The 57,080-nt window shown below is 68.6% G+C and carries 51 protein-coding genes and 1 tRNA gene (2 of these 52 running past the window's edge); 31 read left to right on the top strand and 21 right to left on the bottom strand.

The annotated features are described in order from the left end of the window. Positions 1-123, bottom strand: the start of a protein-coding gene (locus ABD164_RS01875) for a LysR family transcriptional regulator (RefSeq protein ID WP_344292832.1). The gene continues 786 nt to the left of window position 1, outside the view; 123 of the gene's 909 nt are visible here — the first part of the coding sequence; its start codon is at positions 121-123; its stop codon lies off the left edge, out of view. An 84-nt stretch (positions 124-207) separates the two neighbouring features. On the opposite strand from ABD164_RS01875, the gene ABD164_RS01870 reads away from it, so the two are divergent. After that, positions 208-1,752, top strand: a complete 1,545-nt coding sequence (locus tag ABD164_RS01870) for an aminotransferase class I/II-fold pyridoxal phosphate-dependent enzyme (protein WP_344292830.1) — start codon at positions 208-210, stop codon at positions 1,750-1,752. Positions 1,753-1,929: 177 nt separating this feature from the next. Here the strand turns inward: ABD164_RS01870 and ABD164_RS01865 are convergent, their stop codons facing one another. After that, a complete protein-coding gene (locus tag ABD164_RS01865) occupies positions 1,930-2,601 on the bottom strand; it encodes a nucleotidyltransferase domain-containing protein (protein ID WP_344292828.1) in 672 nt (223 codons plus the stop codon). A gap of 369 nt (positions 2,602-2,970) precedes the next feature. Further along, positions 2,971-3,041, bottom strand: a tRNA-Gly gene (locus ABD164_RS01860). A gap of 92 nt (positions 3,042-3,133) precedes the next feature. On the opposite strand from ABD164_RS01860, the gene dcd reads away from it, so the two are divergent. After that, a complete protein-coding gene (dcd, locus tag ABD164_RS01855) occupies positions 3,134-3,739 on the top strand; it encodes a dCTP deaminase (RefSeq protein WP_344292826.1) in 606 nt (201 codons plus the stop codon). Positions 3,740-3,784: 45 nt separating this feature from the next. Here the strand turns inward: dcd and ABD164_RS01850 are convergent, their stop codons facing one another. Next, positions 3,785-4,738 (bottom strand): NAD(P)/FAD-dependent oxidoreductase, encoded by a 954-nt coding sequence (locus ABD164_RS01850; RefSeq protein WP_344292824.1) that lies wholly within the window; start codon positions 4,736-4,738, stop codon positions 3,785-3,787. A gap of 110 nt (positions 4,739-4,848) precedes the next feature. On the opposite strand from ABD164_RS01850, the gene ABD164_RS01845 reads away from it, so the two are divergent. The 6 genes from ABD164_RS01845 to ABD164_RS01825 all read left to right on the top strand — a co-directional run bounded on the left by ABD164_RS01845 (position 4,849) and on the right by ABD164_RS01825 (position 11,237). Continuing rightward, positions 4,849-5,916 carry a glycosyltransferase gene (locus ABD164_RS01845; RefSeq protein ID WP_344292822.1) on the top strand — a complete coding sequence of 356 codons (1,068 nt, stop codon included), beginning with the start codon at positions 4,849-4,851 and terminating at the stop codon, positions 5,914-5,916. Positions 5,917-6,253: 337 nt separating this feature from the next. Further along, positions 6,254-7,135: a nucleotidyltransferase family protein gene (locus ABD164_RS01840; RefSeq protein ID WP_344292820.1), complete on the top strand. Its 882-nt coding sequence runs from the start codon at positions 6,254-6,256 to the stop codon at positions 7,133-7,135. Continuing rightward, positions 7,132-7,395 (top strand): PqqD family peptide modification chaperone, encoded by a 264-nt coding sequence (locus tag ABD164_RS01835; RefSeq protein ID WP_344292818.1) that lies wholly within the window; start codon positions 7,132-7,134, stop codon positions 7,393-7,395. Before ABD164_RS01840 ends, ABD164_RS01835 begins: the two co-directional genes overlap by 4 nt. A gap of 147 nt (positions 7,396-7,542) precedes the next feature. Then, a complete protein-coding gene (locus ABD164_RS17995; protein ID WP_425545882.1) occupies positions 7,543-8,373 on the top strand; it encodes a glycosyltransferase family 2 protein in 831 nt (276 codons plus the stop codon). Positions 8,374-8,513: 140 nt separating this feature from the next. After that, positions 8,514-10,322: an ABC transporter ATP-binding protein gene (locus ABD164_RS01830; RefSeq protein ID WP_344292816.1), complete on the top strand. Its 1,809-nt coding sequence runs from the start codon at positions 8,514-8,516 to the stop codon at positions 10,320-10,322. A 9-nt stretch (positions 10,323-10,331) separates the two neighbouring features. After that, the gene (locus ABD164_RS01825) at positions 10,332-11,237 is read left to right on the top strand and encodes a polysaccharide pyruvyl transferase family protein (RefSeq protein WP_344292814.1); all 906 of its coding nucleotides are present in this window, start codon (positions 10,332-10,334) and stop codon (positions 11,235-11,237) included. 61 nt (positions 11,238-11,298) lie between these two features. On the opposite strand, the gene ABD164_RS01820 is transcribed toward ABD164_RS01825, so the two are convergent. After that, on the bottom strand, positions 11,299-12,267 hold the full coding sequence (locus tag ABD164_RS01820; protein WP_344292812.1) for a hypothetical protein: 969 nt from the start codon (positions 12,265-12,267) through the stop codon (positions 11,299-11,301). Positions 12,268-12,463: 196 nt separating this feature from the next. Here ABD164_RS01820 and ABD164_RS01815 point away from each other — a divergent pair, with 196 nt between their 5' ends. After that, positions 12,464-13,423, top strand: a complete 960-nt coding sequence (locus tag ABD164_RS01815; RefSeq protein ID WP_344292810.1) for a glycosyltransferase family 2 protein — start codon at positions 12,464-12,466, stop codon at positions 13,421-13,423. Between the two features lie 59 nt (positions 13,424-13,482). Here ABD164_RS01815 and ABD164_RS01810 read toward each other — a convergent pair whose 3' ends face one another. Together ABD164_RS01810 and ABD164_RS01805 are read right to left on the bottom strand one after the other, a co-directional pair. Beyond that, on the bottom strand, positions 13,483-14,643 hold the full coding sequence (locus tag ABD164_RS01810) for a hypothetical protein (RefSeq protein WP_344292808.1): 1,161 nt from the start codon (positions 14,641-14,643) through the stop codon (positions 13,483-13,485). A gap of 64 nt (positions 14,644-14,707) precedes the next feature. Beyond that, entirely contained in the window at positions 14,708-15,736 is a 1,029-nt protein-coding gene (locus ABD164_RS01805) for a glycosyltransferase family 2 protein (RefSeq protein WP_344292806.1), read from the bottom strand. A 175-nt stretch (positions 15,737-15,911) separates the two neighbouring features. On the opposite strand from ABD164_RS01805, the gene ABD164_RS01800 reads away from it, so the two are divergent. The 4 genes from ABD164_RS01800 (at position 15,912) to ABD164_RS01785 (ending at position 21,010) form a co-directional block, all read left to right on the top strand. Next, positions 15,912-17,291 carry an O-antigen ligase family protein gene (locus ABD164_RS01800; RefSeq protein WP_344292804.1) on the top strand — a complete coding sequence of 460 codons (1,380 nt, stop codon included), beginning with the start codon at positions 15,912-15,914 and terminating at the stop codon, positions 17,289-17,291. Positions 17,292-17,397: 106 nt separating this feature from the next. Continuing rightward, on the top strand, positions 17,398-18,909 hold the full coding sequence (locus ABD164_RS01795) for a tyrosine-protein kinase domain-containing protein (protein ID WP_344292802.1): 1,512 nt from the start codon (positions 17,398-17,400) through the stop codon (positions 18,907-18,909). A 2-nt stretch (positions 18,910-18,911) separates the two neighbouring features. Then, complete coding sequence (locus ABD164_RS01790; protein ID WP_344292800.1) at positions 18,912-20,111, top strand: glycosyltransferase family 4 protein; 1,200 nt, start codon at positions 18,912-18,914, stop codon at positions 20,109-20,111. Next, positions 20,108-21,010 carry a polysaccharide pyruvyl transferase family protein gene (locus ABD164_RS01785; RefSeq protein WP_344292798.1) on the top strand — a complete coding sequence of 301 codons (903 nt, stop codon included), beginning with the start codon at positions 20,108-20,110 and terminating at the stop codon, positions 21,008-21,010. Before ABD164_RS01790 ends, ABD164_RS01785 begins: the two co-directional genes overlap by 4 nt. Before the next feature lie 9 nt (positions 21,011-21,019). On the opposite strand, the gene ABD164_RS01780 is transcribed toward ABD164_RS01785, so the two are convergent. Beyond that, positions 21,020-21,805, bottom strand: coding sequence for a glycosyltransferase (locus tag ABD164_RS01780; RefSeq protein ID WP_344292796.1), 786 nt, complete (start codon positions 21,803-21,805; stop codon positions 21,020-21,022). Positions 21,806-22,266: 461 nt separating this feature from the next. Here ABD164_RS01780 and ABD164_RS01775 point away from each other — a divergent pair, with 461 nt between their 5' ends. From ABD164_RS01775 to ABD164_RS01765, 3 genes are all read left to right on the top strand, one after another. Next, positions 22,267-23,400, top strand: coding sequence for an ATP-binding cassette domain-containing protein (locus ABD164_RS01775; RefSeq protein WP_344292794.1), 1,134 nt, complete (start codon positions 22,267-22,269; stop codon positions 23,398-23,400). Between the two features lie 130 nt (positions 23,401-23,530). Beyond that, positions 23,531-24,079, top strand: coding sequence for a hypothetical protein (locus ABD164_RS01770; protein ID WP_344292792.1), 549 nt, complete (start codon positions 23,531-23,533; stop codon positions 24,077-24,079). A 111-nt stretch (positions 24,080-24,190) separates the two neighbouring features. Further along, entirely contained in the window at positions 24,191-25,366 is a 1,176-nt protein-coding gene (locus ABD164_RS01765; protein WP_344292790.1) for a glycosyltransferase family 4 protein, read from the top strand. A gap of 10 nt (positions 25,367-25,376) precedes the next feature. Here the strand turns inward: ABD164_RS01765 and ABD164_RS01760 are convergent, their stop codons facing one another. From ABD164_RS01760 to ABD164_RS01745, 4 genes are read right to left on the bottom strand one after another with little or no spacing between them, the layout of a single operon-like run. Continuing rightward, on the bottom strand, positions 25,377-26,507 hold the full coding sequence (locus ABD164_RS01760) for a glycosyltransferase (RefSeq protein WP_344292788.1): 1,131 nt from the start codon (positions 26,505-26,507) through the stop codon (positions 25,377-25,379). Next, positions 26,504-28,669, bottom strand: a complete 2,166-nt coding sequence (locus tag ABD164_RS01755; RefSeq protein ID WP_344292787.1) for a glycosyltransferase family 4 protein — start codon at positions 28,667-28,669, stop codon at positions 26,504-26,506. Before ABD164_RS01755 ends, ABD164_RS01760 begins: the two co-directional genes overlap by 4 nt. After that, positions 28,666-29,841, bottom strand: a complete 1,176-nt coding sequence (locus ABD164_RS01750) for a glycosyltransferase family 4 protein (RefSeq protein ID WP_344292786.1) — start codon at positions 29,839-29,841, stop codon at positions 28,666-28,668. The genes ABD164_RS01755 and ABD164_RS01750 overlap by 4 nt, the downstream gene beginning before the upstream one ends. Continuing rightward, positions 29,838-31,970: a glycosyltransferase gene (locus tag ABD164_RS01745; protein WP_344292784.1), complete on the bottom strand. Its 2,133-nt coding sequence runs from the start codon at positions 31,968-31,970 to the stop codon at positions 29,838-29,840. Before ABD164_RS01745 ends, ABD164_RS01750 begins: the two co-directional genes overlap by 4 nt. Positions 31,971-32,060: 90 nt before the next feature. Between ABD164_RS01745 and ABD164_RS01740 the strand changes: the two genes are divergently transcribed. Both ABD164_RS01740 and ABD164_RS01735 read left to right on the top strand, forming a co-directional pair. Continuing rightward, entirely contained in the window at positions 32,061-32,897 is an 837-nt protein-coding gene (locus tag ABD164_RS01740) for an arsenate reductase/protein-tyrosine-phosphatase family protein (protein ID WP_344292782.1), read from the top strand. Then, positions 32,894-34,066 (top strand): glycosyltransferase, encoded by a 1,173-nt coding sequence (locus ABD164_RS01735; protein WP_344292780.1) that lies wholly within the window; start codon positions 32,894-32,896, stop codon positions 34,064-34,066. Before ABD164_RS01740 ends, ABD164_RS01735 begins: the two co-directional genes overlap by 4 nt. On the opposite strand, the gene ABD164_RS01730 is transcribed toward ABD164_RS01735, so the two are convergent. Further along, complete coding sequence (locus ABD164_RS01730) at positions 34,030-34,953, bottom strand: alpha/beta hydrolase family protein (RefSeq protein WP_344292777.1); 924 nt, start codon at positions 34,951-34,953, stop codon at positions 34,030-34,032. The genes ABD164_RS01735 and ABD164_RS01730 overlap by 37 nt on opposite strands. 98 nt (positions 34,954-35,051) lie before the next feature. On the opposite strand from ABD164_RS01730, the gene ABD164_RS01725 reads away from it, so the two are divergent. Then, on the top strand, positions 35,052-35,741 hold the full coding sequence (locus tag ABD164_RS01725) for a TetR/AcrR family transcriptional regulator (protein WP_344292775.1): 690 nt from the start codon (positions 35,052-35,054) through the stop codon (positions 35,739-35,741). A 4-nt stretch (positions 35,742-35,745) separates the two neighbouring features. Here the strand turns inward: ABD164_RS01725 and ABD164_RS01720 are convergent, their stop codons facing one another. Both ABD164_RS01720 and ABD164_RS01715 read right to left on the bottom strand, forming a co-directional pair. Then, complete coding sequence (locus tag ABD164_RS01720; RefSeq protein ID WP_344292773.1) at positions 35,746-36,315, bottom strand: YceI family protein; 570 nt, start codon at positions 36,313-36,315, stop codon at positions 35,746-35,748. A gap of 74 nt (positions 36,316-36,389) precedes the next feature. After that, the gene (locus ABD164_RS01715; RefSeq protein ID WP_344292771.1) at positions 36,390-37,172 is read right to left on the bottom strand and encodes a sirohydrochlorin chelatase; all 783 of its coding nucleotides are present in this window, start codon (positions 37,170-37,172) and stop codon (positions 36,390-36,392) included. A 104-nt stretch (positions 37,173-37,276) separates the two neighbouring features. On the opposite strand from ABD164_RS01715, the gene ABD164_RS01710 reads away from it, so the two are divergent. Genes ABD164_RS01710 through ABD164_RS01695 form a run of 4 tightly spaced genes read left to right on the top strand, consistent with a single transcriptional unit; the run spans position 37,277 to position 40,545 of the window. Then, positions 37,277-38,938, top strand: coding sequence for a radical SAM protein (locus tag ABD164_RS01710; RefSeq protein ID WP_344292769.1), 1,662 nt, complete (start codon positions 37,277-37,279; stop codon positions 38,936-38,938). A gap of 39 nt (positions 38,939-38,977) precedes the next feature. Then, positions 38,978-39,334, top strand: coding sequence for a hypothetical protein (locus ABD164_RS01705; protein ID WP_344292767.1), 357 nt, complete (start codon positions 38,978-38,980; stop codon positions 39,332-39,334). 4 nt (positions 39,335-39,338) lie between these two features. Further along, positions 39,339-40,145: a prolipoprotein diacylglyceryl transferase gene (locus tag ABD164_RS01700; RefSeq protein ID WP_344292765.1), complete on the top strand. Its 807-nt coding sequence runs from the start codon at positions 39,339-39,341 to the stop codon at positions 40,143-40,145. After that, positions 40,129-40,545: a hypothetical protein gene (locus ABD164_RS01695; protein ID WP_344292763.1), complete on the top strand. Its 417-nt coding sequence runs from the start codon at positions 40,129-40,131 to the stop codon at positions 40,543-40,545. Before ABD164_RS01700 ends, ABD164_RS01695 begins: the two co-directional genes overlap by 17 nt. A 9-nt stretch (positions 40,546-40,554) precedes the next feature. On the opposite strand, the gene ABD164_RS01690 is transcribed toward ABD164_RS01695, so the two are convergent. Together ABD164_RS01690 and ABD164_RS01685 are read right to left on the bottom strand one after the other, a co-directional pair. Continuing rightward, positions 40,555-41,364 carry a cache domain-containing protein gene (locus ABD164_RS01690; RefSeq protein WP_344292761.1) on the bottom strand — a complete coding sequence of 270 codons (810 nt, stop codon included), beginning with the start codon at positions 41,362-41,364 and terminating at the stop codon, positions 40,555-40,557. Next, a complete protein-coding gene (locus ABD164_RS01685; RefSeq protein ID WP_344292757.1) occupies positions 41,361-42,164 on the bottom strand; it encodes a FadR/GntR family transcriptional regulator in 804 nt (267 codons plus the stop codon). Before ABD164_RS01685 ends, ABD164_RS01690 begins: the two co-directional genes overlap by 4 nt. Before the next feature lie 144 nt (positions 42,165-42,308). Between ABD164_RS01685 and ABD164_RS01680 the strand changes: the two genes are divergently transcribed. From ABD164_RS01680 to ABD164_RS01655, 6 genes are all read left to right on the top strand, one after another. Then, positions 42,309-43,358 (top strand): ABC transporter ATP-binding protein, encoded by a 1,050-nt coding sequence (locus ABD164_RS01680; RefSeq protein ID WP_344292755.1) that lies wholly within the window; start codon positions 42,309-42,311, stop codon positions 43,356-43,358. A gap of 97 nt (positions 43,359-43,455) precedes the next feature. Next, the gene (locus tag ABD164_RS01675; RefSeq protein WP_344292753.1) at positions 43,456-44,634 is read left to right on the top strand and encodes an ABC transporter substrate-binding protein; all 1,179 of its coding nucleotides are present in this window, start codon (positions 43,456-43,458) and stop codon (positions 44,632-44,634) included. 125 nt (positions 44,635-44,759) lie between these two features. Beyond that, positions 44,760-45,692: an ABC transporter permease gene (locus ABD164_RS01670; RefSeq protein WP_344292751.1), complete on the top strand. Its 933-nt coding sequence runs from the start codon at positions 44,760-44,762 to the stop codon at positions 45,690-45,692. An 11-nt stretch (positions 45,693-45,703) separates the two neighbouring features. Next, positions 45,704-46,504: an ABC transporter permease gene (locus ABD164_RS01665; protein WP_344292749.1), complete on the top strand. Its 801-nt coding sequence runs from the start codon at positions 45,704-45,706 to the stop codon at positions 46,502-46,504. Positions 46,505-46,581: 77 nt separating this feature from the next. Then, positions 46,582-47,490 (top strand): GNAT family N-acetyltransferase, encoded by a 909-nt coding sequence (locus tag ABD164_RS01660; protein WP_344292747.1) that lies wholly within the window; start codon positions 46,582-46,584, stop codon positions 47,488-47,490. A 170-nt stretch (positions 47,491-47,660) separates the two neighbouring features. Further along, complete coding sequence (locus tag ABD164_RS01655; RefSeq protein ID WP_344292745.1) at positions 47,661-50,858, top strand: ExeM/NucH family extracellular endonuclease; 3,198 nt, start codon at positions 47,661-47,663, stop codon at positions 50,856-50,858. 129 nt (positions 50,859-50,987) lie between these two features. On the opposite strand, the gene ABD164_RS01650 is transcribed toward ABD164_RS01655, so the two are convergent. Together ABD164_RS01650 and ABD164_RS01645 are read right to left on the bottom strand one after the other, a co-directional pair. Next, complete coding sequence (locus tag ABD164_RS01650) at positions 50,988-52,895, bottom strand: vWA domain-containing protein (RefSeq protein WP_344292743.1); 1,908 nt, start codon at positions 52,893-52,895, stop codon at positions 50,988-50,990. A 256-nt stretch (positions 52,896-53,151) separates the two neighbouring features. Then, complete coding sequence (locus ABD164_RS01645) at positions 53,152-53,706, bottom strand: hypothetical protein (RefSeq protein WP_344292741.1); 555 nt, start codon at positions 53,704-53,706, stop codon at positions 53,152-53,154. Between the two features lie 107 nt (positions 53,707-53,813). On the opposite strand from ABD164_RS01645, the gene ABD164_RS01640 reads away from it, so the two are divergent. Continuing rightward, complete coding sequence (locus ABD164_RS01640) at positions 53,814-54,419, top strand: tRNA-specific adenosine deaminase (protein ID WP_344292739.1); 606 nt, start codon at positions 53,814-53,816, stop codon at positions 54,417-54,419. Between the two features lie 63 nt (positions 54,420-54,482). On the opposite strand, the gene ABD164_RS01635 is transcribed toward ABD164_RS01640, so the two are convergent. After that, entirely contained in the window at positions 54,483-55,199 is a 717-nt protein-coding gene (locus ABD164_RS01635; RefSeq protein WP_344292737.1) for a MarR family winged helix-turn-helix transcriptional regulator, read from the bottom strand. Positions 55,200-55,298: 99 nt separating this feature from the next. Between ABD164_RS01635 and ABD164_RS01630 the strand changes: the two genes are divergently transcribed. Next, the gene (locus ABD164_RS01630; RefSeq protein ID WP_344292735.1) at positions 55,299-55,913 is read left to right on the top strand and encodes a MarR family winged helix-turn-helix transcriptional regulator; all 615 of its coding nucleotides are present in this window, start codon (positions 55,299-55,301) and stop codon (positions 55,911-55,913) included. A gap of 30 nt (positions 55,914-55,943) precedes the next feature. Here the strand turns inward: ABD164_RS01630 and ABD164_RS01625 are convergent, their stop codons facing one another. Continuing rightward, positions 55,944-57,080, bottom strand: partial view of an MFS transporter gene (locus ABD164_RS01625; protein ID WP_425545880.1) — the 3' portion only. The gene runs 297 nt beyond the window's last position; 1,137 of the gene's 1,434 nt are visible here — the last part of the coding sequence; its start codon lies off the right edge, out of view — the gene reads right to left on this strand; its stop codon occupies positions 55,944-55,946.

The raw sequence follows: 57,080 nt of genomic DNA, 5'->3' as shown, positions 1-57,080 counted from the left end.
GGCGAGTGCGCGCAGGTGATGCGTCACGGTGGGTTGGCTCCAGCCGAGCGCGTCGGCCGCGGCGAGCACGGAACCGTGCTCGGCGACGGCGCGCAGCGCCAGCAGCTGGCGAAGGTCGAGCACGGTGCATCCGTTCAATATGACGTATCGATCAATCAAGAATAATCGCTATTCCATCTGTAACGCGCGCACTGGAGCATGGAAGGCATGACCTGCACGTTCGCCGCGACCGCGACCGCCACCGCCACCGCCACACCGCTCGCCGACCCGACTCGGTTCGGCTCGTCAACCCCGTATGCCGACGCGCTCGCCGGATACGCCGCACGCGACACGGTTCGGCTGAACGTGCCGGGTCACGCCGCCGACCCGCATGCGGCACCAGGGCTCGCGCGATTCTTCGGCAGCGACGTGCTCCGCATGGACGTGCCGCCGCTGCTCGCCGGCCTCGACAAGGGTGACGGCAACCCGCTCGCGGCATCGCTGCGCCTGGCCGCCGACGCCTTCGGCGCTCGCCGCACCTGGTTCCTCACCAACGGCGCATCGCAGGCGAACCGCATCGCCGCGCTGGCGCTCGGCGCATTCCGCGACGCCGAGGCGCCCGTCGTGGCGCAGCGCAGCGCGCACTCGTCGTTCTCCGACGGCATCATCCTCGGCGGCCTGTCGCCTCGGTTCGTGCAGCCCTCGATCGACGGCTGGTTCGGCATCAACCACGGCGTCTCGCCGGCCGCGCTGCGCGAGGCTCTCGCCGGGCTCGGCGCGGGTGAGCGACCGAAGGGCGTGTACCTGATCTCGCCGAGCTACTTCGGGGCCGTGGCCGACATCGCGGCGCTCGCGCAGGTCGCCCACGATGCCGGCGCCCCGCTCATCGTCGACGCCGCGTGGGGTGCGCACTTCGGCTTCCACGAGGACCTCCCCGAGAGCCCGCTGCGACTCGGCGCCGACCTCGTCGTGTCGAGCACGCACAAGCTCGGCGGCAGCCTCACCCAATCGGCGATGCTGCACCTCGGCCACGGCCCGTTCGCCGACGAGCTGGAGCCGCTCGTCGACCGCGCCTTCAAGCTCGCCCAGTCGACGAGCGAGAGCTCACTGCTGCTCGCCTCACTCGACTTGGCGCGCGACGCCCTGCAGCACGGCCGCGACCGCATCGGCGACGCCATCGCGGCCGCCGACGAGCTTCGCGACCGCATCCGTCGCGGCGGCCGGTTCCGCGTCGTCAGCGACACCTTCGACCGGTTCGACGACATCGTCGCCGTCGATCCGCTGCGCGTCTCGATCGATGTCGCGAGCGGCGGCGTGCACGGCCCCACCGCGCGCGAGCTGCTCATGGAACGCGATGGCATCTACCTCGAGATCGCCACCGAGACCTGCGTCGTCGCGGTCATCGCGCCCGGGGTCGTTCCCGACATCGCCCGCGTCGTCGAGGCGCTGCACGCCCTGCCGATCGACGCCGATGCCGCGGCTGATGTCGACGCCGTCGGCTCGGTCGGTGCGCTGCCCGCCCCCGGCCCGCTCGCCATGCTGCCGCGCGACGCGTTCCTGCGACCCGCCGAGGCCGTGCCGATCGAGGCTGCCGTCGGTCGCGTGTCGGCCGACGCGCTCGCGGCGTACCCGCCCGGCATCCCGAACGTGCTCCCCGGCGAGGTCATCACGCCCGAACTCGTGAGGTTCCTGAAGCACGTCGCCGCCACGCCCGGCGGGTACGTGCGCGGCGCGGTCGACCCGACGCTCGCGACGCTGTCGGTCGTCAGCTGAGCGAGCTGACGGTCGCCGGCCGGTTCTGCCTGCTGGTTCTGCCCGTCACTCGCGCTCGCGGACGAACTTCACTTGAGTGCCTATGAGATCGTGGACCGGGTGGTTCCGGGTCAACTGAGTGCGCGGAGGACGTCGTCCATCCCTCGGTGCGCGTCATTTTCCGTGTGCGCGGGGGCATCAGGTCCCCTTCCTGTCTCTATCCGCCGCATTCTCCGGGCGCGGGGACGGCTTCGTGTTCGCAGCGAGGAGGCTTCCGATCTCGACTCCGGTCACGGTCTGACCATCCCTGCGGATCGAGGCGACGAGCTGATCGTCGTGCTCGACGAGGCGGGCGAGCTCCGCGCCTGTGACCGCAAGAACCTGCACCCGATTGCCGGTCAGCCGACGAACCCGTTCATCAAGCGCCTCAAGCACCGCATCACGCTGGTCCGCGGCGGTCGCGTCCTCCCAGACCAGGAGCACATCGACATCGGACTCCGGCCCGGCCTCACCGCGTGCCATGGACCCGTAGATCGCCGCGCTGACGACGATGCCGGCTGTCACCTCCCTGACGGCTTCCTCGACAGCGGATGCCACAACGGCGCGAGAGGCCAGAATCTTCATGATCGGATCCCACAGCACGTGTCCGCGGTTCAGCGTGTACGCGTTCGCCGGTCCGACCTTCTGCATGTCGACCAGGCCCAAGGCGACCAACTCGTCGAGTACCCGCTGTGTGCTGCGAAGCGCTCGCACTCCGCTGAGCGCGTGGATTCGCCGACCGGACGCCGGCTCGGCAAGTACGGCAAGGCGATGCAAGATCCGGCCGCGGTTCTCGCCGAGGATCACGTACTCGGGATGGCTCAGATCCACGGTCCCCCCTGACTCACATCCGCATCAACCGACTACATAATACATCAAGTGAATCATCCGAGGGAGTACGCCGCAGCGTGCCATGCAAAGGTCGGCGTCGCGCCGGACCAGGAGGATCAGGCCCAATTGGATGGCTAGCGCGGTCCCGCCGCATACGAGAACAACGGCCAGGAGTACTTGGCTATTACGTGACTACGAGAGCAGTTTTGCAATCGAGAGTCGCGGCTCCGTTGGGTCGAAATCCATGATCAGCGGGGTGAACGTGTCTGGGCGTGTCCGCGTGGATTCCGGGCGATATCGGCGACGCGGTGGGATTCCACGCCTGCTTCGTTTGCACGAAAAGTGCGGTTGATCAGGAACTTCACGAAGAGCCGATGACGGGAATCGAACCCGCGCTGTCTGCTTGGGAAGCAGAAGTTCTACCATTGAACTACATCGGCGTGCGGCATCCGTGAGACGCAGCGGTGACCATCGTAGCAAGGGTCTCGATACGCTTCGCTACTCGACCGACGACGATCGGTAGGCTGGGCGCGTGCTGCTCTCAGATCGCGACATCAGGGCCGAACTCGAGCGCGAGCGCATTCGGCTCGAGCCCTACGAGCCGGCGATGCTGCAGCCGAGCAGCATCGATGTGCGACTCGACCGCTACTTCAGGCTGTTCGACAACCACAAGTACCCGTTCATCGATCCGGCCGAAGACCAGCCCGAGCTCACGCACCTCATCGAGGTGCACCCCGAAGAGGCGTTCGTGCTGCACCCGGGCGAGTTCGTGCTCGCGTCGACATTCGAGGCTGTGACCCTGCCCGACGACGTCGCGGCGCGCCTCGAGGGCAAGAGCTCGCTCGGACGGCTCGGACTGCTCACGCACTCGACCGCCGGCTTCATCGACCCCGGTTTCACGGGGCACGTCACGCTCGAGCTGTCGAACGTCGCGACCCTGCCCATCAAGCTGTGGCCGGGCATGAAGATCGGACAGATGTGCTTCTTCAGGCTGTCGTCGCCGAGCGAGCGGCCCTACGGCTCGGCCGAGTATGCGAACCGCTACCAGGGGCAGCGCGGGCCGACGGCGTCGCGGTCGTTCCAGAACTTCCATCGCACCGATGTGGGCGTGAGTGAGGCGGGGGCGGCAGGCAGGTGAAGGGTTGCGTTCCGAGCGATCGGATGTCCCGGGCTGACGCCTGACTCAGCGCCCCGATGCTGCAGCGACCGCGGCGCGAACATCCTCCTCGACGAGGTCCTTGTTGATATCGCTGCCCGCCACATTGCCGGCCGCCATCGCGACCGGGACCGACGACTGAGCGGTCGAGATGTTGCCGGCAGCCCAGACCCCTCGTACGTTCGTTCGCCCCGACGAATCGACAAGTACCCAGTCGACGCCGTTCTGCCGCATGGTGCGTGCGCGCAGCTCTCTCAGCAGGTGGTCGTTGGGCACCGGGTGCGGGGCGACGAAGATCGAGTCCGTATCGCGTTCAGTGCCGTCTTCGAGACGGATGCCGCGCAGGCCGCCCGTCTCGTCGCCGACGACCTGCACGACCCTGCGTGACTCGATCTCGATGCCCCGTGCCTCGAGCCCGGCGCGCGCCGTGTCGGCGAGGATCGCGCCCTGCGTGAAGTACGTGATGTGCGGCGAGAGCTGCCGCATGAGTTGCGCTTGTTGCGTGTTCGCCGCGTCGGTCGCGATGACGGCGATGCGGCGGTCGCGCACCTCCCACCCGTCGCAGTAGGGGCACATCATGGCATTGCGGCCCCACTGCTCGGTGAGGCCCGGAATGTCGGGAAGCTCGTCGCGCAGGCCCGTTGCCAGAAGCAACCGTCGTGCGGTGTGACGTTCTCCGGACTCGAGCTCGACCTCGAAGCCGATGAATTCTGCGTCGACCGAGGAAACCGACGCGACCGTGCCCGACTCGACCGCGACGTCGTCATATCGCATGAGTTCGCTGCGCCCGCCGGCGAGCAGGTCGAGCGGCGACGAGTGATCGTGGCCGAGCACTCCGTGCATGTGCGCCGAGAAGCGGTTGCGCGGTTCGCCCGCGTCGACGACGAGCACTCGCCGGCGAGAACGGCCGAGCATCAGCGCGGCACTGAGGCCCGCGCTGCCACCGCCGACGATGATGACGTCCCACCCGGTTCGCTGCATGCGTCAACTCTGACAGAACCCGCTGGCACGACGCAGGCGAACGGATGCCTCGTTCCGCGGCTTCGACGAACACGGTTCACCGCGCGGCTGGGCCGGACTAGGGTGAATCCGTGCCCGAAGTCGTCCTAGCCCACGATTACCTGGTGCAGGTCGGCGGCGCCGAGCGGGTCGTCGCCGCGTGGGCGACCGGGTTCGGCGCAGGCAGGGTCGTCACACTCGCGTACCGGCCCGAGACCACCTTCGAGGCGTTCCGTGCGCTTGACGTGCAGGCGTCCATTCCCCATGCCCTCTCGACGCAGGTCGAGCGCATGCTTCCGGTGCTGCCGTCGATCGCGGCGCACACGACCGTGTCGGGCGGCGATGTCGCACTCGTCTCGACGAGCGGCTGGGCGCACCGGTTCCGCTTCGAGATCCCGCATGTCGTGTACGTGCACAGCCCGGCTCGGTGGCTGTACGCGGCCGACGACTACCGGATGCGGCTGAGCAGGCTTCGTCGCGCAGGCCTTGCAATGAGCACGCCGCTGCTGCGCGGGGGCGACCGTGAAGCGATGCGGCGTGCCAGTGCAATCGTGTCGAATTCGCAGGTGACCCGTGACCGCATGCGAGCGGCCTACGGGTTGGACTCGGTCGTCGTGAGCCCGCCGGTCGAGGTGGTCGCCCGTGACGCCGTACGGCCAGTGCGTGACCTGCCTCGCGAGTTCGTCGTGGTGGTCGCCCGAGATCGCGGGTACAAGAACGTCGCCCTGGCCGTGGCGGCGGCACAGGATGCAGGCTTGCCGATCGTGATCGTCGGCTCCGGATCAGAGACGCTCGACGAACCCGACTCGGGTGTCATCGGCCTCGGCCGGGTGACCGATGCCGAGTTGTGCTGGGTGTATCGCGCGGCGTCCGTCGTGCTCGGCGCGGGTCGTGAGGACTTCGGTCTGACGGTGCTCGAGGCGGCGCTCGAGGGCACGCCGGCGGCGACGGTCGCAGCAGGCGGCTACCTCGAAACCGTGCGACCGGGCGTGAGCGGTGTGCACGCGGCATCCGCTTCATCTGACGATCTGGGGGCAGCGATTCGCAATGCACGCGACCTCGACCCCGTCGCCTGCAGGGATTGGGCGCGCGGCTTCGGCCGCGACGCACACATCGCGCGCATCGGAAGGGTGATCGAACAGGTGGCGCAGCGGGCGTGAGCGGGCCTTCTACGCCTTTGCTACGCCAGGCACGTTCGTCTCAGGCGGTTTCCGCTGCGGTGAACGCTTCGCCCAGTTGATGCATGGCCGTTCCACCGTGATGAACAGCACCTGACCCACCGCGAACACGACACCGAATCCAACGGTCCAAAGAGGAACGCGATCGGGCGCAGGCCATCGACGGATTGGATCCCTGCGCCGGCTTCCCTGTGCTATTCACAGCTACAGCCCTTCGTCAGATTCGACCTCACCCTTGGCCGCCGGTGTGGGGCGCTGCGGCACGGCATCGCAGTAACACCAGGAGAATTGCGACATCGTTAGAGTGAGCGACGAGGCGGTGGCAGCGGAAGTGAACGAAGTGGGAGTCAGCGTGCCACTCTCGGTGCGCCTGCGATTCGGGCACGCAGCCGTGCAGCACCTCGCCGACGAGATCGGCGTCGACCTGCTGCACATCAAGGGCGTCGCGGTCGACCCCGAGCTGCGATCCGGCCGTGACTCGGGCAGCGACGTCGATGTGCTGGTGCGGCCCGGTCACGTCGACCGCCTCGACCGGGCGATGCGGCGGCACGGGTGGCGCCTCTACAGCACGTTCGAGTGGGGTTCGCCGTTCGGCCACGCCCAGACCTACCTGCACGACGCGTGGGGGTACGTCGACATCCACCGCTTCTTCCCCGGCATCCGGCTCGAGCCTGGCCGCGCATTCGAACAGTTCTGGCGCGACCGCAACGAGGTACAGATCGCGCGCATCGGATGCCACGTGCCGAGCGTCACGGCACAGGGGGTGCTGCTCGTGCTCAACGCCGCCCGGTCGACGAACGGCAGAAGCGTCGACGTGCGCATGGCGTGGGTCGACGCATCGACCGAACGCCGCGCCGAGATGACGGCGCTCGTCGCTGACCTCGACGCGTCCGTCGCGTTCGCGGCTGCGACCGGCGAGCTGGAGCGGTACCGCGGCGAACGCGACTACCGGCTCTGGAAGATCGTCTCCGAGGGCGGCTCGCGCTCGGCCGAATGGTGGGCACGGATCCGCGCGGCGCCGAACCTCGGTGCGGCGCTGCGGGTGGCAGCCCGCGCCCCGCGTGTGAACGTCGACCATCTCGCACACCGACTCGGACGAGCGCCGACACGTGGGGAGGTCGCAGGCGAGTTCTTCCGCCGACCCGCTCGCGCCGTGCGCGAGGCCTGGCGCGGCATCCGCCGTGCGGAGCCGGGTCGATGACGGGGCTTCGCCGGGCGCCCGGCATCGGAATTCAGGAGCAGAACGGCGCGGTGTACGTCGCGCCCCTGCCTGACGGCCCGATCGTCGTGCTCGACGGTGTCGCCGGCGTGATCTGGCACGCGGCCTGCGCCGGCGATCGCGCGACGATTGCTGAGCGGGTGGCCGAGGCGACGGATGCCGCTGCCGACGAGATCCGCGACGACGTGGATGCCTTCGTGGCCGATCTGGTGGCGCGAGGGCTTCTGGTGTACGACCCGTGATCAGTGGTCTCTTCTCCTCGTAGATAGAGATCGACCGGTTGCATCGTCTATGCGTTCCCGTGGATTAGCACGAGTAAGCTGCCGAGCACGGTGCGTCCTGGACGTTGCGTGAGCCAGCGGATGTGAGTCCCATCTTGATAGGAACCAATGCAATCGGTATCGGTCGTCATTCCTGCTTGGAACCCGGGCCCGTTCCTTGCGGAGGCGGTGACGTCGGCAGTAGATCAGATCCCGGCGCCGCTCGAAGTTCTGGTGATTGACGACGGCTCGAGCGAACCTATCGAGGTCCCTGCGTATCCAATCGTCCGAGTGATTCGGCAGCGCAACGCGGGCCCGAGTGCTGCCCGTAACAGAGGCATCCGTGAATCTCGTGGTGATCTTGTCGCGTTCCTCGACGCGGACGACGTGTGGTATCCGGGCAAACTGGCTGCCCAGCTTGCCGTGATGCGACCCGAGGTCGGACTGTGCTCATGCGATTTCAACGTGATCGAGGCGTCTGGGAAACGTGACGGCTGGGGAGGGCCAGGAGGGAACTATCAGCAGCTCTTGCGAGGGAACAGCATCCACACGTCGGTGGCGATCGCTCGTCGCTCGGTCCTCCTCGATGTGGGCTGCTTCGATGAAGATCTCACGCATAGCGAAGAGTGGGGAACGTGGCTGGACATCTCCCGCCGAAGTGAACTCGAGCATGTTCCTGGCGTGTTCGTGGGCTACCGGCTCCACGACCGCAACGCGAGTAGGGACTATCGACGCATGTGGCGAGGCGCGATGAGGGTGCTTTGGCGCCACCGCGGATTGGATGCTCTCCCAGGCGTGCGGCGTGTCGGGCAGATCTATGGCGCGCAGGCATTCGATGCGTATCGGGCCACGAAAGTCCCTTCCCATCTCGTGTGGGCTATCGCCTTGTGGCCCGAGTACGTGACTCGGCAGGTACTACAGAGATCCAAGCGTGGGGTTGGGCGAGGGCCGCGCGGATGATCGAATCTCGTCACGTGCGGACCGTAGCCGTCGTCGAAGGCGAAGCCGTGCGCTCGCCGCGGAATCCGCGCGGCTAAGATCGCGGGGGGAATGCTCGCCGGCCGCCCGAAGGCCAGGGAGTGGGCGACGGAGGAGAGACGATGGCACGTGAGGCAGGCGAACACCGCCTGTACGCGCAACTGGGCCTGATGCTCCGCATGGCCTCCGCCGACCCTCGGCGGTGGATCGTCGGTACGGTCGCGGCGTCTCTGGTGCTTGCAGCGCTCGACACCATCGGCGTCGCCGCGATGGTGCCGCTCACCGAGCTGATGACAGGCAACACCGACGGGTGGTTCGTGCGGTGGCTCTCTGGCGCCGTCGGCACGAACCAGCTGGCCACGCTCATTCCGGTGATGGCCGGAATCATCACACTGGTCTTCATTCTGAAGAGCATCGGGTCGATCGTGTTCCGGTGGTGGCTCCTCGGTCGTACCACCCGCATCTCTGCACTGTCGTCGGCCGAACTGGCGCGCCGGTATGCGTTGGCGCCATACGCCGACCACCGGTCACGACGCATGAGCGAGGTATACCGAAACATCAATGACGCTACGAACCAGGCATCGAGCGTGCTGCTCGGTATCGTGAGCATCATCTCCGACGGTATGGTGCTCATCGCGATCACGGCCGTGCTGGCGCTCACTTCCCCCGCCGTCACCCTGTTCATGGTCGTGTTGTTCGGGTTCCTGGTGTTCGGCGTACAGCTGGTATTGCGTCGCCGGCAATACCGCGTCGGCGAGGAATTGGCCGCTGCCGGCCTCGAGGCATGGCAGTTCCTCCTGCCGGGACTTGACGGCTTCCGAGAGGCGCGGCTGACGTCGAGTTCGAACGCGTTCATCGACGGATTCCGAGCTGCGAGGATGAAACGAGCCCGGGCATCGCGCCTGATGGGAATCCTCTCAGACCTGCCGCGATACCTGCTCGAGATCGGCTTCGTAATTGCGATCATGGGCATCTCTGCGATCCTCTTCACCACGGGCACGACGGCAGAGGCACTCACCGTACTTGGTGTGTTCGCAGCGGCATCCCTTCGTGCATTGCCGGCCATGAACCGCATCTCGGCGAACCTCGCAACGGCCCGCACCGGGCGGGCGGGTCTCGACATCATCACGCGGGTGGTCGATGAGCTCGACGCTGGTGGCAGGCATGATGAGCGACCGAAGAGCGACGCAAAGTTCTCAGGAGACATCGTGTTGCGCGACGTGAGCTTCCACTACCCCGACTCGGATGATGACGTGCTGCACGGAATCTCGCTCGACATCGCTGAGAACCGAACAACCGCGTTCGTCGGCTCGAGCGGTGCAGGCAAGAGCACGCTGCTCGACCTCGTACTCGGTCTGCTCGAGCCCACAGGGGGTTCCATCGAGGTCGGGGGACGGCCGATTGCCGGCGATCTCGCCAGTTGGTACGCCGGGCTCGGGGTCGTCCCGCAAGATGTGTTCCTCCTCAACGACACCCTCACGGCCAACGTCGCTTTCGGGGTCGCGCCACGCGAGGTCGATGCCGAGCGCGTGCATGAGGTCATCCGGATGTCGCAGCTCGACGGCCTGCTCAGGGAACTGCACGACGGGCTCGACACCGTCGTGGGTGAGCGCGGCGTGCGCCTCTCTGGCGGGCAGCGACAACGCATCGGACTGGCTCGCGCACTCTACCGACGGCCGAACGTGCTCGTGCTCGACGAGGCGACCTCCGCGCTCGACAACGTGACGGAGCACGAGATCGCCAACACTCTGGGCACTCTGCAGGGCACCCTGACGATCGTCATCGTCGCCCATCGCCTCTCGACCGTGCGCCACGCAGACACGCTCGTGTTCCTCAAGGACGGTCAGGTCGAGGCCGAGGGCACCTTCGATGAGGTACGGGCGCAGAGCACAGACTTCGCGCGGCTAGTCGAGCTCGGTGAGCTCACCTGAGGGAGCCCAATGCACTACGCCCATCCGATCCGTCGACGAGTTCGCGAACTTAGGCAACTCGCCGCAGCGGCGGCACAGCCAGCCACCAGAAGTCGCGGTGTCGCCGTTGAAACATACTGGTGGGCGTGGCAGCCGAACTTCGGGGATGACCTGACGCGATGGCTGCTCCCAAACTATGGTGTCGTCCCCATGTATCGCGAGCCCTCCGATGCGCGATTGGTTGGGGTGGGAAGCATCCTTGACATCCTCCCGACTGGCTTTGACGGAGCTGTCTGGGGGAGCGGTCTGATGAACGACCATGCCTATCCGCTCCCACGGGCACAGATTCTGGCGGTTCGAGGACACTTGACCCGTGAGCGCATCGCCGCCCCTGAGACGGTGGCGGTGGGCGACCCGGGGCTGCTCGTCCGGCGTCGCGTGCAACGTCCGGGGGTCCGTTGGGATGTCGGGCTTGTTCCGCATGGCGCGCACCGTTCGAATGCGCCGTTCCTCGCGCTCGCTGAAGCCACCGGTTTCAGCGTGCGTGTGATCGATGTGCATCGCACGGCCCCTCGTGCCGTGGGCGAGATTGCGGCGTGCGCCACGGTGTTGACCACGTCGCTTCATGGACTGATCACCGCGGACGCGTTCGGCATCCCCGCGCTCTGGACGACACTCGAGCCGCCGCTTGGCGGGGGAGCGTTCAAGTTCGCCGACTATGAATCGGTGATCACTCCCAATGCATCCCGCTACCTCGAATTCGACGAGAGGATGCCGCTGGCGGAAATGCTCGCTCACACTGCCGCTGCACCTCAGCAGACGGTCGAGGCTGCGTGCGATGCATTGGAGGCTGCGCTAACCCGGTTGCCTGACGTGCTCGGTGGGTTGCCCCGGTTCCCGCTCAGCATGTGGAGGCGAACGGATGACGGTCGCTAACGGCTGACGGTCGATGAACTCCGACCGACGTTAGAGGAGTTGTCCTTGACCCGCGTGGGTTTCAGTCGCGCTCGTCGTCCACCCGGGGGTTATCCCAGGACACCACTTTGGGATACCCGGTGCCGACGATTCGGTCGAGTGCGTCCATCAAGGTGCGGCTCGCGGCTGGTTCAACCTTTCGGCAGAACGGGGAGCCGGAACGCAGTAGGTCATCGAGGTCGGCGAGCGTGCAGGTCGTGGGTTGATCCAGCACCGGGTCCCAAGTGACATGCGTCACCGAACCGAGCCGCGTGGGCAGGGCGCGCCACGCGAGCGGTGTGACGAGAGCGGACTCGTCGGGAATCACCGATCGCTGGTAGAGCCGCCGGAGCGGAGAGCCGGGTGCAAGGTCATCGTCGAGCAGCCAGTCGAGTTCCCGCCTGCGCAGTGCGACCCATTGGCTCCCGAAGTAGCAGGGTCGTTCTGGTGAGAACGGCGTTCGCACGCGCCGGATGCCGTAGTGCACGCCACGACCCCGTTCGACAACGCGGACGCTGAAGAGTGGTTCGGCTCGAAGCGCAATTGCGCCTCGGATGCGGCGAAGCCGCCTCCCCCAAGTTCCCGTGAGCCGAATACCGAGGTGAGCGGCGGGGGAGCGAAACCAGCGATAGATATATCGCGTGAGTTCGTCTCGCCCCTGGCCCCGGCGCCGTCCCCACCTTGGCGTGTAACTGAGCTCCTCCGCCACTCCGGTCCAACTGTCTGCCGCGATCGCCTCGGACTCCCACTCCGTTAGTCGCCGAACCGGATAGTCCTGACCGGATATAAGACAGACGAGCTGCGGATCCACCAGCGTCCGCACACGCTCGAACGCGAGAAGCGTCGCCTCCACCAACTCCCATGATCCCCAGTCGGTGGCAAGGCCGTGATCGAAGATCTCCACGCGCGGATCGTCGAGTCTGACCGGGAACTTCGTCTGGCGCGCGTCGTGTGCGATGAGGACGAAGGCATCTGGACTCGACGTCGTGATCGCACGGACCAGTCGCTGCACTTGCGGCCAATCCTTGTGGGTCAAGACGACGTACGCCGCGCGGACGGATCTCTGCTGCGGCGATCTACCGCCGTCCCTCCTAGCCACACCGTTAGCATACGAGGGCCGACGGTTCCAGTTGACCGTTCGATTCTTGCATGCCCGCCTTGGCGTGCGGCGATAGAATCGCCGCCATCGAAACGAGGAACAGGAGAACATGGGCGACGCACCCCGGCTGAGCGTGTGCATCGTGACGTATGAGCGGCCGAATTTCCTACTTCGATGCCTAGGTTCGTTGAAGACGGGACTCGACGACCAGGCCGAGGTTGTGGTCGTCGATGCTTCCTCCACCGATCACAGCGAGCGCGTGCGCGCGATAAGAGAGTCAGTCACGTATATCCATGCGCCAGAGCTCGCAGGTTGGATGACCCGTTCGCGCAACGAAGCTTTGCGCTGGGTACGAGGCGATATCGTCAGCTTCCTCGATGATGATGTAGTGCTGCGCGCCGGATGGCAGGGTGGCCTTCTCAAGGCGTTCGACGATCTCACGGTGAGCGCAGTCGCTGGCAGAACGTGCAACGGAGTACCCGGCGAAGAGCGATATGAGCGCCCTGTTGGACGCCTACTTCCCAATGGCACGCTGACTGACGGATTCGCGTCTCTGGGCGAAGAATCTGTGGAGATCGACCACGGGATCGGCGCGAACATGTCGTTCCGAAGGTCGGTTCTCGCCGACCTCGGCGGATTCCGAGACGACTACCCCGGCACGGCCCTTCGCGAGGACACCGATGTCTTCCTGAGGGTGCGGGCGATCGGTGGTCGGGTCGTCTTCGCTCCCGACGCGGCCGTAGACCACCTACCGGCACCTCACGTTCGCGGCGCGCGGTTCGACACCCGCTACAAACTCTACGGGCGACGCAACCACATGGTGCTGCTGGCTCGCAGCGGCGGCATCCGTTCAGCAATGCTGCGGCGATGGATGTGGCTTCAGCTGAAGGGCGTTGGTTCGGCGCCGGGTGTGTCAGGCAAGGTGCGCCGCCTCGGCGTCACAGTGATTGGACTCGTTTGGGGCAGCGGCGCCGTCTTCCGGTCTGCCCGTTGGTACCCGCTGCCGCCCCGACGGGATGATCAGATCGGCCGAGAACTGCGTGCTGCGCTGAGTTCGCCTATTGCTTGACGCCCTCGTCGATGTAGCTCAAGTTGCATTGAAGGGGTGTGTCGTTTGGGCGACTGGATTCAACGGCTAAGCCTCCGGCGTGCACGCCGGAGCAAAGAGAGAGCCTTACGGCGTCCGGTCGTGACGCCACGCCTCGTCAGCGCCACTGGTGCTGGGGGCAATCTGAATCCAGCTCGCCGGGCCTGCTCCCTGATCTCGCCTGCAAGCACCGAACTCCGCTGAGTCACGACCCAGTCCATGAATGACGTACGGCTCTTTCTGTAGGCGGCGATGTCGAACACGACCCGGAACTCCTCGAGTCGATTACTGATCTCGAGCGTAAGCTCCGTGCGAGCGCACTTCGGACAATGCGAGCAATTGCCGCCATCCGGCAACGGATTGGTGCAAACGTTCAAACTGGTGCGCGCAACCGGGATGTCCGCCACCATCAGCGTCTTCTCGACGCGCGTGTACTGATCTCCATGCGAGATGGGCCGGAACTGGCGGGTGGCGAGCAGTGGCATGGAGATCGGCTCGGAGAACGCAGTGTCGTGCAGCCTTCTCACGGTGATGTTCGGGAAGCTGACGCTGCCAGCCAGATAATACCGACCGAGGCCGGCCTGGAGAAGAGACGCCGCGCTGAGATTCCGTGGTCCGTTGGTTTGTTGAAAGTTGGTGAACCCGTAGAAGTCATCGAGGTTCGAGTCCACGGGTATGAAGGGCAGCCCGATTTCCTGGGCGACAGGAACCAACCGGTCACGGTGACTGCGAAAGACGCTGCGTCCTCTCTCTCCAGATGTATGAGAACCGACGTTGAAGAACGTGAGGTGGGTGACTCGGAGGTCTTGCGGTACCGGTTGGAAGAAGTGCTCCGCCAGCACTGCATAGCTGTCTACGCCCGCAGAAAAGCCGGTGCCCACGCCTCGGGCGGGTTCGCCCCCTGGAGTCGTGTTCGTCGCGTCGACATTGACTCGCCGTAACCCGCGGATCACTGTCTCCAGAATGTGCTGATAGCCGTGTGTCAGGTTGTGCGCGAGTTCGTCAGTGACCGGGCCGCTGACGTGCATCGGCTCGGCGGCATGCATTGCCGGAATCAACAGGCCGATGACGGCGGGGTCGGCGCGATCCGTGACGAGCGGGGCATGCTCCTCCGGGAGGCGGAACCAGAGGTGATCAGGTGCGCCCGTCAGTCCCCCGACCGGCACAGACCAAGTGATCTGCCCGTCATTGGAGTTGAGCACCGGTGTTCCGATCCGCATCCTGTCCCACCACTAGGGGAGTTACTTGCCTGGCGTGGCGACGATATTACCGTTGCCGGCTCGAGCACCGTCGTAGTCTCAGTGACTGCCGACGGAATCGGCGTGCATGCCGTCGCAGCCACATCGGAATTGCTGCGCGCAACCGGTCAGTGCGGCGGGGCAGGATGTCGCGGGCAATGGCGAGAGCGTCGAGGTAGGCGCGGAGGTCGTGAGCACGCCAGCAGGCCTGCAGCGCCCAGCCGAGCACGTGCCGGTAATGCTGGCGGTAGGCCGACAGCGCGCGGTGCGGTGGCGTCGGAAGAGTGCTTGGCATCCAGAACGAGCGGATGACACGCAGTGCGGTCAGACCCTGCAGTGCCGATCCCGATCTCGTCGCCGTTCGCGCATGGTCGCGAAAGAACGCCAGCCGTTCGCCCAACAGACGCCACTCGGTCAACCGGGCCACATTCACATACATCGCCCAGTCCTCTGCCGTCACCATTCCGTGAGGGAAACCGCCGGCGCGCAGCAGCAGTTCGCGGCGCACCGCCGCGGTGCTCATCGAGCCCCGGAGTCGCTCGAGCAGAAGGTCGAAGCTGCGACCCTCGATCTCGAGGTATTTCAGATCCTTTTTGGCCACGGCCATTCGGATCGCCTCGAGGCATTCGTCGAGATTACTTGCCGAGAACTCGTCGTCGGGTCCGGCATGCGCCGCGAAGCTCCAATAGCGGGCGTTCATCGCCCCGATGTGTGGTGCGGCGACGACTTCCGCCACAAGGCGGGATAGGTAATCGGGATGCAGCAGATCGTCGTCGTCGAGGAAGCAGACCCAATCGGCCCGAGCGTGACGGACGCCGGCATTGCGTGCCGCAGCCACCCCCGCGTGTTCGATGGCGTGCAATTCGATCGGCATTCCGTCGAGCGCGGCTATGGCAGCGTCGTCGACACCGTCGGCGACGACGATTACCTGATCGAAGGGGCGCGACTGCCGCAGTGCGCTCTCGACGGCCTGAACGACGAATTCGGGGCGCTGATGTGTCGGGATGACGAGCGCAAAGGTCGGCCTGGCGGCATCCTCCACTGCGTTATCGGGCACGCGAGTCATGGTACTGGGCGTCGATCCACCGGCTCGTAATCGCGAGAGTCGAGTAAAGCCCGGTCATTCGTGGGAGCGAGTGCCGCTTGGTTTGTGTTTGGTGCATCTTCGGTGAGACGCATGCTGTATGCGATCGGCCTGCGATACTGGAGCGCATCACACCGAAGGACCGGAAATGACGTCGACCAGCGCGCGCCGAGAGCTCTGGCGCGAGCGCATCGCCGATCTGTGGGCGAACGCGTGGCGCTGGGTGCTCGCGGCCTTCGGCGTGGTCGCCGCCACATACTTCGTTCTCGAACGTGGATTCCTCGGCGGCACGACGTTCGCGATCGTCATCGGTACCCTCGTCATCGCGGCCGCGCTCACTTCTTCGAAACCACTCGCCATCGCTCTGTTCGCGATGCCCGGCTTGCTGATCTCCGCGCGCATCGGGTTCGGCGGCGGCGATCTTTCGGTCTCGGATGCCGCGCTCGCCGCCGCGTTCGGCACGGCGCTGCTTCTCGGCCATCGGCCCTACAGCAAGCCCCTGCGCCAGTTGCTTCTGATCAACATCGTGTACCAGTTCGCCACACTGTTCACCGTCTTGGTGAACCCGTATGCGCTCAACACGATCGAGTGGTTCCATGCCTGGTTGCTCGTCTCGGGCGCGCTGATCGTCGGTTGGGCACTCGGTGCCGCTGGGTACGCAAGGCTCGCCCTCTCGCTCCTCGTTTTCACCGCGTGCATCTTCGCGGCGGTCACGGTTGTGGCGGCCGGATTCCAGTACGCGGTCGGCGATTTCGGGCCGGCGACGCCCAGCTGGCCATTCCCAATGCACAAGAACTTCATTGGCACGGTGCTCGCGTTCGGCGCGATCATCGCGTACCTCAACCCCGACTGGGTGGGATGGACGAAGGGCTGGTCACGATTCGCGTTCGGGTTGTTGGCGGCGGGCATCGTGGTGGCCCAGTCCCGCCAAGCACTCATCGGCCTTGCGGCAGCCATCATCGTCGCGGTGTTGCGCCGGAGCACAACCGGGCGCTCCCGGCTGGTGCTCTTCTTGCTGATTCCGGCGGCCTGGCTCGTGATCTCGATGGTGGTCGACCAGATCGAGTCGCAGAACCGGCACAACTCCGTCTTCCAGCGCGTCGAGTGGCTCCGGGAGGTCTACCACTTCTGGCGGGAGTCACCGATCTTCGGGCACGGCCTGCGCTACTGGTACAACCCGGGCGAGCTGCCGTACCAGCCACCGCAAGCGGAGTTGGAGATGCTCGCGTCCGCGGGCGTCGTCGGGCTCATCGGGTTCCTCGTGATGTGGATCGGCGTGCTTTTGGTGCTCTGGCACGTCGACCCGCGCTTTGGCACGCTGGCCGTCGCAGTGCTGCTCTCCCGTATCGTGCAGTCGCAGTTCGACCTGTTCTGGACTGCCGTTCAAGTCTCCGTTCCGTTCGTGGTCGCAGGCATCTGCCTTGGCGCGATGGATCACGAACGAAGAACGAACGAGCCGCCTGACGAGCGTGTCATCGACATGCCTCACGGTCGTCGCGCGACATCCGGAGCAGGCTGGCGCCGATAGCCTTCGAGGCGAGCGCACGCACATCGGAGACCGTTGACATACCATTGACCTACTTACGGAAGGGTCTGCCGCGCCGCGGTGACGCCTTGAACAGCACGGAGGTTGCATGGAGCTCCGCGACTACCTGCGCGGACTGCGCAGGCACTGGATCGCCATCCTCCTGATGACGGTCGTCGGCGCCAGCGCAGGATACGGCTGGACGCTGCTCCAGACCCCTGTTTACGTGGCGGGCGCGAGCGGTTACGTTTCATCGACCGGCGTGGAAGATCTCGGCACGTCGACGCTCGGTGACTCACTCGCCAGGTCCAAGGTGGCCACCTACCTCGAGATCGCAGGCTTCCGCACCGTCGCCGAACATGCGATCGACGAGCTCGGCCTCGACACGACGCCCGAAAACCTCGTACAGCGGATCGAAGTGTCGAACCCTCCGGACACGACGTTCATCAAAGTCGACGCCGAGGGCCCGTCCCCAGAGTCCGCAAGGGCGCTCGCAGAAGCGTGGATCGACGCGATGAAGCTGGAGATCGACAGCCTCGAGGGTGACGGAAGCGCAGGTTCCGCCCCTGTAACGATCCTCCCGGGCGACGTCGCCTCACTTCCAGCCTCACCGAGCTTCCCCGACGTGCAGATGGCTGTATTGATCGGCGGCATCCTCGGTCTCGGTTTCGGCATCGCGTTCGCGATGATCCGCACAGTATCCGACCGACGCATCCGTTCGGCAGAAGATGTCGAACAGCACACCGGCGTCGCCGTCGTCGGCACGATTCCGATCGTGCCGGGCCTCGACGCCGAGACCAGGCTCATCGATTCCTCAGCCGAGCTCACCGGTAAGAACAACAACTTCGCCGTCTCAGAGGCGCTTCGGGCGCTGCGCACCAACCTCCAGTTCATGGATGTCGACCACCCGCCGAAAACGATCGTTGTCACGAGCCCGCTTCCAGGTGACGGCAAGTCGACCATCGCGTGCAACCTCGCGCTCACACTCGCAGCAGGGGGGAGCACCGTGGTGCTCGTTGATGGCGACCTGCGCCGGTCGATGGTGGCCAAGACGATGGGTCTGCCCGACGGCTCCGGGCTGAGTGACGTACTGGCGGGCAGGGCGGCGCTCGCCGACGTGCTGCAGCGCACATCGAAGTCGAACAATCTCCTGGTGCTCGCCGCCGGCAGCGTGCCCCCGAATCCGAGTGAGGTGCTCGGATCCGAGCGTATGCACACGCTGCTCGCCGACCTGACGAAGCACGCAACCGTGATCATCGACGCCCCGCCGCTCCTGCCGGTGACCGATGGAGCGGTGCTGACTCACCAGGCCGATGGCGCGCTCATCGTCGTCACCCTGCGGAAGACGACATTCGATCTGCTCGACAAGGCACTCGACACGCTGCACAAGGCGCGCGGGCGCGCGCTCGGTATCGTGCTGAACCGGGCGCCCCTCCGCGGAGCGGACGCGGCCGCCTACTCGTACGAGTACCGGCGCGACTACACCCCCTCCTCGCCACCCGCAGAACCGCTTCCCGCCGAGGAGCCGACGCCCGCCGGGGTGCTACCCGGTGCTGATACAGACGATCTCGTGAACGAGACTCCCGCTTCGACCTCGCGTCGAGGCGGACGTCGCGCCTGACCGTGGATCACGGAACGCCGGTGGCCCGAGCCGCGCAGGCCGTGTCACGACCGCGCGTCGCGCTCGTGACATCCTCCTACACCCCACACTTCGGTGGCGTCGAGGAGCACGTCCGCCAAGTGGCCCGGCACCTTCTCGCTGAGGGGTACGGGGTCGAAGTCTGGACGGTCGATCGCGGAGAACACCTCGGCACTGGGGAGGTTGACGGCGTCCTCGTTCGTTATCTTCCCACGCCTTTACCTGCTCGCTCTTTCCGGGGTGTTGCCCATTTCGTCGCCCAATTTCCGGCCGCTTGGCGGCGGTGGATGGACGCTCATCGACAGTTCCGCCCACGGGTTCTCCACGTGCACTGTTTTGGTCCGAATGGTGTTTACGCGCTGGCACTACACCGCCGCACCCGCGCCCTACTGGCTCTGACATCCCACGGTGAGACATTCATGGACGATCAGGGCGTCTTCCGTTCCTCAGCACTGCTGCGACTGTGTCTCCGACGAGCGATAGGTCGAGCTGTGGCCGTGACTGCACCGTCGGAGTTTGTACTCGATGACCTGCGCGAAACGTATGGACTGGACGGCGGAAAAGTCATTCCCAACGGCGTCGACCTCGAACTGCCCACCGATAGTGCACTGGCGATCCGGACGGATCAGCGCCGATATCTCTTCGGTGTTGGCCGCCTCGGGGTAATGAAGGGTTTTGATCTTCTTATCGATGCGTTCGCGATCGCCGAGCTTGATCCCGATATTCGTCTGGTCATCGGTGGAGATGGGCCGGAGCGCGCTCGTCTCGGCGAGCTGATCGAGCGGCGCGGACTACGCGATCGCGTCGAGTTGGTCGGCCGGCTAAGCCCGACTGCCGTCGCGGGGGCGATGGCGGGGGCGCTCGCCGTGGTCGTTCCAAGTCGCATTGAGGCGTTCGGGATCGTAGCCCTCGAGGCGTGGCGGAGCAGCACAGCGTTGGTGATGACGGGCCGCGGGGGAGCCCCAGAGTTCGTGCGCGACGGCGTCGACGGAATTCTCTTCGACCCAGAGGATCCGGCTGCACTGAGCCGTGCATTGCTGCGGGTGAGTAATGACGGGCCCCTCCGGGAGGAGCTCGCCGCCGCCGGTCGCGAGCGGGTGGGTGAGTTCACGTGGACGCGCGTCGCGCGCGCCTACGAGGAGCTGTACGCCGCGGCATCCGGTCGTGCGGAGGCTGCAGAATGAACTACTCGGGCGCGCTCACCCGACGCTTCCGCCAACTGAGGCGCGTCGCGGTCGCCTCGACTCGGCGCCCGATGTGGCGCGGCGGTGTCGTCGTGCCGGCACATTGGTGGGACGGCCACCCGAATTTCGGGGATGACCTCACGCCGTGGCTTCTTCCCAACTATGGCGTGCTGCCGATACATCGCGTCGCCTCCCGTGCGCGGCTCGCGGGCGTGGGCAGCATTCTCGAGTTTCTGCCCGCCGACTGGAACGGCGTGGTCTGGGGGAGCGGCCTCATGAATGGGGAGCCGCATCCACTGCCGCGGGCGCAGGTGCTCGCGGTGCGGGGGCATCTGACGCGAGACCTGATCGGCGCGCCCGACGACGTTGCGCTCGGCGACCCGGGCATCCTCGTGGCACGCCATCGACCGCGGCCCGAGCTGCGGTGGGATGTCGCCCTCGTGCCGCACGGCCACCACCGGTCGCACGTTCCGTTCCTCTCCCTCGCCGAAGCGGCCGGATACCGCGTGCGGGTGGTGAACGTTCACCAGACCGCCGAACGTGTCGTTCGAGAGATCGCAGCGAGCAGAGCCGTCATCACCACGTCGCTGCACGGGCTCGTGACGGCCGACGCATACGGAATCCCGGCCGCATGGACCACGCTCGAACCGCCGCTCAGCGGTGGCGCGTTCAAGTTCCACGACTACGAATCGGTGGTGACGCCCGGCACGTCACGGTTCGTTCGATTCGGGCCCGGGATGTCGCTGGCAGAGCTGCTCGCATCGGCGACAGCGGCACCTCGTGAGACCGTCGAGGCGAGCTGCGACGCGCTCGAAGCCTCGGCGGCACTGCTGCCCGAAGCGCTGGGCTCGCCCGGCCTATTCCCACGAGACGTGCTGCGGGTGCTTACGGGGCAGTAGCGACGACGGTCAGGCCACCGACGACCAGACGCGGGCGTGTTCTTCGGCGCAGCGTTCCCACGTGAAGCGGCTCGCTCGTTCGCGCGCTGCACCGATGAGCCCGCCGGCCGCATCGGCACGGGTCGCATCGAGCAGGCCGGCCGCAATGCCGACGCCCGTCGGGTCGACGAGGATGCCGGTGTCACCCAGCACTTCGGGCAGCGAACTCGTCGCCGCCGCGACGACCGGCACGTTCGCCGCCATCGCCTCGAGCGCGGGCAGGCCGAACCCCTCGTACAGCGAGGGAACCACGACGGCGCTGGCGGATGCGACGACACCGGGCATGGTCTCGTCGGGCAGACGCCCCGCCAGCACCACGCCCGGCATCCCGTCGAAGAGCTCCGTGCGTCGTCGATGCGCAGGGCCGGCGAGAACAAGACTGAGGCCGGGTCGTTCTCGATGCACGAGCGGCCAGGCCTCGGCCAGTGCCTCGAGATTCTTACGGCGGGATGCGCCGCCGGCGTGCAGTACGTACTCGTCGGGTATTCCATACGACCGGCGGATGCCACGTGGCAGGGGCTCCGCGTCGAAGAAGCGATCCTCGACCCCGTTGTACACGATGTGTGGGTCGGAGATTCCGAGCAGCTCCACCGCCTCGCGTGCACTGAACTCGGAAACGCAGATCACCGCCGCAGCCCGCCGTGCTTCCTCGATCGCCGCCGGCACAGGTGCTGACTCGTCGGGAAAGCGCCAGGCAACAACATCGTGAAGAGTGATCACGTCGGCACCGGGTGCCGGAGGGAGTTCGAGGTTCATCCGGTGCGTCACCGTGTCGCGCCCGTACAGCAGCCTTCCGACCGCCCGTCGAGCTGCGGGCGAGGCCGACGAGGCCCACCCGACCGGAAGGCGCCGGTTACCCGGCAGCGGAGAGCGGAGGGAACGCACGACGAGACGGCGAACCTGCCATGCGCGATCATCCACAGACTGCAGCCCGCCGGAGGCCCTCCGTGCAACCTGTTCCTGATACACCTGAGCACCCATCGGGTTCTCGGTCGCCATCGTCGCGATGGTCAGTCGTGGGTGCTCTGAACCAAGCCCGATAGTGCTCACCTCCGACGTGATCTGATGGCCGAACGGGCCGGCTGCAGCAGCTCGTCGGACTCCCAGCGTAGAACCCGACCCGGGGTGAGCACGTACCGGCACAGCCTTTGGCTCCCAGTCGGGTAAGAAGCGGCATGCGGGCGGGTAGGCTCCGTGGTATGCCAACAGCCTTCGACGTGCGCGCGCTGGCGAGCACGGTGCGCATCGAACTCGACGACTCGTTGAACTCCGCCGAACAGGAGTCGATCAAGGCGCATTGGGTCGACCTCGCCCACCACGAAGATGGTGAGCCTGATCGGGTAATCCGCGCCGGCCTGGGTGACCTCTCGCCCGCATTCGACGGTTCCTTCCCGGTGCGGGCGGACTCACCAGAGGGGCTCGCCCAGCGCATCACATCGGAGATCACGATCCGCGCCATAGGCGGGTTGCGTGGCGAGGCGCTCATGCTTCACGCAAGCGCAGTGGCCCTCGATGACGGGCGGGTCGTGGGATTCGTAGGCCCCTCCGGCCGTGGCAAGACCACTGCCGTTCAAGCGCTCGGCCGCGCCTACGGCTATGTGACCGACGAAACCCTCGCGGTGCGGGTCGACGGTTCGGTTGTCGCTTACCCCAAGCCGCTCTCGATCAGGAAGCGCCCGGGCGTGAAGGCCACGGAGCCGGCGTCGACGCTCGGGCTCCGCACGGCGCCGACCCATGACCTGCGTCTGGCGGCGCTTGTGTTACTCGACCGCCGCCCAGGCGTCGACGATCCGTTCGTGGAGTCGGTGCCGATCATCGAGGCGTTGTCTGCACTCGCTCCGCAGACGAGCCACCTCTCGGCACTCGAGCACCCGCTCCGCACGCTTCTCGACACGATCCTTACGACCGGCGGGGTGCGAAGGGTCGTCTACGCCGAGGCGTCGTCCCTGCCCTCGCTCATCGATGATGTGCTTCGCACGATCGAACACGGTGCGCCGATGCTCATTGACATCCCGAAGCTGTCCGAACGCGACTGCGGCTGCTTCTCGGACGACGTTGCGACGCAGTCGAACCCTTCAGGTGCCGAGGAGTCCGGCGTGTACTGGCGAGCGTCGTATGTCGATGCTCTGACTGTGGATGACGCGCTGATCGTGCAGGTGATGGGTCAAGTAGTCGTCCTCGCTGGCGTCGGTCCGATCCTGTGGCTCGCTGCCGATGGGCTCACCGAACTGGAGTTGCGCGAGATCGCGATGCGACAGCTTCCTGAAGCGCCCGCAGGTGTTGACGTCACCGGCGTCATAGCCGATGCCGTGCAAGGCATGGTCGACACGCGGATTCTCGTCCGCAAATGAAACTCCCCCCGAACGAGGGTGAGACTGGCACTCGACGGATGCGGCATGTAACCTTTAGAGTTGCCTGAGAAACTTGAGTTGTCTGAACCCAGCCTGCGGTCATCGCTACAGCATAGGAAGGCCCCACCCAATGAGTGACCTTGAAGAACAGAAGCCCGGTGTCAGCCGCCGTACGGTCACGAAGGCGATGGCCTGGTCCGTACCCGTGGTCGCCCTCGCCGTTCCGACGCCTGCATACGCGGCGTCACCCGGCGTCATCGAGCTTTCGGGCCTCGGCTGCAAGCTCCCCGGAAACTCGCAGGACACGTTCAAGGGCTACGCGTTCAGGGCCAGCATCCAGAACACGACGAACGCGCAGGTCACAGTGACGATCACCGACATGGACTTGGGCACAAGCGACCTCGGCGATGTCGGCATCATTGATCTCAACACCTGTACGCTGCTCGGCACCAACACGTTTGTCATTCCGGCGAACACCACGTTGTCGAACGTGGCGCTCGTCACCGAGAACGCCGCCACCAGCGAGAACGGCGCCCTGATCGTGCAGTACACCGTTGAAGGGGTCCCTGACACGGCGTCGGCGACGGCGGATGGGCTGCCCCCGATTCAGGGAAACACCTGCGAGGAGAATGTGTTCTCGGCCACCGAGCGAACCTGCATCAATAGCATCGTTGCCTGAGAGATCTCAGGCGCCAGAAACCCGGTAGACGGTCGTGGTCTACCGGGTTTCTGCATTTCGGAACGGGCGACGGGCTAGCATAAGCTCCGTGCGTCAGCCCGATGGGAACTCGTGATCGACATCCTCCATGCGATCACCCCGGGCGACCACTTCTCGCCGCGCACCGGCTCGGCCATCCCGACCGTGGTCGACGGGCTCGCTGCAGCGGCGACGCGCGATGGAGCGGTGTTCCGTCACGCAGTGGTACTCGACCGCTCGACGATGCGGCCACGATACGACAGTGCGGCGGTCATCGAGTACGCGGGAGCACGGGGCCCCACGAGACGCGACCGGGCGATGGACCTCGCCCGCGGCCGCGTCGGACTCCCGCGCACCGCGGTGGCACGCTACTACGAGCCCGTCGCTGACGCGATCCGCACGCGAGAGCCCAGCTTCGTGCTCGCGCACAACGCCCCCGTGCTTCCCTGGCTGCTGCGTGATACCGAGCATCGAGTCGTGCTGTATGCGCACAACGATCTGCTGCGCACCTACACGCGGCAAGAGGCCGGGAGGGTGCTCGACAGCGTTGCGGCGATCGTCTGCGTCAGCGACTCGCTGGCCGAGCGCACACGGGCCGTGCTCCCCGGCCGACTCGCCGAGCGGGTTCGGGTCGTGCGCAACGGCATCGACTGCGAGCGGTTCACGCCTGCTACGACTGATGAGGGTGCGGCATCCTCCACGCGCGATGCCCAACTGCGCGTCGTGTTCGTGGGCCGGATGGTTGCCGAGAAAGGCCCCGATGTCCTGATCCGCGCGGTCGAGCACCTCGGGCGTCCTGACCTCGAGTACTTGCTGGTCGGCAGCCAGGGCTTCGCCCGCGATGCCCCGTTGTCGCCTTATGAACACGAGTTGCGCGAGCTTGCCGATGAGGCAACGGCAGCATCTGGTGCCGTCATCAGCTTCGAACCCTTCGTCGACCGGGCCGCGCTGCCCGCCCTGCTTCGAAGTGCCGATCTGCTCGTGGCGCCGTCTCGCTGGGCCGAGCCGAGCGGACTCACCGCCGCCGAGGGGCTCGCCAGCGGCCTCCCGGTGATCGCGAGTCGCGTGGGCGGGCTGCCCGACGTCGTTGGGGCGGCCGGCGTACTCGTTGATCCAGACGACCCGGCGGCTCTCGCAGAGGCGATCGCCTCGCTCGCCGACAACCCTGAGGCGAGGCAGCGGATGTCAGAACGCGCCCGGGCGCACGCGGTCGCACACGATTGGTCGTGGGCGTGGTCGAATCTGCGCCAGGTGCTCGAGGAACTCTGAAGATCGGCACCTACACGTGCGCGGCGTCGAGCCGCCGCACGACCTCGGCCATCGCGGCGACGCGATCGCTCCAGTCGGCCACGGCGCCGTCGGCACCCGCCGGAAAGCGCGACGGCGCCGGCACTGCCGCCGCGACCGCCGCCGCGAACGCGTCGCCTGAGGCGATCGTGATGCGCGGGTCATCCGCGTCCCGGAATCCCGCAACCGGGGTCGACACCACCGGCCGGCCGACGGCCTGGTATTCGTAGAGCTTGATGGGGTCGAGGCTGTCGGTGAACTCGGTCCCGACGTGCGGCACCACGAGCACGTCGGCGTGCTGCAGGTAGCCGATCACGGCGTCGCGCGGGCGGGGGCCGAGTAGTTGCGCGCCCGCCCGGCGCAGGCGCTCAGAGGCGGCGTCGCCGAGTAGGTTCGGTCCGACGAGTACCAGTGTTCCCGACGAGCCGAGGGCGCGTGCGGTCGCCTTGCAGAGGTCGACGTCGATGCGGTCGGGGTGCACCGTGCCGAGGTAGAGCGCCACCGGGGCGACGGGCAGATCGGCCGGCCGCGGCGTGGGGCGGCGGTAGGCGTCGACATCGACGGCGTTCGGGATGAGGGTCACCGGCCGGGTCGCGGTGGCCTTGCGGCGCACGAGTTCGGGCGAGCACACGACCACCTCGCGGGCGAGCTCGAACAGGCGCGCCTCGTTGGCCGAGATCCGCCGCAGCTCCGTGTCCGCCCGGTCGGCTGACAGCCAGTCGTCGGTGATGTCGTAGAGAGTCGGCCAGCCCGAGAGCTCGGCGAGCGCGACCGCGCCGGGGTCGTTGATCCAGAGCAGCGGATGTCGCATGCCGATCGAGTCGGCGACCCGCATCACGGCGCGCGCGAGCCGCTCGTCAGCACGCGGGTCGAACCGGCGGGGCATCCACTTCACGGGGCGCACCGTGAACAGGCGCCCGGGCGCGACATCCGGAACCTCCCGCACCCCCCGCGCGAACGACGGGCGTCGCCCCGATCGCAGGTCGTGGGTGGGATCGGCCGGAGGCTCGACGAAGAGCACGCGCAACGCGGCATCCGTTCGCAACAGACCCGCGACCAGGTGCTGGTTGCGGCGCCACACCTCGTCCCACGCCTCGAGCGAGATCACCACGAGATCGGTCATCGCGCACTCCGGTATACGACCTCCGTAGCGGCTGCCTGTGCGGGCAGCGAGAACATGGCCTGCTGGCGCGTTCGCGCCGCGAGCGAGAGCGCGTTGCGGCCGGGTTCGTCGCCTGCGAGCGAGCGCAGGTTGTGCGCGGCCGCGCCCGCATCGCCCGGCGGGAACATCGCGCGCTGGTCGCGCCCGGTGAGCACGTCGAGATGCCCGGCGGCGCCGGCGGCAACGACGGGGAGCCCGCCGGCCATCGCCTCGAGCAGGGTGAGTCCGAGTCCCTCGACCGGGCATGGGGCGATCAGCAGGCCGGCGCGATCCATGAGCTGCGGCAGGTCGGAACGATACCCGAGAAAGCGGGTGGCGGCCCCGATGCCGAGCTCATCGACCAGCGCCTCCAACGCCTCGCGCTCAGGGCCGACGCCGGCGATCTCGAGGGTCCAGCCGTCGTCGGCGAGGCCGGATGCCGCGAAGGCGCGGATCCCCATGTCGGTGGCCTTCTCGGGCTGGAGCCGCTGGGCCATGAGCACGACGCGTTCGCGCAGCGAGACGTCGCGCAACGGGCGGTTCTCGATGCCCGAGTGCACGACGGTGCTGCGGCCGTCGACGGCGTCAGCGACGGCGCGGCTGATCGAGATCTGCGCGTCGATGCGGCGGCGCACGAAGAGGCCGATCGGCACCGGGCCGACCTTTCCGCGCGGCTTCGCGAAGTGCCGCGTCGCAACGACGGCCGGGCGGCGCGACCGGCGGGTGAACCAGAGCGCCGCCGCGGTGCCGATGTCGGCTGCGGTCATGTGCGTGTTCACGACGTCGAACTCGCGGGCGAGCTGGCGTACGGCGCGCGTGACCTCGATCGTGCGTGCCGCCGGCACATAGGCGATGCCCGCCTCGGCGAGCACGGGCCGCATCCGGTCGGTGGCACCGCCGACCACCGCGACGCGATGCCCGTCGGCGGCCTGCGCGAGCGCGAGACGCAGCACGAACTGCTCGACACCCGAGAAGCCGTCGGAGCGGATGGCATGCAAGATGCTCAGTCTGTCCGCCCCCATCGCCCGCTCCTCAGCTATGGAATCGATGAGTGCGAGGTAGCCCTCAGCAGCATTGCGCCACGTATGATCGGCGACGCTCTCGCGAGCCCTGCTCGCCATCTCGCGTCGGGCGGCCTGAAAGGCGAGTCGGGAAAGCCGTTCTGCGATGGCACTCGGGTCAGGAGAGACGAGATACCCGTTCACGCCGTCGCGAATCACGTCTGGCGCGATGCCAACGGGGGTTGACACGACGGGAACACCGCTGGCGAGCGCTTCCGTGACGACCAGCCCGTAGGACTCGTAGGCACTCGGCAGAACGAACACGTCGGACGCATGGAAGAGGGGTTGGGGATCAGGTCGACTACCGATGAATCGCACGCGGTCGGCAAGGCCGAGCTCTGTCGCCTGGGCTCTGCCCCGTCGGATCATGTCCGCCGTGCCGCCGAGCACCAGCAGCTTTGCCGTCGGGACGGTGCGGATCGCCTTCATTGCGAGCGGGAGCCCCTTGCGCTCGAATTCGTGCCCGATGAAGAGGACACCCAGTTCGCGTCCGTCGAGACCGAATTCCGCGCGAGCGCGATCGCGTTCCTCGTCGGATGCCGGTCGGAATCGATCGAGATCGACACCGTTCGGAATCACATGCATGGGGGCGCCCACTCGGCCGTATGTCGCCCGGAGCAAATCGGCTTCCGTGGTCGTGAGTGTGACCACGGCGCGGTGAGTGGATCCGCGGTACCTGACACGGTCGCGTATAGCGGTGAACAGGTGGAGGGGATTGCGGATCATCCGCCACGCGTACATGCCACGGGCACGCATCGCGACGTCGAGCAACCCATGATTGACGTAGATGTCGCCGGCCATCGCGTCGTTGTGACAGATCGACACGGCATCTGGTCGCCCTGCCAGGAAACGTCGTGCACGCACGGTGCCGACGGTGCTGAACCAGATCACGTCGCTGGCATGTGCAATTCGGGCACCCAGTGCTGTGCGCGGCTCACGCGCGCGCTTTCTGCCCGCGTCAGCGGCCGTGAATCGCTCGACGGTCGCTCCAGCCGCGACGAACTCGCGCTCGAGCGCGTAGGCCACCCCGGCGACGCCGCTGCCGCGAGCGATCGACGGCGCGATCTGCACGATGTGCGTCATCCGCCCGCCTTTGCGACCGGATGCCCCGGAACACCGCGTTCCCGCTCGGCCTGCAGTTGCTCGGCAAGTTCGAGGTAGCGCTGCGCGATGCCGCGCCATCCGTAGGACTCGACCGACTCGCGGGCACGGCGACTCCACGCGGCGAGCTCGGCGTCGTCGAGGTTCGCGAGCTGCTCCATGCGCTCGCCGACGGCACGGGCGTCGCGCTCGACGAGGAATCCGTTCACGCCGTCGACGACCGCCTCGGGCGCGAAGCCGACGGGCGTGACGATCGCCGGCAGTCCGGCGGCGAGCGCCTCGAGCACGACGAGGGCGTTCGCCTCATAAGCGCTCGGCAGCACGAAGAAGTCGGAGGCGTGCAGAAACGGCACGGGCGGCCGCCGCGGACCGAGGAACAGTACTCGATCGCCGACGCCATGCTCCTTCGCCTCAGCGTGCGCCTCGGCGATGATGTCATCGTTGCCGCCGATGACGAGCAGCAGCACGCTCGGCGCGTGCGACAGCCCCTGGATGGCGAACGAGAGGCCCTTGCGTGAAAACTCGTGTCCGACGAAGACAGCGACGCGTTCCTCGGTTCCGAGCTTCAGTTCGGCGCGCGCGGCGTCGCGTTCGTCGGGCGTCGGGGGCCGGAACAGGTCGAGGTCGACGCCGTTCGGGATGACCGCGATCTTCGGGCGGACGGCGCCGTAAGTGGCGCGCAGGTCTGCGGCGTCAGACTCGGAAAGACAGACGACGGCCCGGTGCGTGCGCCCGCGGTAGCGGATGCGGTCGCGCAGGTAGATGAACACGTGCACGGGGTTGCGATAGATGCCCCAGAACGACCGACCGCGCGCCCGCATTGAGGCGAGGAGGAGGCCGTGATTGACGTAGATGTCGCCGACCAGCACGTTGTTGTGCGTGATCGTGATCGCGTCCGGCCGGTTGGCAAGGAACTCGCCGGCGCGCCGTGTGCCGATGGTGCTGAACCAGACCATGTCCCAGCCGCCGCGGATGCGGGCGAACATCTTGCCCCTCGGCCACCTGCGGGTGCCGCGCCGCCGCTGGGCGTCGATGAACGTGAAGCGCTCGACGTCGGCGCCGAGCGCGCGCAACTGCTGATCAAGGTGGAACGCCACGCCGGCGACGCCCGTGCCGGGGCCCATGTAGGGCACGATCTGCACGATCCTGGTCATCTCGGCCCTCCATCGGCTGCGGCGCGAAACCGCCCCTCGACGCGCACCGGCCCGAGCCGGTAGATCGCCGCCCGCTTACGGGCGGCACGACCGCGCTCGCCGGACAGCACCACCGACCGGGCCATCGACCCGAGCCACTGCCCGAGACGCGCCGACTGCCAGCCGACCGCGCCGAAGTGCTTGCGAAGGTACCGTTCCTGCGAGGCGAAGAAGTGCGCGTCGCGGCGTGAGGCATCGCCGCTGGTGCCGCCGCCGACGTGCAGCGCTCGCGCCTCGGGCACGGCCGCGTGCCGCCAGCCGAGCAGGTGCGCCCGGTAGGCCCAGTCGGTCTCTTCGGCATAGAGGAAGAATCGTTCGTCGAGCCCGCCGACCTGGTCGAGCGCCTCGGCACGCAGCAGCAGCACCGAGCCGATCACGAAGCCGGGGCCGGGTCGTCGCACGCGGCCGAGCCCCACAGCTTCGAGCCATGTCGCGCCGGGCGACGGGAACGGCCATTCGACGCGGGCCACGTGCCCGTCTTCGTCGACCTGTGCGGGCCCCACGCTGGCAAGTGCGGTGTCGGCGCGCAGCGCCCGGTGCAACACGGCGATGTCGTCGGCCGAGATCACGGCGTCGGGATTCAGCAGCAGCACGTCGGCACCGGGCCGCTGGCGGTCGCCGAGTGCGACGTTGACGCCGGCCGCGAAGCCGCCGTTGCGCCCCGGGTCGAGGTAGCGCACGCCGAGCTCGTCGCACAGCGCCGCGATCTCGGGCAGTGACGAGTTGTCGACGACGGTGACCGGCAGGTGCGCCACGGGCTCGAGCGCGCGCCGCAGCATCGCGGGCGCCCCGTAGGCGACGACGACGACCTCGAGTTCGGCAGGGCGGTCGGATGCCTCGCGCACGACCGACCGGTAGAGGTCGAGGTAATCGCGGGCGACGGCGTTCCAGGTGCATTCCGCGGCTCGTGCGAAGCCGCTCACGCGGAGTTCGCCGGCGGCGACGCCACCGGCCTCGAGCAGCGCGGCGCTCAGCGCATCGACATCGCCGGCAGGGACGACGAGTCCGGCACCCCCGACCACGTCGGGCAGGGCGCCCGCATCGCTCGACACCACGGGTACGCCGCACGCCATCGCCTCGACGGCGACGCGTCCGAACTGCTCGGTCCACGACGGGGTCGGCAACGACGGCACGGCGAGCACGTCGAGCGTGCGGTAGAACTCCACGACGTCGTCGGGCTCGATGGCGCCGACGAACTCGACCCGGTCGCCGATGCCGCGCGCTGCCGCGAGACGGTCGAGTTCGGTCGCGAGCGGGCCCGAGCCGGCGATGCGCACCCGAAGTTTCGGCTCGCGCGCGACGGCGTCGAGCAGCACGAGCACCCCCTTCTCGGGCACGAGGCGGCCGAGGAACCCGACGGTGATCTCGGCGGTTTCTGGGTCTCGATACGGCGCTGGCGCGCCTACTCGACCGGCGGCTGGCGCGGCCACTCGACCGGCGGGGGGCGCTGGCGCGCCTACTCGACCGGCGGCGGGTGCTGGCGCGGCCACTCGACCGGCGGGGGGTGCTGGCGCGCCTACTCGACCGGCGGGGTTCTCGGCCCCCGAGACATCCGATGGTGTGAACCGCTGCGCGTCGACACCGAGCGGAATCACGCGGGCGCGCCCCGCGAAGCCCTTGTCTTCGACGATGCGGGCGGCGTCGGCGTTGCACGCCGAGATTCCGGATGCCTCGCCGAGGGCCCAGCGCTCGAGCCACCGGAACGGCACCGGGTAGCGCTTGCGCAGGTTCTGCGCGGTGTAGAGCACGACCGGGGTGCGGCGCGAGCGCCGGCTCAGCGCGCGAAGCAGCAGCAGCTCGGCCGTGGCGAGGGCGAACGGCTCTTCGTGCAGGTCGATGACGTCGAACGACGTGCGCAGTGTCCGCATGATCGGGCGCGGGTCGTAGACGAACAGCGCGGGGTGCCGGCCGAAGGTGCGCACGCCGACCACCCGCTCGCCGGGGCGTGGCTGCAACGTCACAGGGGTTCCGCCGGCGTGCCACCCGCGGGCGCTCAGCAGCGTCACGTCGACGCCGAGCTCGGTGAGCGCGCGCTCGCGGCCGCGCCATTCGTCGACGACGGCGCTGTGCGAGACCCTGAGTACGCGCACCACACCCCCTCTAGACTCCTTACACAGAAACCCTAGCCGTGCGGCAACGGTCGGGGTCGTTCGTCAAGCGTGCCGGGTAAGGGGGCCACAGTGGGGGCAGGGTCGTTCACGGTGCTCGTGGTGTGCACCGGCAACGTCAATCGTTCGGCGCTGGGCGCGGCCCTGCTCGAGCGGTGGGTCGACTGGTATCTGCCGTCGCCTCTGCGAGCGCACGTCGAGGTGACGAGCGCGGGACTGCGGGCTCCGGTCGGCGCGCCCATGGGGCCGCGAGCGCGGGTCATCGCCGAAGCGCTCGGGGCCGACGGGTCGGGGCATCGAGCCGTGCAGATCACCGAGGGCATGATCCGAGCCGCAGACCTGGTGCTCGTCTCGTCGACGCGGCAGCGCGGCAGCGTGCTCGAGCTCGTGCCGGGCGTGGTGCGCTCGACGTTCACCATGCGCGAGGCGGGCCGCATCGCCGCGACGCTGCCGCCGATGCCCGCACCCGAGACGGTCGACGAGCTGCGACTGCGGGTGGCGGCGCTCGCCGAGAACCGCGCGGTGCCCGGCGATCGGTCGGGCGGCGACGACATCGTCGACCCCGAGGCCAAAGACGACGAGGCCTACCGCGAGATGGCCCGCCAGCAGGTGCCGCCGCTCGCGCGGCTTGCACAGGCGCTGTTCGGCATGCCGCAGGGTGAGGCCGACGCGTACGATGCGGCCGCCGAAGCGGGGGAGTTCGCGTTCGGCGACGCCGGCGGCAAGACGGGCGCCGCACGCAAGACGGGCGCGGCACGCAGGTCGGGCACGGCAGGCAAAGCCGGCACGTCCGGTACGCCCGGTACGCCCGGCACGCCTGACACAGCAGGCAAAGCCGGCACGTCCGGCACGCCCAACACGCCAGACACGCCCGACCAGCCGCGGCCGCGTGGGCGGCGCCAGGCATGACCCACGGCGGCCGGCCGCTGCGGGTGCTGCACCTCGACCACACCAACGTCGGCGGCGGGGCCGAGTTCGCGCTGCTTCGCATGCTGCGCGCCGACCCGTCGTGGTCGCCGTACCTGCTGCTCGCCGCGACGCCTGGTCGATCGCTCGGCGTGTACGACGCGGTGCCGGCTCGCGTTCCGCGCGCGCTCGGCGGCGTTCGGCAACCCGCCGGCGTGTCCGCCGGGGGCCTCGGCGCCGCGCTGTCGACAGGAACGCGGGTGCTCGCGCAGGCTGCCTCGGTGCGGGCGTCGCGCGTGTTCCGCGGCGCCGATCTCGTCGACGCCAACACGGCTCGTGCGGCCGCCTACGGCGCGGCGGCCGCGCGTACCGCACGCGTTCCCTTCGTCGTGCACCTGCGTGATCTCGTCGACGACGAGGCGCTCGGCCGCGTGGGCTGCGCGCTCATGGCGCGGGTCGTGCTGCCGCGCGCCGACGGCGTCATCGCGAACTCGCGCGCGACGCTCGAGTCGGCACGGCCGTTCCTGCGCCCCGGGGCCCTCGCCGAGGTGATCCCGAGCGCGTCGGGGTTGCAGGTCGGCGCTGCGGTCGCCCCCGTGCGACGCCCGATCCAGACGGTGGGCATGCTCGCCCGCATCGACCCGTGGAAGGGCCAGCACCAGCTGCTCGAGGCCTTCGCGCGCGTGTTCGCGGGTCGCGACGTGCGCCTGCAGCTGGCAGGCGACGCGCCGTTCGGCCACGAAGACCACCTCGAGCACCTCGAGCAACGGGCGACCGAGCTCGGCGTCGAGGGCCAGGTCGAGTTGCTCGGCCATGTCGACGACGTCGACACCCTGCTCGCCGGCTGGGACGTCGCCGTGCAGGCCTCGACGCGTGCCGAACCCCTCGGCCAGAACGTGCTGCAGTACCTCGCGGCGGGGCGGGTCGTGCTCGCCGCCGATGAGGGCGGCCCCGCCGAGTGGATCGCCGACGGCGTCAACGGGCTGCTCGTGCCGCCGCGCAATGTCGACGCGCTCGCCGCGTCGCTCGCACGACTCGACGTCGACGACGACCTGCGCGTGCGGCTCGCGACCGCGGCCGCCACGACCCCCGGCCTGCTCGACGATGCCGCCGTGACCCGGGCGCACGCCGCGTTCTACGAGGCGGTCGTGCGCGCGAGGCGAGCGGCCTGAGCGTCGCGGGTCGCGCCGGTCGAGACATCCGTCGCCGTCAGGAACGCGGTGACCTCGTCGAGCGTGACGTCGGCCCGCAGAATGCGATTGTGCCCGAGGCCGTCGGTGGCGACCAGGCGGGCGCTCGGGGCGTTGACGTCGGCGAGGCGCTCGGACTGCGTGAACGGCACGCGGCGGTCGCCGCGGTCGTGCACGAGCAGCAGCGGGGTGGCGCCGGGCAGCGCATGCCGCAGCGCCGAGTAGCGCTCGAACGGGTCGGGCCCACCGGGGAAGAGCCGGGTCGTGAATCGGTTCGCGAGCGCCTCGCGGCTGGGCCGGTCGAGACCGAACATGTCGCCGAAGCCCTCGATGAACACGTCGGGCGCGCCGGCGCCGGCGATGCCGACGAGCCGTCGTGCGGCGATGCCGTCGTGCACGGCGTTGAGGGCGGCGAGGGCGCCGAACGAGTGGCCAACGATCGCGTGGAAGCCGCCGTGGCGCTGCTGCAGCTCGGTGATGATGTCGAGGTGGTCGACGAGGTAGGTGCCGCGGCCTGGTGAGTCGCCGTTCGCGGGCGCGTCGAACGCGACGACTCGCAGCCCTTCGCTGCGAAGTTCACGCACGAGCGGTGCGAAGACGCTCGCGCGCGACTGCCAGCCGTGCGCGAGCACGACGGTGTCGGCGCCCGAGCCCCACTCGTAGGTGACCACGTCGACGCCCATGCGGCGCAGGCCCGGAATGCGCACGGTGCCCCGGCGCGCGGCGCGATGGGTGGCCGTGTCGGACGGCGCGACCGGGGTTCGTCGGCCGACCCGCATGAAGAGCGGGTACGTGAGGCGGCCGGCGAGTGCCGGTGAGATCGTGCCGGCGACGCGAATGCCGGTTGCGACGGCGGATGCTGCGGACATCGGTGTCTCCTCAGGATGGGGTTCTCGAACCTCGTGAATCAAACAATACGAACGGTCGTACTCGCACTATACGCACGATCGTGCGTAAAATACAAGACATGGCGGGAATCGATGCACGACCGGCTGAAATCGACGGTCGACGAGTTCGCGGCGACGCCTCACGGCGCCTCGTGCTCGCGAACGCCGCCGACCTCGCCTCGGTCGACGGGCTCGACGGGCTGTCCATCGGTCGCCTCGCCGCCGTCTCGAAGGTGAGCAAGAGCGGCATCGCCACCCTGTTCGGCACGAAAGAGCGCCTACAGCTCGCCACGGTCGCCGCCGCCCGCGAGCGGTTCCAAGAGACCGTGATCGAGCCCGCGCGGGTCGAGCCACGGGGCATCCGCCGTCTTGTCGCGCTCTTCGACGCGTGGATCGCCTACTCGCGCGATCGGGTGTTCCCGGGCGGCTGCTTCTTCGGTGCGGCGCAGATCGACGTCGACGCCAAGGCCGGGCCCGTGCACGACGCGGTCGCCGAGGCCATGCTCGCCTGGGACGGCTACCTCACGGCGTCGATCGGCTACGCGATCGCGCAGGGCGAGCTGACCGCCGACACCGATGCGGCGCAGCTCGCGTTCGAATGCAATGCGCTGCTCGACACTGCGAACGGCCGCTCGGTGCTGATGGCGTCGAACGCTCCCTATGTTCGGGCGCGCCGGGGACTCGCGAACCGGCTACTGGGTGCCGGTGCCGACGCTCAGGTCGTGGCGCCGCTCGCCGCCGTAGACGACGAGGCCGTCGCCGCGCGCTGAAAGGTCAGGCGGCCTGTGCGGCGGTCTCGCGCTTGACGGCCGAGATCTCGAATTCGAGGGTGATCTTCTCTGAGACGAGCCAGCCGCCCGAGTCGAGCGCCATGTTCCACTCGAGGCCGAAGTCGCGGCGGTTGATGCGCCGCGTGCCCTCGAACCCGGCACGAAGCGCACCGGCTGCGTCGGTCTGCGCGCCGGTGAACTCGAGGGGAATCGTGATCGGCTTCGTGACGTCGCGAATCGTCAGGTCGCCCGACACCACGAGGGCGTTGTCGCCGACCTCCTCGATCAGGGTGCTGCGAAAGACGATCTCGGGCCACTTCTCGGCGTCGAAGAAGTCGGCGCTGCGCAGGTGTTCGTCGCGCTGGGTGTTGCGGGTGTCGATGCTGGCGACCTCGAGCACGATCTCGGCGTTCGACTTGGTCGTGTCGTCGAAGTCGACGTGCAGGCTGCCGCTCACGTCGTTGAAGGCACCGCGCACGTTGGTCACCATGGCGTGCTTGGCCGAGAAACCGACGCGGGTGTGAGCCGCATCGAGGTCCCAGTCGCCGCTCAGGTCGGGCGCGTTGTCGGTCATGGTCTCCCCCATATGTATCTGCATGAACCTTCACAGTCTTTCATCCGCAGGCTGATCGAACGCTCCACGGCGCTTCAGCCGGACTCCGCCCTCGCGGCGTCATAGCGGTCGAGCACGATCTCGACGAGTTCGCCCGGCACCGGTGCATCGGGCACGAGCAGCGGGGCGCTCACGACGTCGGCGCCGGCCGCCTCGGCGAGATCCTGGAAGTACCCCGGCGCGAGCAGGTAGCTCGCGACGACGACGCGTGCGCCCGGGACATCCGCTCTCGCCTGCGCGATCGCGTCGACCAGCAGCGGCGACGCCGCCGACAAGAAGCCGAGCCGAATATCGCGACCGGCGGCCGCCGCGAGACGCCTGGCCATGTCGCGGCAGTCGCGCACCGCGCGCCCGTCGCTCGAACCCGCGACCGAGAGCACGACGACGTCGTCGTCACGCACGCCGGCCTCGTCGAGCCGGTGCGCGAGCACGGCGGCGAGCCGGTCGTCGGGTCCGAGTGCGCCGGCGAGCACGACCGCACGGCCGGATGCCGCTGCCTCGGCGACGGCCTCGGTGAGGTCGACGTGCACGTGGTACCCGGCCGAGAGCAGCAGCGGCACGACCACCGCGGGTTCGCCGGGCTCGAGCGTGGCGAGCGTCGCCTGCACGTCGGGCTGCTCGACGTCGACGTGGCCGAGTCGCACGGCCGGCGCGGGGTCGCCGTCGTCGGTGCCGGCCCCGCCGCCGGGACCGCTCACCGCTGCACGCCCGGCGACCGCCGCCGCGACGGCCTCGTGCAGCGCGCGCACTGCAGCGCGCCCCTCGCTCGACGAGGTGCCGTGCGAGATTCCGACGAGGGCAGCTGGCAGCCGGGTCATCCGTCGATCATCGCAAATCGCGCCGTCGCCCGCTCGCGCGTTCCGCCGCGTGACGCCCGCTGCGCCTGCGGTGGCTGAGCGCCCCTGCCCGCTATCGTGAGCGCATGCCGACCGCCGCTGGTACCGGAATGCCCCTGCGCGATTACCGCGTGCACCGCTACGTGAACGCGTTCTGCCCGCGGTGCCACGCGGAAGATCCCGACCGACCGCTCGCCGAGGTCGCGAGGCTCTCGGGGTGGCTGGCGATCCGCGACGACCGCGTCTGGCTCGAACGCGGATGCCCCGAGCACGGGCTGGTGTCGACGCTCTATGACGAGTCGGCCGAGATCCTGAGCTACCTCGAGGAGTGGACGGCGCCGACGAAGGTGCACACCCCCGACCTGGCCGGCAACTTCAAGCCAGTGCCGTCGGCGTACGAAGACGGCCTGCCCGAGATGCAGACGCAGCACACGTGCATCCTGCTCGAGGACCTCACCGACCACTGCAACCTGCGCTGCCCGACGTGCTTCGCCGAGTCGGGGCCCGCGGCCACCGCGGTCGCGCCGCTCGCCGAGGTGCTCGCCTCGGTCGACGCCAAGCTCGCGCGCGAGAACGACCGCATCGACGTGCTCATGCTCTCGGGCGGCGAGCCGACCCTGTACCCGTGGCTCGAGCAACTGCTCGACCACCTCGTCGCGCGGCCGGTCGTGCGCATCCTGCTCAACTCGAACGGCCTGCGCATCGCGCAGGACGACGCCCTCGTCGCCACGCTCAAGCGGCACCGCGAACGCGTCGAGGTGTACCTGCAGTTCGACGGCGAGAGCGCCGAGGCGTCCGCCTATCACCGCGGTGCCGACATCCGTCGCTTCAAGGACCGCGCGCTCGAACGCCTGTCGGAGGCGGGCGTCTTCACGACCCTCACCATGACCGCCGCTCTCGGCGTCAACGACGGCGAGATCGGCGCGGTGATCCGCCGGGCGATGACGACGCCGTACGTCGGCGGCGTGACGATCCAGCCCGTGTTCGGCTCGGGCCGCTCGGCCGGTATCGACCCGAACGACCGGCTCACGCACACGGGCGTGCTCGCCCGGCTCGAGGCGCAGACCAGCGGCGAGGTCACCTGGCGCGACCTCACCGCGCTGCCGTGCAGCCACCCGCACTGCTGCTCGGTCGGCTACCTGCTGCAGGACGACTCGGGCTCGTGGAACTCGCTCACCGCGCTCGTCGGGCACGACCGCCTGAAGCAGTTCCTCGACCTCAACCCCGACCTCATCGCGAACCGCATCGCCGACAGCAACATCAACCAGGCCCTGAAAGACAGCGTCAAGCAGTCGCTGCTCGACCTGCTCAGCGAGCAGTCGTCGCTGTCGCATCCGTCGATCGGGTCGCTCTGGAAGGACATCTGCACCGGTTGCGACCTCGGCATCGGCACGCTCACCCAGCTCGCGAGCTCGGCCCTGCCGGGGCAGCACAAGCGCCTGCGCAGGTTTCTCGGCGAACGCGTCAAGCGCATCACCGTGAAGCCGTTCATGGACATCAACACGATGATCGAGGAGCGGCTCACCCAGTGCTGCGTGCACGTCGCGACCGTCAACGAGACGACCGCGGCCCATCAGTGCGCGCCGTTCTGCGCCGTGCAGGCGTGGGCACCGCTCGGGCGGCAGCGCATCTCGACGGCGACGGGCGGGGCGGCGGCGGGCGTCGGTGCGGCCGGCTCCGGTGTGGCCGGTGTCGGCGCGGCGAGTGCGTCGGGCGGTCGCCGCCAGCTGCCGGTGACGGTGGCGTGAGCCGGGGGCAGGCGGCATGACGGGCGAGGGGCGGGCCGCATGAGCAGCGCGGGCGACGAGTTCGGCACCTGGGATGCCTCGGGGCTGAACCGCTTCGACGAGACGGTCGGCGCGCCCCCGGCCCCCGCGCCGTACGACCCGCTGCGGCTGTGCGTCTTCGCGACGATCGCCCTCATCACGTGCGTGTTCGGCCCGATCACGCTCGCCGTGTTCGCGGGCATTGCGATCGCCGGGTACGCGAAGGCCCGCCGGGCGGGTCTGCTGCGCTCGAAATGCAAGCTCGGCGACACCCGCAACGTGCTCGCCTACCTCATCGTGCTCGAGGTGCTCGCGCTCGTCGCCGTGCCGTTCTGGGTGATGCTCTGGGCCGGTGCGTTCGCCGGAATCTGGAGCTGAGCCCATGTTCCCGACGCTGCCCGACCTGATCGGCTGGGGGCCGCCGATCGACACGCACTCGGCGTTCGTCGCGCTCGCCATGGTCGCGGCCGGGCTCGTCTTCGTCGTCGAGTCTCGCCGTCGCGGCCAGACCGACGCGCGAGTCGCGGCGCTCGTGCTCGGAGCGCTCGCCGGGGCCGCGTTGTTCTCGCGGCTCGGCACGTGGGCGCAGCACCTCGACCCCTCGCAGAACCTCGACCTCGTCACGCAGCTCACTCGCGGCAACGCCTCGGTGCTGAGCGCGCTCGTCGGCGCATGGCTCGGCGTGCACATCGCCAAGCGCATCGTGCGGTACCCGCTGCGCACCGGCGACCTGTTCGCCCCCGCGGTCGCGCTCGCCATGGCGATCGGCCGGATCGGATGCCTCTTCACCGAGCTGCCCGGAACGCCGACCGGCGGCGATTGGGGCATCGTGCTCGACGAAGCCGCCGCCGCACGGGTCGGCGCACCGGCGGGCGTGCCGCTGCACCCGAGCTTCGTCTACGAGATCGTGTTCCAGGCGGCTGCGTTCCTCGTGCTGTGGTTCTGGCTTCGGCATCGGCCGATCCCCGCCGGCGAGACCCTCACGATCTACATCGCCGCGTATGCGATCTTCCGGTTCTTCGTGGAGTTCGTGCGCGGCAACGAGGTCGCGTGGGTGGGGCTGACTCGCCCGCAGTTGTTCCTGTTGGTCACGATTCCGCTCGTGCTCGGCCGCATCGCCTGGAAGGCGTCGCGCGGCGGGCTCACGTCGAACCGAGAGAGGATGGCCGCACATGGCGACCGAACCTGAACCGCCCGGGCCCGAGGATGCCGAGCCTGAGGAACCCAAGCCCGAGCAGCCCGCTTTCCCCCCGCCCGAGCCCGAGCAGCCCGGCTTCCCCCCGCCGGGGCCGCCCGCGGGTTCGCCGGAACCCGGCCTGAGCACGGGCGCGGGCATCGGCATCGGAGTCGGCATCGGCTGCGGCGCGCACGTGATCGCGCTGCTGCTGCTGCTCGCGACACTGGTCGTCGGGGGCGCGCTGAGTCCGTCGCCGCTCGGGCTCATCTGGCCGTTCGTGCTCGTCGCGCTCGTGGCGATCGTGATGCTCTTCTGGAAGAAGACGCGCGGCGTCGCCATCGGCATGCTCATCGTCGGGGCTGCGGCCTGGATCATCGTGCTCGGCCCCTGCCTCGGCATGCTGACGATCTGAAGGCGGCTCTCAGGCTTCGAGCACGAGCGCCAGCGAGGTGTCGCCGCACGGCACGACGGTCTGCCCGCCCGGCAGTGCGGCCGCATCGGTCGCCGACACGACATCGTGCAGGGGTGCGAGCGCCGCGACGAGTCCGTCGAGGCGCAGCAGGGCGCCCGTGGCTCGCCGGGCGTCGGTCGACGCGACGATGCGCCCCGACGCGTTCACGAGAGTGCACGGATGCCCCGACTCGCGGATCACCGGCAGCAGCACCCGCTCGAGCCGGGCCACGTAGAGGTCGGTGCCGACGAGCCCGACGATCTCGCGCCCGGCGCGCACGGGCGTCGTGATCGTCACGGTGTAGTCGTCGGTGCAGAGGTAGTCGACATAGGGGCCTGTGAGGTGGCGCGTTCCGGTGCGTGCGGGCACCCGCCACCACTCGAGCGTCGTGTAGTCGCGGAACTGCTCGGAGTCGGGGTCGCTCACCGCCTCGAGGCGGCGCAGCTTCGGGTCGGGTCCGGCGCCGAAGGTGTTCGACCCGCTCAGCCACCACGCGAGGTGCCATGGCGCGTCGGCGAGGTACCCGGGAGAGGCCACGAAGCCCGCGCCCGTGATGAGACTGCCCGCGCGTTCCAGCTCGGGGCTCACGAGTGCCGCGACGACGGGGTCGAGGCTCGCCGCGCTCGCGGCGGTGTCAGCGCCGGGTGCGGCGCCGGTGGTTGCCGCGATCTCGCGCTCGAGCACATCGCGCCACCCGTCGATCATGGCGAAGACGGGATCGATGGTGGAGGCGATGCGGCGGGCGATGTGCGATGCGCTGACGTCGACGGTGACGGTCATGGCCTCGCTCCTTCCCTTGGTGGGGCGGCGGATGTCGCGTCGTCGGCGCGAGACTCGAGTTCGAGCCGCACCTTCTCGTCGATGAGCCACTCCACGGCTGAGGCGATGTGTTCGGTGGTCACGCGACGGGCACGTTCGGGTTGCACGTCGCGAATGGCCTGGATGACCTCGAGTCGCGCGGTGCGACTGCGGTCACGTGAATCCTGCTCCCTCAGGCACAGCCAGAGCAAGGGGGCGGCCTCGGCCTGCAACCGCAGCTCTTCGTGCACGAGGCGCGGCGACTGGCTGACTGCGGCGATCTCGAGCTGGAATCGGCCGACCGCCCGGCGCGCGCCGCCCGGGGTCGTGAGGTCGGCGCGCGCGTCGATCTCGACGAGGCTCGCGAGGTCGTCGTCGCTCGCCCGGTCGGCGGCGATCTCGGCCGCCATGCCCGCGATCGCCGCGTAGTGCAGCGACAGGTCGCGCAGTTCGAGGCGGCTGAGTGCGCGCACCCGCTCGTCGACCATGCGCGTCGAGGTGTCGCGATCGTGGGTCACGAAGCTGCCGCCGTCGCGACCGCGCTTCGTGAGCACGAGGCCCTTGTCGCGCAGCGCCACGAGCGCCTCTCGGGCGGTGACGACGGCGACGCCGAGGCTGCGGGCGAGCTCGGATTCGCTCGGCAGCCGCTCACCGTCGCGCAGCACGCCGGCGACGATGGCGTCGGTGAGACGCTGCTCGACGAGCTCGGCGCGGCCGGCGCCGTCGAGCGGCGAGAAGACGACCGCGCGAGTGGCATCAGCGCGGCCGGTGGCCTGCGGCATCCGATCCTCCCGGCATCTGTGCTCACGAATCCGTGACATGACCGTAACACGAGGGTCTGGACATTGACATCTGGAGCCATATGATTTGAACGAGGTGAACATCTGGTTGCAGATGTTTGCCGGTTCACATCGAAGGAGATGCACATGACCGAGTCGAACCCGGCCATCCGCCTCACCGGGCTCACCAAGGAGTTCGGGGCAGTGACGGCGGTCGACCATGTCGACCTCGAGATCGCGGCGGGCGAGTTCTTCTCGATGCTGGGTCCGTCGGGATCGGGCAAGACCACGGTGCTGCGACTCATCGCCGGATTCGAGCAGCCGACCGACGGCACGATCGAACTGTTCGGCGAGGATGTCACGAAGCGGGCTCCGTTCGATCGCGACGTCAACACGGTGTTCCAGGACTACGCGCTGTTCCCGCACATGAGCGTGCTCGACAACGTCGCCTACGGGCTGCGGGTGCGCGGCATCGGGCGCCGGGAGCGAAACGAGCGCGCGCTGCGCGCCCTCGCCTCGGTGCGGCTCGAGCAGATGGCCGCCCGCAAGCCGTCGCAGCTGTCGGGCGGCCAGCGTCAGCGCGTCGCGCTCGCCCGGGCCACGGTCGTCGAGCCCAAGGTGCTGCTGCTCGACGAGCCGCTCGGGGCGCTCGACCTGAAGCTGCGCGAGCAGATGCAGGTCGAGCTCAAAGAGATCCAGCGCGACCTCGGCATCACCTTCATCTTCGTCACGCACGACCAGGAAGAGGCGCTCACGCTCTCCGACCGCATCGCCGTGTTCAACGACGGCCGCATCGAGCAGCTCGGTACCCCGGCCGAACTGTACGAGCGGCCCACCTCGCGGTTCGTGGCCGACTTCGTCGGCACCTCGAACCTCTTCGACGCCGACCGCTCGCGCGAGATCCTGGGCCGCGAGGGCCACCACTCGGTGCGCCCCGAGAAGATGACCGTCAGCCGCGCGGGCATCGACGGCGTCGGCGTCGTGAACGTGCCCGGCACCGTGGTCGAGGCCATCTACCTCGGCAGCGGCGTGCGACTCGTCGTCGACCTCGACGACGGCACCCGCGTCAGCGTGCTCGAGCAGAACGACCGCGAACGCATCCACGACGACGAGCGCGGCGACCGGGTCGTCGTCTCGTGGCACGACGACGACGTCGTGCACCTCGGCACCGAGGTGCTCCCGGGCATCTCGGGTTGAGGCATCCGGGTCTCGATACGCGGCGACCTTCGGCCGGCGCTACTCGACCACCGACCTGCACCACATTGCACCACACACACAGGAACAGGAGAGAACCATGAAGCGCATGACGCGCACGGCACGCCGCGGCGTGACCGTCGGGCTCGCGATCGCCTCGGTCGCGCTGCTCACCGCCTGCGGCACCTCGGGCGGCGGCACCGAGCCCACCGAGGCCGCGACCGAGCTCGGCGACATGGAGGGCCAGCTCTCGGTGCTGGCCTGGCCCGGCTACGCCGAGGACGGCTCGAACGACCCCGCGGTCGACTGGGTCACCCCGTTCGAGGAGGACACCGGCTGCGAGGTCACGGTCAAGACCTTCGGCACCTCCGACGAGGCGGTCAGCCTCATGAAGACCGGCGAGTACGACGTGGTCTCGGCTTCGGGCGACGCCTCGCTGCGGCTCGTCGCGGGCGGCGACGTGCAACCGGTGAACATGGAGCTCACGCCGAACTACGCGAACGTCTACGACTTCCTCAAGGACAAGGCGTGGAACACGGTCGACGGTGAGAACTACGGCATGCCGCACGGCTACGGCGCGAACCTGCTCATGTACAGCACCGATGTCTTCACCGAGGCGCCCACCAGCTGGGGCGTCGTGTTCGACGGGTCCGACGCCTACGCGGGCAAGGTCACGGCCTATGACTCGCCGATCTACATCGCCGACGCGGCGATGTACCTCATGGCGACCCAGCCCGACCTCGGCATCGAGAACCCGTACGCCCTCGACGAGGAGCAGCTCGCGGCCGCCGTCGACCTGCTGAAGACGCAGCGTGCGAACATCGGCGAGTACTGGTCGGACTACCTCAAGGAGATCCAGGCGTTCACGACCGGCGACAGCGTCGTCGGCACGACGTGGCAGGTCATCCAGAACGTCGCCGCCGCCGAGGGGGCGCCCACCGACGTCACCGTTCCCGAAGAGGGCGTGACGGGCTGGTCGGACACCTGGATGATCTCGTCCGGCACGGAGAACCCGAACTGCTCGTACGCGTGGCTCGACTACATCGCGAGCCCCGAGGCCAACGGCCAGGCGACCGAGTACTTCGGCGAGGCGCCGTCGAGCGACGAGGCCTGCGAGTTCCGTGCCGACTGCGAGGCCTACCACGCCGGTGACGCCTCGTACGCCGAGAACATCTGGTACTGGACCACCCCGATCGAGGAGTGCATCGACGGTCGTACCGACGCGAAGTGCACCGACTACTCGGCGTGGACCGAGGCCTGGCAGCAGATCAAGGGCTGACACCCGCCGTCGGTCGAGTAGCGCCGAAGGCGCGTATCGAGACCCGTCACGAGGTCTCGATACGCCGGCTCCGCCGGCTACTCGACCGGCGATCTACCCCCCCCGCACGACACGACAGGACACGAATGACGACGAACACACGGGCACCCGCGCCCGCACCGGCGCGCCCCGAGGTGCCGCGACCGCCGCGCACACCCGCGCGCGCGGCATCCGTCTTTCTCAGCACCCACCCGCGCACGCGACTCGCGCTGCTGCTCAGCGCCCCGCTGTTCTGGCTCGGCGTCGTCTACATCGTGGCGCTCGTGCTGCTGCTCGTCACCGCGTTCTGGTCGGTCGACAGCTTCACCGGCGAGATCACGACCGAGTTCACGCTCGACAACATCATCGAAGTCGTCACCGGGTCGCTCTACCAGACCGTCACCCTGCGCACGCTGGGCGTCGCACTCGCGGTCACCCTCATCGACGTGGCGCTCGCGCTGCCGATCGCGTTCTTCATGGCCAAGGTCGCGTCGCCGCGCATGCAGCGCGTGCTGCTGATCATGGTGCTCACGCCGCTGTGGGCGAGCTACCTCGTCAAGGCGTACGCGTGGCGGTCGGTGCTCTCGCAGGACGGCATCCTCGAGTGGCTCGTGGCACCGTTCGGCGGCGAGACCATCGGCTACGGGCTGCCGGCGACGATCATCACGCTGTCGTACCTGTGGCTGCCGTACGTGATCCTGCCCATCTACGCCGGACTCGAACGCGTGCCCGACTCACTGCTCGAGGCATCCGCAGATCTCGGTGGACGAACGTGGCCGACGCTGCGCTTCGTGGTGTTCCCGCTCGTGCTGCCGGCCATCATCGCGGGCACGATCTTCAGCTTCGCGCTTTCGCTCGGCGACTACATCACGGTGAACATCGTGGGCGGCGCGAGTCAGATGCTCGGAAACCTCGTGTACACCAACGTCGGCGCAGCCAACAACCTGCCGCTCGCGTCGGCGATCGCGCTCATCCCGATCGTGATCATCTTCGGCTACCTGTTCCTCGTGCGTCGTACCGGCGCCCTCGACAACCTGTAAGGGGCGAACGGATGCGACTCTCCCGGCTTTCCCGCACGACGCTCGGCATCATCACCACGGCGATCCTGGTGATCGTCTACGTGCCGCTGTTCGTCGTGCTCGTGAACTCGTTCTCGACGTCGACGACGCTGACGTGGCCGCCGCCCGGCTTCACGCTCGAGTGGTGGGGCCGCGCGTTCCAGAGTGCCGGCGCCATGGAGGCCGTGGGCACGAGCGTGCAGATCGCGATCATCGCGACGATCATCTCGCTCGTGCTCGGCACGCTCATCTCGCTCGCGCTGGCGCGATTCTCGTTCTTCGGGCGCGAGGCGATCAGCCTGCTCGTGATCCTGCCCATCGCGCTGCCGGGCATCATCACGGGTATCGCCCTCAACAACTTCTTCCGCACGATCATGGGCGTGCCGCTCTCGATCTGGACGGTCGTGATCGCGCACGCCACGTTCTGCATCGTGACCGTGTTCAACAACGTGATCGCCCGGCTGCGCCGGCTCGGCACGAACTTCGAGGAGGCGTCGGCCGACCTGGGCGCGGGGGTGTGGACGACGTTCCGGCTGGTGACGTTCCCGCAGTTGCGCTCGGCGTTGTTGGCGGGAGGTCTGCTCGCGTTCGCGCTCTCGTTCGACGAGATCATCGTGACGACGTTCACGGCGGGGTCGGGGGTCACGACGCTGCCGATCTTCATCCTGAACAACATGTTCCGGCCGAACCAGGCGCCCATCGTATCGGTCATCGCGGTCGTGCTCGTGCTCGTGTCGATCATCCCGATCTACATCGCGCAGCGGCTCTCAGGGTCGGAGCAGCGGGGGCGGTGAGCTGCAGGGGGCGCCGAGCTCGTCGAAGCGCGGGGGCGCGTCTGCGAAGCCGCCCGGATGCCGCCTACAATCACGCCGTGACGACTTCGCCGCCGACGCTGCCCGCCGGCCTGACCACCCGCCCGCTGACCCGTGACGACTCACGGTCGGTCTTCGAGCTGATCGCCGCCCAAGAGCTCGAGGACACCGGTCGAGTCGACATTGAGGAGGCCGACCTGATCTCCGATTGGAACCGCCCGAGCCACGACCTGGCGGCGCGCTCGATTGCCGTGTTCGACGGCGAGCGCATCGTGGGGTACGGCGAACTGGTGGGCGCCGACCGGGCCGACGCGGCCGTTCACCCAGAGTTCCGCGGGCGCGGCATCGGCACCTGGATCGCGGGCTGGATACGCGAGACCGCGCGCCGGCTGGGCTCGACGGTGGTGGGCATGCCCGTGTTCGTCGGGTCGGCGGGCGACCGGCTGCTCGCCGACCTCGGCTACCACGTGCGCTGGAACAGCTGGGTGCTCGAGCTTGCGGCGGGAGCCGAGGTGCCTGCACGTGAGCTGCCGGCCGGCTACGCGATCCGCCAGGCGCGCCGCGCCGAGCTGCGCGCGGTGCACGATGTGCTCGAGGATGCCTTCCTCGAGTGGTCGGTGCGAGAGCGCGAGAGCTTCGAGGATTTCACGGCCTCGACCCTGGGCCGCCCGGGTTTCGAACCGTGGAACCTTCGCGTCGTCACGGATGCCGCAGCCGAGGTCGTCGGCGTCGCGGTCGTCATCCTCACCGACGACACGGCCTTCGTCGACCGCCTGGCGACCCGCGCCGATCAGCGCAACCGGGGCATCGCGCAGGCGCTGCTCGTGGACGCGTTCGCCCAGGGCAGGGCGCACGGGGCGACCGTCTCGGAGCTGAGCACCGACTCGCGCACGGGAGCCCTGGGCCTCTACGAGAAGGTCGGCATGGTCGTCACCTCGAACTACGTCAACCGGGCCATCGGGCTCTGAACCCGATGCGTGCTCAGATGTGCACTGATCTCGGCGATCATGCACATCCGAGCGGTTCATCGAGTGTTCTCGCACTGGGTCTTCCCGAGCACCGGCGCGGCCTCGTAGTCTGACGGCATCGTCGCCCGGGGCCAGGCCGGCTCTCGGGCCGTGGAGCCGGGAGTGTGCTGATGAAACACGTCGTCCAACGAGCCACCGTCACCATCGCCGCGGGGGCACTGCTCGCGGTGGGGCTGGCCGCCGCTCCTGCGGCCGCAGCCGCGGCGGCGACGCCGACCGAGCTGTTCATCAGCGAGTACGTCGAGGGCTCGTCGTTCAACAAGGCCGTCGAGATCTACAACCCGACCGAGGCCTCCGTCGATCTCAGCCAGTACGCACTCCGCCAGTACTCCAACGGGAACACCACCACGAGCCTGAATCAGGTGCTCAATGGAACGTTGGCTGCCGGTGACACGTTCGTCTTCGCGCAGGCGACGGCCGCCGCCGCGATCCTCGCCGTCGCCGATCAGACGACCGGAACGGGTCTGTTCAACGGCGACGACGCGCTCATCCTGGTGAAGGGCGAGACCGTCGTCGACTCCCTCGGCCAAGTCGGGTTCGACCCGGGCTCGCAGTGGGGCACCGACCTCACCTCGACCGCCGACAACACGCTGCGTCGCCTGGCGTCGGTGTGCGTCGGCGACACGAACCCGAATGACGTGTTCGATCCCGCCGCCGAATGGGTCGGCTTCGCCACCGACACCTTCGACGGGCTCGGAACGCACACCTGCGGCGAGACGGGTCCGCAGCCGACGGTGATCAACGAGTTCTCGGCCTCGACCGCCGGTACCGACGTCGAGTTCGTCGAGCTGCTCGCCGAGCCCGGCACCGACGTGAGCGGCGCGCGCGTGCTCGAGATCGAGGGCGACGCCGGAGCGAGCCTCGGCGTCGTCGACGAGGTCGTCTCGTTCGACGCCCTCGACAGCGATGGCCGTGCGCTGACCTGGCTGTCCGCGGGCGCGCTCGAGAACGGCACGATGTCGCTGCTGTTGGTCACCGGCTTCGACGGTGCGCTCGGCGATGACCTCGACGCCGACGACGACGGCGTGATCGACGACATCGACGGTCTCACCGTCGTCGACTCCATCGCCGTGCACGACGGCGGCGCAGGCGATCTCGCCTACGGCGACACCGTGCTCACCGTCGCCTACGATGGCCTCGCCTTCGCCCCCGGTGCCGCCTCCCGCATCCCCGACGGTGTCGACACCGGCTCGACCGCCGACTGGGTGCGCAACGACTTCGACAAGGCCGGCATCCCGGGCAACACCGGCTCCCTCATCAGCGGTGAGGCAGCCAACACCCCCGGGGTGCGCAACTCGCTCACCGTCGTCGTCGTGCCGCTGCCTCCGGCCGACTGCAACGCCTCGGTGGTGACGATCGGCTCGGTGCAGGGCACCGGCCCCGCCTCCCCGGTGGTCGGGGCGTCCGTGCAGGTCGAGGGCGTCGTCACCGGAGACTTCCAGGTCGGCGGCTTCGAGGGCTACTACCTGCAAGACGCAGGTGACGGCGACGCCGCGACCTCTGACGGCATCTTCGTCTTCGCCCCCACCGGACTCGACGTCGCCCCCGGCGACGTGGTGCACATCGCCGGCACGGTGAACGAGCACTTCGGCATGACCGAGATCACCGCCACGGCCGATGCGACCTGCGAACCGGGCGAGTCAGAACTTCCCGCCGCGACCGAGATCACCCTGCCGGCGGCTTCGCCCGACGTCTACGAGCCGCTCGAGGGCATGCGGGTGACGCTGCCGCAGTCGTTGTCGATCCTCGAGTTCTTCGAGTACGGCCGCTTCGGCACGATCACCCTCGGCAGCGAGCGTCATATGTCGCCCACGGCGGTCGCCGAGCCCGGACAGGCCGCGAACGCGGTCGCAGACGCGAATGCGCTCGACACGATCACGCTCGACGACGGTCGCAGCCAGCAGAACCCCGACCCGGCGATCCACCCCAACGGCGAGGTCCTCACGCTCGACAACCTGTTCCGCGGCGGCGACCTCGTGACGAACGCGACCGGCGTGCTCGACTACCGCTTCGACACCTGGGCCGTGCAACCCACCGAGGGCGCCGACTTCGAGAAGGCGAACGCTCGTGACGACAACCCGGCGCCAGAGGTCGGCGGCACGACGAAGGTATCGAGCTTCAACGTGCTGAACTACTTCACGACGCTCGGCTCGCGCGGCGCGAACGACGCCGTCGAGTTCGAGCGCCAGGAGGCAAAGATCGTGGCGGCGCTCGCTGAGATCGACGCCGATATCTTCGGACTCATCGAGATCGAGAACAGCGCACAGGACGTGCCGCTGAACACCCTCGTCGACGCACTCAACGATGTGGTCGGCGCCGGCACGTACGACGCGATCGAGACCGGCCTGCTCGGCACCGACGTCATCACGACGGCGCTCATCTACAAGCCGGCCGAGGTGGCGCCCATCGGGGCGCACGCCGTGCTGGACTCGAGCGTCGATCCCGACTTCGACACCGAATTCAACCGTCCGGCGTTGGCGCAGACCTTCACCGACCTGCAGGCCGGCGGCGAGGTGACCGTCGTCGTGAACCACCTCAAGTCGAAGGGCTCCGACTGCGACGACGTCGGCGACCCCGACACGGGCGACGGATCGGGCAACTGCAACATCACCCGCACGAAGGCCGCCACCGCGCTCGCCGAGTGGCTCGCGGGCGACCCGACGGGCCAGGGTGCCGGCAACGAGATCATCATGGGCGACCTGAACTCGTACGACAAGGAGGCCCCGATCGACGCACTGCGCGCGGCCGGGTACACCGACCTGCTGTTCGAGCACCAGGGTGAGAACGCGTACTCGTACGTGTTCGACGGGGCACTCGGGTACCTCGACTACGCGCTCGCCGGAACCGCGCTCAACGAGCGGGTGACGGGCGCCGCGGCGTGGCACATCAACTCCGATGAGCCGAGCCTGATCGACTACGACATGACGTTCAAGCAGCCCGCGCAAGACGCGCTGTACGAGCCTGACGAGTGGCGTTCGAGCGATCATGACCCCGTGATCGTCGGCCTCGACCTCGACGTCATCGCGCCCGAGCTCATCGTGTCGGCGTCAGACGACGTCATCTTCCCGCCGAACAACATGTGGCGCACGGTGACGATCGACGTCGACGCGACCGATAACGTCGACAGCGACGTGACGGTCGAACTCGAAGCCACGGCCGAGGGCCACAAGGCCCAGGTCGAGGTCGTCTCCAACACCGAGGTTCGGGTGCTGGCCCGTCAGGGCGCGGTGTACACGCTCGTGTACACCGCGACCGACGACTCGGGCAACTCGACGACCCAGACGGTGACCATCGAGGTCATCCCGTGACCGCAGCCGGCCCGCGCTGACCGGCGGGCCGGCACCGACCGGCAGCCCATCTGACGCACGAGAACGACAACGCCCCCCGCGAACAGCGGGGGGCGTTGTCGTTGCCGCGGCAGGCCCGGGCCGGGCCGGCTAGAAGCTCGTGACGAGGTCTCCGAGCACGTCGCTGACCTTCGTCGGGTCGGTGGCGTCGTAGTAGTGGGCGCCGGTGGCGCTCGAGATCGACTGCAGTGCCTCGACGTCGGCGCCGGAGCCGTAGGCGAGCGAGAAGATGAGCACCGGCGTCTCGTGATGGTGCAGCTGCTGCAGGTTCGCGAGCATCTGCGCCTCGGTCACCGAGGGGCCGAAGTACTCGTTCTGGCCGTCGCTGAGCAGCACGATCGCGTTGATGCGGTCGGGATCCCACGCGGCGGCGCGTTCACGCGCGGCCTCGTCGACCGCCTGGTACAGCGGCGTGAACTCGATGGGCTTCAGCTTTCCGAGCGCCTTCAGGAAGTCGGCGCGCGTGTCACCGATGTCGGCCACCGGGCTCACCAGGCCGGGGCTGATCGGGTCGACGTCGTTGGCCGAGAAGGCGGCGAGGCCCACGTTGTCGCCCGGCGTGAAGTGACCCAGCGCCTCGGAGATCGCGTCTTTCGCGGCGGCGAGCTTGGTCTGGCCGCCGGCGATGGTCTCGGACATCGAACCCGAGACGTCGACGAGGAAGAGCACCTCGGCGCGCTTGCGCACATCGGGGAATGCGAGTTGGGTCGCACGGATCACGCTGCCACGAGGGAACGGAAGTGCCCCGGCCGGGTCGGCGGTGAACTGGCCGACCTCGGCGACGAGCGGGTCGAACTCGCCGTTCAGGTCGCGGTAGCCGGTCTCACGCACGACCTGCTGGCCCTGCTTGGTGACCGCGAATCGCAGGAAGTCCTGGGCGGCCGCGGTCTCGAGGTCATCGATCCATGCCCCGTTCAGCACCACCGCGGGATTGTCGGCCACGTAGAAACCGTCGGTCGGGTAGATGGGAACGAGTTTCTCGGCGGGCGGGTCGCTCTCGATGCGGTTGACGCCGTCGCGGCTGGTGATGCCCCGGTTGTAGTCCCAGACCGACTTCTCGTCGACGATCACCGCCGAAAGGAAGTCGGCGACCGAGCCCTTGTCTTCGGACTGGCGCGCATGCCAGAGGAAGTGCTCGGGCGTCGCCATGTAGTGGCTCGTCGCCAATTCGTGCTGCCTGACCTCTTCGGTCACGTCGGGGTCGATGATCTCGTCGCGAGTCAGGTCGCCACCGACGCCTGAGGCCGAGCCGTACGAGCTGAGCAGCGCCGCCTCTCCGGAACTCGCGACGAGCGGGCTCGTCTTGCCGAGCTTGAAGGCTCCCCACTCGGGGTGACCGAGGTCGCTCCACGCATTCTCATCGTCGGCGGCCTCGTAGACTTCGGCCCAGGTCGGAGCGTCGTCCTGCCAGCCGATCTCAGCCGCGAGAGCCTCGGGCATGGCGAGAACGATGTCGGATGCCCCGATGCTCGTGGTCTCGGCGGGCACGGTCGCGCCGCCACCGGTCGAGCGAGCGAGTGCGATCCACGAGCTGGCGTCGGGCACCCACACGGTCGGACGTTGTTCTTCGGGCAGGTCCTTGAAATTGCGCGCGGCGTCTTCGGCGACGAGCCCCGACTTGTCTTTCGACGCGACCACCGTCACGCAGGTGCCGTCGACATCGCGCGGCTGCGCGTTGTAGGCATCGGTGAGTCGCGCCACCATCTCGGCATTCTCGAACGACGAGATCACGTTCACCGTCGTGCATGGGCTCGCGCCGGCCGCCGCGGCCGGTTCGTCTGCGGGGAACACCACCGGCTCGACCGCCACGGGCGTCTCGGCGCCGCCCGCCTCACCCAAGCCCTGACCATTGAGCATGAGCGCCGTGGCGGTGCCACCGGCGACGAGCACGAGCGCGAGGGCGCCGGCGATGACGATCCAGCGGGTGCGTGAGCGACGGCGGCGCTGTTCGCGCTCGCGGCGCTGCTCGCGCCGCGCCCCGGGCAAGCCGGCGCTCACGCGAACGCTCCGATGCGGGGGCCGCGTTCGCCCGAGAGGTCGCTGGACACCGGCCTGTGCGATGCAGCTCGGAATGCGCGACTCACGGATGCGATGGGCAACGTTCAGTCCTCGGATGGGGGGCAGGGACGAAAGCGAGCCTATATCGAGGACCTGAACGGACCCAAGGGTCGACCTTGGTGAAGGCTGTGAGTGCGCCGTGCGTGGCCTGACTGCCGGCGGCTCCGGGCGCGTCTCGAGCGGTCGCGCTCGGCGGTCAGGACGTGGAGTTCAACATGCCGACCACGACCGCCGTCCACCACGCGATCTGCGAGAGCACGGCGCTCGAGACGAACCGGACACGCGCTGCGCGCGGCACAGAGCTGAAGCGCGTCTTGCGCGGGAATCGGGCGAGATGCGCCGTCCACCGCGTGATCGCGACGCCATTGAGCGAGAGCACCAGCACCGCCGCGAGTTTGACGAGGGTGAGCGGCGCCTCGAGGTCGGGCTGCAGCAGAGCGCCGCTCGCCAGCAATCCCACGATTCCGATCCAGATGGGCGGCTTGAGCGTGACATCGACCTGACGCAGGTCGCGCACCGTGCGCCACTCGGTCACCCAGAGCAGGGCGTACCAGTCGACGACGAGCACGGCGCCGAAGCCCACGATGAGCGAGGCGAGATGCACGAACAGGGCCAGCGAATGCAACCACGGCGGCGGGGCGAGCAGGGTGCTGAGAAAGATCGCGGCCGCCCAGCCGGCGGCGATGGCCACGTACGCGACTGCCCGATGGCGCTGCCTGCGTCGCTGCCTCGCCTTGATCGTCGTCGTCACAGGGTTCCCGTCTGCCTCTCGTTCGTCATGCAGATGGCCTGCGCAAGTCGGTGTCCCCCGGTCACATTATCGAACGCGGATGACCCGCCGGGGGCAGAATGGGTCGCATGGACGCCGAACTCGACGCTGCCTTCGACGCGACACTGCCACCATGGCTCGTCGACGAACTCCCGGCCTTGGCCGCCTCATCGCCGATCGTGACGCCTCAGGAGCGTATCCGACTCGTCAACAATCTTGCCGATCGCAACTGGCGGGCGGGGAACGGCGGTCCGTTCGCGGCGATCGTCGTCGATGCGGCATCCGGCGCGCTCATCTCTGTCGGGGTGAACGTGGTGCTCGCGAGCGGACTCAGCGCGATGCACGCCGAGATGATGGCGCTCAGCCTGGCCCAACGTGCGCTCGGCCGGTGGGATCTCGGAGCCGACGGCGCCGAGCTCGAACTGGTCGTCAACTGGCGGCCGTGCGTGATGTGCTACGGCGCCACGATGTGGTCGGGCGTACGTGCGCTCACGATCGCCGGCGAGGGCGCCGAGATCGAGCGGCTCACCGGCTTCGACGAAGGCCCGATGCCCGCCGACTGGGTGGGCGAGTTCGAGCGCCGCGGAATCAGAGTCTCGATCGGGTTGGGGCACGACGACACCATCGAGGTGTTCCGGGCCTTCGGCGACTCCGACGCGGTCGTGTACAACGCGCGGGGCGCGAGCGGGGCGTGAGCCGGCGCAGCCGGGAGCGACTCGGTCGAGCGCTCCCGGCTGCGGGGTTCGAGAACTGACTGGTCAGTGCTCGGTGTGCGGCCGGCCGTGATGACCGCGGCCCCGGCCGTGATGCCGGTCGCCGTCGTGATGCCGGTCGTCGTCGTGCAGGTGCACGTGGACGTGTACGTCGTGGCCGCCGTGCTGGGCGCCGAAGCCCGGGTGATGCCCGAAGCCGGCGCCGGCGCCATGGCCCATGCCGGCGCCGTGCCAGCCGCCGAAGCCGTGGCGACGACCGCCACGGCGACCGCGAGGCATCGGGCTCGACTCGTCCCAGCCGAGCTCGCGGGCGATCGCCTCGAGGCTCGTGAGCGTCGTCGCGAAGTCCTCTGCCGAGACCGCCCCGGCGACGCGCTCGCGCAGCCCGCGCACCTGGCCTTCGAGACGGTCGCGGGCCTCACGACCCGCGTCGGTGAGCACGGGCGGGGCGCCCGCGATCCAGCCGCGCTCGGCGAGCCGGTGCAGGGCGTGGGGCTTGGTGCGGAGCCGTTCGGCGAGCCTCTCGTCGCGAGCGTCGCCCGCGAGCAGGTTCAGCGTGCGCCAGTCGCGGCGGGTGATGCCGTCGGCGGCGAAGAGGGTCCGCATCTCGTCGGAGATGCGGCGGTCGACGAGTTTCAGCCAGAAGCCGATGGGTCGGCCGGTGCCGGTGCCGATGCCGCGGCCGGTGCCGGTGGGTGCCTCGAGCCGCTCGTCGTCTGAGCGGTCGGGTTGGTCGGGGTTGGTCTTGTCGGTGGTGGTCATGGTGTTGCCCTTCTCGGTGCGCCCGTCGGGCGCCCGGCGCGCGTTGCGCGGTATGGTGATATTGCATGTCAGATGACATGTATATGTACAATGACATGCATGACCTCGCCTCGTCAAGACGGTCTCGGCGAACCCTCAGGTTCCGGCGGTTCGGCCGGCGACCCCATCGCAGCGATCGAGGCCGCTCTCGGTGTGTTCCGCGGGCGTGGCCCCGGTGGGCCATTCGGCGCGGGGTCGTTCGGCGCGGGGTCGTTCGGCGCGGGCCCGTTCGGCGGTCCGACTCACCAGTCGCACCACGGCCATCACGAGCACCGCGGTCACCGCGAGCAGGGGCCGCACGGCGGTCACCGCGGCCACGGCGGCGGCCCGGGCGGCCGCGGAGGGCACGCGGCGATTCGGCTGCTGGTCGTGCTCGCGAATCACGGTCCGAGCTCGGTCAGCGATCTCGCGACGGCGATCGGCGTCGACCAGCCGCGGGCCAGCCGGCTCGTGCAGGCGGCGGTCGACGCGGGTCAAGTGCGGCGCGAGGTCGACCCGGTCGACGCGCGGCGCAGCATCCTCGTCATCACCGAGGCGGGCCGGGCCGCCCTCTCGGCCGTGCTCGACCACCGCCGCACCGCCATCGAGCAGGCGCTCGCCGACTTCTCGCCCGACGAGCGGGCCGAGTTCGCGCGACTGCTCACCCGCTTCGCCGAGGCATGGCGCAGCGGCTGAGCCGGCGGGAGCGCCGAACCCGCATGGGGTTCAGCGCAGGGCCGGCGGCACCTTCACGAAGAGCATGAGCACCAGACCCGCGGCGAGCACGATCATGATGCCGAGGATGCCCCAGTACGTCGCCCCGAACGCGGCGATGAGCGCAGCCCACAGGAGCGGCGAGAGGAAGCTCGCCGCCCGCCCGGTGGTCGCATAGAGGCCGAAGATCTCGCTCTCGCGCCCGGCCGGTGTGACGCGGGCGAGGAACGACCGCGACGCCGCCTGCGCAGGGCCGACGAACAACGTGAGCACCAAACCGAAGACCCAGAAGACGAGCTTGCCCGTGTCGTGGAAGAAGAAGACCGCGAGACCCGCGATGAGCAGGCCCGCGAGCGAGAAGATGATCACGGCGCGCGCACCGAACCGGTCGTCGAAGCGCCCGGCGAGGATTGTCGAGAGACCGGCGAGCAGGTTCGCGGCGATGCCGAAGAGCAGAACCTCGTTCGACGTGAAGTGGAACACGATCGCCGCGATCACTGCACCGAATGCGAACACGCCCGCCAGCCCATCGCGGAACACCGCACTCGCGAGCAGGAACCAGAACGTCGGCCGGGAGTCGCGCCACAGCGCGATGATGTCCTGGACGAGGACGATGTAGTTGCGCCAGAACGACACGCGCTCCCGCCCGGGCGCCGGCGCCGCCTCGGGCACGTACACCAGCACCGGCCAGGCGAAGAGCAGCGTCCACACGGCGCAGCCGAGGGCGATCACACGGTAGGCGAGTCCGTTGTCGGTGGGCATGCCCCACCAGTCGAACGTGGTTGCGACGACGACGAGCACGAGCGCGACGATGCCGCCGATGTAGCCGAGACCCCACCCGAGTCCCGAGACCTTGCCGACGGTCTTCGGCGTCGACACCTGCACCAGCATCGCGTTGTAGTTCACGCCGGCGATCTCACTGAACACCGTGCCTGCTGCGATGAGCGAGATGCCGAGGATGAAGTAGGCGGGCGCGCCCTGCACGAAGAACAGGGCGACCATGCACAGCACGAGCGCTGCGGTCGCGCCGCCGAGCCAGACCTTGCGCCGGCCTGAGACATCTGCGCGCTGGCCGAGCACGGGGGCGAGCAGCGCGATGAGGATACCCGCGATCGTGATCGCCCAGCCGAGTGCGCTCGCCAGCTCGGC

The organism is Agromyces neolithicus (assembly GCF_039529735.1).
In the GTDB taxonomy this organism is placed as follows: Bacteria; Actinomycetota; Actinomycetes; order Actinomycetales; family Microbacteriaceae; genus Agromyces; species Agromyces neolithicus.
Note: the sequence above shows the minus strand (reverse complement) of the source record. Positions and strands in the feature narration are given on the sequence as shown.

Bases quoted from the DNA above. Each gene is read 5' to 3' on its own strand.
- ABD164_RS01715 (WP_344292771.1), bottom strand. From the start codon at position 37,172: ATGACCCGGCTGCCAGCTGCCCTCGTCGGAATCTCGCACGGCACCTCG.
- ABD164_RS01795 (WP_344292802.1), top strand. From the start codon at position 17,398: ATGGAGCTCCGCGACTACCTGCGCGGACTGCGCAGGCACTGGATCGCC.
- ABD164_RS01825 (WP_344292814.1), top strand. From the start codon at position 10,332: ATGCACTACGCCCATCCGATCCGTCGACGAGTTCGCGAACTTAGGCAA.
- ABD164_RS01725 (WP_344292775.1), top strand. From the start codon at position 35,052: ATGGCGGGAATCGATGCACGACCGGCTGAAATCGACGGTCGACGAGTT.
- ABD164_RS17995 (WP_425545882.1), top strand. From the start codon at position 7,543: ATGCAATCGGTATCGGTCGTCATTCCTGCTTGGAACCCGGGCCCGTTC.
- ABD164_RS01730 (WP_344292777.1), bottom strand. From the start codon at position 34,953: ATGTCCGCAGCATCCGCCGTCGCAACCGGCATTCGCGTCGCCGGCACG.
- ABD164_RS01675 (WP_344292753.1), top strand. From the start codon at position 43,456: ATGAAGCGCATGACGCGCACGGCACGCCGCGGCGTGACCGTCGGGCTC.
- ABD164_RS01750 (WP_344292786.1), bottom strand. From the start codon at position 29,841: ATGACCAGGATCGTGCAGATCGTGCCCTACATGGGCCCCGGCACGGGC.
- ABD164_RS01770 (WP_344292792.1), top strand. From the start codon at position 23,531: ATGAGTGACCTTGAAGAACAGAAGCCCGGTGTCAGCCGCCGTACGGTC.
- ABD164_RS01635 (WP_344292737.1), bottom strand. From the start codon at position 55,199: ATGACCACCACCGACAAGACCAACCCCGACCAACCCGACCGCTCAGAC.
- ABD164_RS01665 (WP_344292749.1), top strand. From the start codon at position 45,704: ATGCGACTCTCCCGGCTTTCCCGCACGACGCTCGGCATCATCACCACG.
- ABD164_RS01690 (WP_344292761.1), bottom strand. From the start codon at position 41,364: ATGACCGTCACCGTCGACGTCAGCGCATCGCACATCGCCCGCCGCATC.
- ABD164_RS01640 (WP_344292739.1), top strand. From the start codon at position 53,814: ATGGACGCCGAACTCGACGCTGCCTTCGACGCGACACTGCCACCATGG.
- ABD164_RS01695 (WP_344292763.1), top strand. From the start codon at position 40,129: ATGGCGACCGAACCTGAACCGCCCGGGCCCGAGGATGCCGAGCCTGAG.
- ABD164_RS01710 (WP_344292769.1), top strand. From the start codon at position 37,277: ATGCCGACCGCCGCTGGTACCGGAATGCCCCTGCGCGATTACCGCGTG.
- ABD164_RS01830 (WP_344292816.1), top strand. From the start codon at position 8,514: ATGGCACGTGAGGCAGGCGAACACCGCCTGTACGCGCAACTGGGCCTG.
- ABD164_RS01870 (WP_344292830.1), top strand. From the start codon at position 208: ATGACCTGCACGTTCGCCGCGACCGCGACCGCCACCGCCACCGCCACA.
- ABD164_RS01670 (WP_344292751.1), top strand. From the start codon at position 44,760: ATGACGACGAACACACGGGCACCCGCGCCCGCACCGGCGCGCCCCGAG.
- ABD164_RS01735 (WP_344292780.1), top strand. From the start codon at position 32,894: ATGACCCACGGCGGCCGGCCGCTGCGGGTGCTGCACCTCGACCACACC.
- ABD164_RS01630 (WP_344292735.1), top strand. From the start codon at position 55,299: ATGACCTCGCCTCGTCAAGACGGTCTCGGCGAACCCTCAGGTTCCGGC.
- ABD164_RS01655 (WP_344292745.1), top strand. From the start codon at position 47,661: ATGAAACACGTCGTCCAACGAGCCACCGTCACCATCGCCGCGGGGGCA.
- ABD164_RS01815 (WP_344292810.1), top strand. From the start codon at position 12,464: ATGGGCGACGCACCCCGGCTGAGCGTGTGCATCGTGACGTATGAGCGG.
- ABD164_RS01680 (WP_344292755.1), top strand. From the start codon at position 42,309: ATGACCGAGTCGAACCCGGCCATCCGCCTCACCGGGCTCACCAAGGAG.
- ABD164_RS01785 (WP_344292798.1), top strand. From the start codon at position 20,108: ATGAACTACTCGGGCGCGCTCACCCGACGCTTCCGCCAACTGAGGCGC.
- ABD164_RS01755 (WP_344292787.1), bottom strand. From the start codon at position 28,669: ATGACGCACATCGTGCAGATCGCGCCGTCGATCGCTCGCGGCAGCGGC.
- ABD164_RS01800 (WP_344292804.1), top strand. From the start codon at position 15,912: ATGACGTCGACCAGCGCGCGCCGAGAGCTCTGGCGCGAGCGCATCGCC.
- ABD164_RS01685 (WP_344292757.1), bottom strand. From the start codon at position 42,164: ATGCCGCAGGCCACCGGCCGCGCTGATGCCACTCGCGCGGTCGTCTTC.
- ABD164_RS01720 (WP_344292773.1), bottom strand. From the start codon at position 36,315: ATGACCGACAACGCGCCCGACCTGAGCGGCGACTGGGACCTCGATGCG.
- ABD164_RS01760 (WP_344292788.1), bottom strand. From the start codon at position 26,507: ATGACCGATCTCGTGGTGATCTCGCTCGAGGCGTGGGACGAGGTGTGG.
- ABD164_RS01850 (WP_344292824.1), bottom strand. From the start codon at position 4,738: ATGCAGCGAACCGGGTGGGACGTCATCATCGTCGGCGGTGGCAGCGCG.
- ABD164_RS01700 (WP_344292765.1), top strand. From the start codon at position 39,339: ATGTTCCCGACGCTGCCCGACCTGATCGGCTGGGGGCCGCCGATCGAC.
- ABD164_RS01780 (WP_344292796.1), bottom strand. From the start codon at position 21,805: ATGAACCTCGAACTCCCTCCGGCACCCGGTGCCGACGTGATCACTCTT.
- ABD164_RS01835 (WP_344292818.1), top strand. From the start codon at position 7,132: ATGACGGGGCTTCGCCGGGCGCCCGGCATCGGAATTCAGGAGCAGAAC.
- ABD164_RS01705 (WP_344292767.1), top strand. From the start codon at position 38,978: ATGAGCAGCGCGGGCGACGAGTTCGGCACCTGGGATGCCTCGGGGCTG.